The organism is Martinezella rhizogenes, assembly GCF_007002745.1.
Lineage (GTDB): Bacteria > Pseudomonadota > Alphaproteobacteria > Rhizobiales > Rhizobiaceae > Agrobacterium > Agrobacterium cucumeris.
The window spans coordinates 173,015-229,296 of sequence record NZ_SGNY01000010.1; the positions used below are offsets into that span (position 1 = coordinate 173,015).

57 protein-coding genes (2 of these 57 running past the window's edge) are annotated in these 56,282 nt (G+C 59.8%); 29 read left to right on the top strand and 28 right to left on the bottom strand.

What is annotated here, in order from left to right; genetic code table 11:
• The 4 genes in view from EXN68_RS23570 to EXN68_RS23585 are tightly spaced (each overlapping or abutting the next) and all read left to right on the top strand, a layout consistent with a single transcriptional unit that may run on beyond the window.
• Positions 1–742, top strand: the 3' portion of a protein-coding gene (locus EXN68_RS23570) for a LacI family DNA-binding transcriptional regulator (protein ID WP_065116507.1). Its footprint begins 323 nt before the window's first position; the window shows 742 of its 1,065 coding nt (coding positions 324–1,065); the start codon falls outside the window, past its left edge; the stop codon is at positions 740–742.
• Entirely contained in the window at positions 735–2,612 is a 1,878-nt protein-coding gene (locus EXN68_RS23575; protein WP_142843206.1) for a DUF2264 domain-containing protein, read from the top strand. Before EXN68_RS23570 ends, EXN68_RS23575 begins: the two co-directional genes overlap by 8 nt.
• Entirely contained in the window at positions 2,609–3,625 is a 1,017-nt protein-coding gene (locus EXN68_RS23580; RefSeq protein WP_142843207.1) for a hydroxyacid dehydrogenase, read from the top strand. The genes EXN68_RS23575 and EXN68_RS23580 overlap by 4 nt, the downstream gene beginning before the upstream one ends.
• Positions 3,622–4,404 (top strand): sugar phosphate isomerase/epimerase family protein, encoded by a 783-nt coding sequence (locus tag EXN68_RS23585; RefSeq protein WP_142843208.1) that lies wholly within the window; start codon positions 3,622–3,624, stop codon positions 4,402–4,404. The genes EXN68_RS23580 and EXN68_RS23585 overlap by 4 nt, the downstream gene beginning before the upstream one ends.
• Before the next feature lie 173 nt (positions 4,405–4,577).
• Here EXN68_RS23585 and EXN68_RS23590 read toward each other — a convergent pair whose 3' ends face one another.
• The 4 genes from EXN68_RS23590 to EXN68_RS23605 all read right to left on the bottom strand — a co-directional run bounded on the left by EXN68_RS23590 (position 4,578) and on the right by EXN68_RS23605 (position 8,846).
• Positions 4,578–5,651 (bottom strand): ABC transporter ATP-binding protein, encoded by a 1,074-nt coding sequence (locus EXN68_RS23590; RefSeq protein WP_065116511.1) that lies wholly within the window; start codon positions 5,649–5,651, stop codon positions 4,578–4,580.
• Positions 5,652–5,728: 77 nt separating this feature from the next.
• The gene (locus tag EXN68_RS23595) at positions 5,729–6,604 is read right to left on the bottom strand and encodes a carbohydrate ABC transporter permease (RefSeq protein WP_142843209.1); all 876 of its coding nucleotides are present in this window, start codon (positions 6,602–6,604) and stop codon (positions 5,729–5,731) included.
• Entirely contained in the window at positions 6,597–7,475 is an 879-nt protein-coding gene (locus EXN68_RS23600) for a carbohydrate ABC transporter permease (RefSeq protein WP_225245840.1), read from the bottom strand. The genes EXN68_RS23595 and EXN68_RS23600 overlap by 8 nt, the downstream gene beginning before the upstream one ends.
• An 81-nt stretch (positions 7,476–7,556) precedes the next feature.
• Positions 7,557–8,846, bottom strand: a complete 1,290-nt coding sequence (locus tag EXN68_RS23605) for an ABC transporter substrate-binding protein (RefSeq protein ID WP_142843210.1) — start codon at positions 8,844–8,846, stop codon at positions 7,557–7,559.
• A gap of 117 nt (positions 8,847–8,963) precedes the next feature.
• Here EXN68_RS23605 and EXN68_RS23610 point away from each other — a divergent pair, with 117 nt between their 5' ends.
• The 13 genes from EXN68_RS23610 to EXN68_RS23660 all read left to right on the top strand — a co-directional run bounded on the left by EXN68_RS23610 (position 8,964) and on the right by EXN68_RS23660 (position 17,746).
• Positions 8,964–9,662 carry a TetR/AcrR family transcriptional regulator gene (locus EXN68_RS23610; RefSeq protein WP_065116515.1) on the top strand — a complete coding sequence of 233 codons (699 nt, stop codon included), beginning with the start codon at positions 8,964–8,966 and terminating at the stop codon, positions 9,660–9,662.
• Between the two features lie 244 nt (positions 9,663–9,906).
• Positions 9,907–11,049 carry a Gfo/Idh/MocA family protein gene (locus EXN68_RS23615; RefSeq protein WP_065116516.1) on the top strand — a complete coding sequence of 381 codons (1,143 nt, stop codon included), beginning with the start codon at positions 9,907–9,909 and terminating at the stop codon, positions 11,047–11,049.
• Between the two features lie 10 nt (positions 11,050–11,059).
• Positions 11,060–12,223: a dihydrodipicolinate synthase family protein gene (locus EXN68_RS23620; RefSeq protein ID WP_142843211.1), complete on the top strand. Its 1,164-nt coding sequence runs from the start codon at positions 11,060–11,062 to the stop codon at positions 12,221–12,223.
• A gap of 27 nt (positions 12,224–12,250) precedes the next feature.
• Complete coding sequence (locus EXN68_RS23625) at positions 12,251–13,072, top strand: sugar phosphate isomerase/epimerase family protein (protein WP_142843212.1); 822 nt, start codon at positions 12,251–12,253, stop codon at positions 13,070–13,072.
• 19 nt (positions 13,073–13,091) lie between these two features.
• Complete coding sequence (locus tag EXN68_RS23630) at positions 13,092–14,327, top strand: Gfo/Idh/MocA family protein (protein ID WP_142843213.1); 1,236 nt, start codon at positions 13,092–13,094, stop codon at positions 14,325–14,327.
• A 333-nt stretch (positions 14,328–14,660) separates the two neighbouring features.
• Positions 14,661–14,834, top strand: coding sequence for a hypothetical protein (locus EXN68_RS27715; protein WP_193559548.1), 174 nt, complete (start codon positions 14,661–14,663; stop codon positions 14,832–14,834).
• Between the two features lie 266 nt (positions 14,835–15,100).
• Entirely contained in the window at positions 15,101–15,310 is a 210-nt protein-coding gene (locus EXN68_RS23635) for a cold-shock protein (RefSeq protein ID WP_046800412.1), read from the top strand.
• Positions 15,311–15,413: 103 nt separating this feature from the next.
• A complete protein-coding gene (locus EXN68_RS23640; RefSeq protein WP_142843214.1) occupies positions 15,414–15,701 on the top strand; it encodes a cold-shock protein in 288 nt (95 codons plus the stop codon).
• Positions 15,702–15,729: 28 nt separating this feature from the next.
• Complete coding sequence (rpsU, locus tag EXN68_RS23645) at positions 15,730–15,966, top strand: 30S ribosomal protein S21 (RefSeq protein WP_046800410.1); 237 nt, start codon at positions 15,730–15,732, stop codon at positions 15,964–15,966.
• Between the two features lie 34 nt (positions 15,967–16,000).
• Positions 16,001–16,216, top strand: a complete 216-nt coding sequence (locus tag EXN68_RS23650) for a hypothetical protein (RefSeq protein WP_142843215.1) — start codon at positions 16,001–16,003, stop codon at positions 16,214–16,216.
• Positions 16,217–16,362: 146 nt separating this feature from the next.
• The gene (locus EXN68_RS23655) at positions 16,363–16,635 is read left to right on the top strand and encodes a hypothetical protein (protein ID WP_142843216.1); all 273 of its coding nucleotides are present in this window, start codon (positions 16,363–16,365) and stop codon (positions 16,633–16,635) included.
• Between the two features lie 87 nt (positions 16,636–16,722).
• Positions 16,723–16,860, top strand: coding sequence for a hypothetical protein (locus tag EXN68_RS27720; RefSeq protein WP_167379179.1), 138 nt, complete (start codon positions 16,723–16,725; stop codon positions 16,858–16,860).
• A gap of 598 nt (positions 16,861–17,458) precedes the next feature.
• Positions 17,459–17,746, top strand: coding sequence for a hypothetical protein (locus EXN68_RS23660; RefSeq protein WP_142843217.1), 288 nt, complete (start codon positions 17,459–17,461; stop codon positions 17,744–17,746).
• A gap of 371 nt (positions 17,747–18,117) precedes the next feature.
• Here EXN68_RS23660 and EXN68_RS23665 read toward each other — a convergent pair whose 3' ends face one another.
• Positions 18,118–19,227: an acyltransferase family protein gene (locus EXN68_RS23665; protein ID WP_142843218.1), complete on the bottom strand. Its 1,110-nt coding sequence runs from the start codon at positions 19,225–19,227 to the stop codon at positions 18,118–18,120.
• Positions 19,228–19,539: 312 nt separating this feature from the next.
• Between EXN68_RS23665 and EXN68_RS23670 the strand changes: the two genes are divergently transcribed.
• From EXN68_RS23670 to EXN68_RS23685, 4 genes are all read left to right on the top strand, one after another.
• Positions 19,540–19,776 (top strand): acyl carrier protein, encoded by a 237-nt coding sequence (locus EXN68_RS23670; protein ID WP_046800405.1) that lies wholly within the window; start codon positions 19,540–19,542, stop codon positions 19,774–19,776.
• 278 nt (positions 19,777–20,054) lie between these two features.
• Positions 20,055–20,579 carry an RNA polymerase sigma factor gene (locus EXN68_RS23675; protein WP_046800404.1) on the top strand — a complete coding sequence of 175 codons (525 nt, stop codon included), beginning with the start codon at positions 20,055–20,057 and terminating at the stop codon, positions 20,577–20,579.
• Complete coding sequence (locus tag EXN68_RS23680) at positions 20,576–21,526, top strand: FecR family protein (protein ID WP_161991468.1); 951 nt, start codon at positions 20,576–20,578, stop codon at positions 21,524–21,526. The genes EXN68_RS23675 and EXN68_RS23680 overlap by 4 nt, the downstream gene beginning before the upstream one ends.
• A gap of 91 nt (positions 21,527–21,617) precedes the next feature.
• Positions 21,618–24,122 carry a TonB-dependent receptor gene (locus tag EXN68_RS23685; protein WP_237681468.1) on the top strand — a complete coding sequence of 835 codons (2,505 nt, stop codon included), beginning with the start codon at positions 21,618–21,620 and terminating at the stop codon, positions 24,120–24,122.
• Between the two features lie 49 nt (positions 24,123–24,171).
• Here EXN68_RS23685 and EXN68_RS23690 read toward each other — a convergent pair whose 3' ends face one another.
• The 6 genes from EXN68_RS23690 to kduI form a co-directional block, all read right to left on the bottom strand.
• Positions 24,172–25,266: a glycoside hydrolase family 88/105 protein gene (locus EXN68_RS23690; protein WP_142843220.1), complete on the bottom strand. Its 1,095-nt coding sequence runs from the start codon at positions 25,264–25,266 to the stop codon at positions 24,172–24,174.
• Between the two features lie 99 nt (positions 25,267–25,365).
• The gene (locus tag EXN68_RS23695; protein WP_142843221.1) at positions 25,366–26,244 is read right to left on the bottom strand and encodes an amidohydrolase family protein; all 879 of its coding nucleotides are present in this window, start codon (positions 26,242–26,244) and stop codon (positions 25,366–25,368) included.
• A complete protein-coding gene (locus tag EXN68_RS23700) occupies positions 26,241–27,377 on the bottom strand; it encodes a D-galactarolactone cycloisomerase (RefSeq protein WP_142843222.1) in 1,137 nt (378 codons plus the stop codon). Before EXN68_RS23700 ends, EXN68_RS23695 begins: the two co-directional genes overlap by 4 nt.
• Before the next feature lie 24 nt (positions 27,378–27,401).
• Positions 27,402–28,313 carry a 5-dehydro-4-deoxyglucarate dehydratase gene (gene kdgD, locus EXN68_RS23705; RefSeq protein ID WP_046800501.1) on the bottom strand — a complete coding sequence of 304 codons (912 nt, stop codon included), beginning with the start codon at positions 28,311–28,313 and terminating at the stop codon, positions 27,402–27,404.
• 114 nt (positions 28,314–28,427) lie between these two features.
• On the bottom strand, positions 28,428–29,171 hold the full coding sequence (gene kduD / locus EXN68_RS23710) for a 2-dehydro-3-deoxy-D-gluconate 5-dehydrogenase KduD (RefSeq protein WP_142843223.1): 744 nt from the start codon (positions 29,169–29,171) through the stop codon (positions 28,428–28,430).
• Positions 29,168–29,992, bottom strand: a complete 825-nt coding sequence (gene kduI, locus EXN68_RS23715; protein ID WP_065116534.1) for a 5-dehydro-4-deoxy-D-glucuronate isomerase — start codon at positions 29,990–29,992, stop codon at positions 29,168–29,170. Before kduI ends, kduD begins: the two co-directional genes overlap by 4 nt.
• A 137-nt stretch (positions 29,993–30,129) precedes the next feature.
• Between kduI and EXN68_RS23720 the strand changes: the two genes are divergently transcribed.
• The 3 genes from EXN68_RS23720 to EXN68_RS23730 all read left to right on the top strand — a co-directional run bounded on the left by EXN68_RS23720 (position 30,130) and on the right by EXN68_RS23730 (position 32,103).
• Positions 30,130–30,927, top strand: a complete 798-nt coding sequence (locus EXN68_RS23720) for an NAD-dependent epimerase/dehydratase family protein (RefSeq protein WP_142843224.1) — start codon at positions 30,130–30,132, stop codon at positions 30,925–30,927.
• A gap of 89 nt (positions 30,928–31,016) precedes the next feature.
• Positions 31,017–31,754, top strand: a complete 738-nt coding sequence (locus EXN68_RS23725) for a FadR/GntR family transcriptional regulator (RefSeq protein ID WP_142843225.1) — start codon at positions 31,017–31,019, stop codon at positions 31,752–31,754.
• Positions 31,755–31,785: 31 nt separating this feature from the next.
• The gene (locus EXN68_RS23730; protein WP_110760129.1) at positions 31,786–32,103 is read left to right on the top strand and encodes a cupin domain-containing protein; all 318 of its coding nucleotides are present in this window, start codon (positions 31,786–31,788) and stop codon (positions 32,101–32,103) included.
• A gap of 22 nt (positions 32,104–32,125) precedes the next feature.
• On the opposite strand, the gene EXN68_RS23735 is transcribed toward EXN68_RS23730, so the two are convergent.
• The 6 genes from EXN68_RS23735 to EXN68_RS23760 all read right to left on the bottom strand — a co-directional run bounded on the left by EXN68_RS23735 (position 32,126) and on the right by EXN68_RS23760 (position 40,052).
• The gene (locus tag EXN68_RS23735; RefSeq protein ID WP_142843226.1) at positions 32,126–33,358 is read right to left on the bottom strand and encodes a M24 family metallopeptidase; all 1,233 of its coding nucleotides are present in this window, start codon (positions 33,356–33,358) and stop codon (positions 32,126–32,128) included.
• 330 nt (positions 33,359–33,688) lie between these two features.
• Positions 33,689–35,692: an aldo/keto reductase gene (locus EXN68_RS23740; protein ID WP_142843227.1), complete on the bottom strand. Its 2,004-nt coding sequence runs from the start codon at positions 35,690–35,692 to the stop codon at positions 33,689–33,691.
• A gap of 45 nt (positions 35,693–35,737) precedes the next feature.
• A complete protein-coding gene (locus tag EXN68_RS23745; protein WP_065656174.1) occupies positions 35,738–36,823 on the bottom strand; it encodes an ABC transporter ATP-binding protein in 1,086 nt (361 codons plus the stop codon).
• Between the two features lie 9 nt (positions 36,824–36,832).
• Positions 36,833–37,669, bottom strand: a complete 837-nt coding sequence (locus EXN68_RS23750; RefSeq protein ID WP_046800394.1) for a carbohydrate ABC transporter permease — start codon at positions 37,667–37,669, stop codon at positions 36,833–36,835.
• Positions 37,666–38,526, bottom strand: coding sequence for a carbohydrate ABC transporter permease (locus tag EXN68_RS23755; RefSeq protein WP_003523586.1), 861 nt, complete (start codon positions 38,524–38,526; stop codon positions 37,666–37,668). The genes EXN68_RS23750 and EXN68_RS23755 overlap by 4 nt, the downstream gene beginning before the upstream one ends.
• 254 nt (positions 38,527–38,780) lie before the next feature.
• Positions 38,781–40,052 carry an ABC transporter substrate-binding protein gene (locus EXN68_RS23760; protein WP_142843228.1) on the bottom strand — a complete coding sequence of 424 codons (1,272 nt, stop codon included), beginning with the start codon at positions 40,050–40,052 and terminating at the stop codon, positions 38,781–38,783.
• Between the two features lie 92 nt (positions 40,053–40,144).
• Here EXN68_RS23760 and EXN68_RS23765 point away from each other — a divergent pair, with 92 nt between their 5' ends.
• Positions 40,145–41,035 (top strand): helix-turn-helix domain-containing protein, encoded by an 891-nt coding sequence (locus EXN68_RS23765; protein WP_080820769.1) that lies wholly within the window; start codon positions 40,145–40,147, stop codon positions 41,033–41,035.
• Here the strand turns inward: EXN68_RS23765 and EXN68_RS23770 are convergent.
• Entirely contained in the window at positions 41,032–41,886 is an 855-nt protein-coding gene (locus EXN68_RS23770) for an AraC family transcriptional regulator (protein ID WP_080837053.1), read from the bottom strand. The genes EXN68_RS23765 and EXN68_RS23770 overlap by 4 nt on opposite strands.
• A gap of 123 nt (positions 41,887–42,009) precedes the next feature.
• Between EXN68_RS23770 and EXN68_RS23775 the strand changes: the two genes are divergently transcribed.
• Both EXN68_RS23775 and EXN68_RS23780 read left to right on the top strand, forming a co-directional pair.
• Complete coding sequence (locus EXN68_RS23775) at positions 42,010–43,212, top strand: MFS transporter (protein WP_003522697.1); 1,203 nt, start codon at positions 42,010–42,012, stop codon at positions 43,210–43,212.
• 85 nt (positions 43,213–43,297) lie between these two features.
• Positions 43,298–44,194: a LysR substrate-binding domain-containing protein gene (locus EXN68_RS23780; RefSeq protein ID WP_065656179.1), complete on the top strand. Its 897-nt coding sequence runs from the start codon at positions 43,298–43,300 to the stop codon at positions 44,192–44,194.
• A 24-nt stretch (positions 44,195–44,218) separates the two neighbouring features.
• On the opposite strand, the gene EXN68_RS23785 is transcribed toward EXN68_RS23780, so the two are convergent.
• The 10 genes from EXN68_RS23785 to EXN68_RS23835 all read right to left on the bottom strand — a co-directional run bounded on the left by EXN68_RS23785 (position 44,219) and on the right by EXN68_RS23835 (position 54,675).
• A complete protein-coding gene (locus EXN68_RS23785) occupies positions 44,219–45,499 on the bottom strand; it encodes a TRAP transporter large permease (protein WP_142843229.1) in 1,281 nt (426 codons plus the stop codon).
• A 3-nt stretch (positions 45,500–45,502) separates the two neighbouring features.
• Complete coding sequence (locus EXN68_RS23790) at positions 45,503–46,054, bottom strand: TRAP transporter small permease (RefSeq protein ID WP_003522700.1); 552 nt, start codon at positions 46,052–46,054, stop codon at positions 45,503–45,505.
• A gap of 142 nt (positions 46,055–46,196) precedes the next feature.
• Positions 46,197–47,192 (bottom strand): DctP family TRAP transporter solute-binding subunit, encoded by a 996-nt coding sequence (locus EXN68_RS23795; RefSeq protein ID WP_142843230.1) that lies wholly within the window; start codon positions 47,190–47,192, stop codon positions 46,197–46,199.
• A 100-nt stretch (positions 47,193–47,292) separates the two neighbouring features.
• Positions 47,293–48,219, bottom strand: a complete 927-nt coding sequence (locus tag EXN68_RS23800) for an NAD(P)-dependent oxidoreductase (RefSeq protein WP_142843231.1) — start codon at positions 48,217–48,219, stop codon at positions 47,293–47,295.
• 12 nt (positions 48,220–48,231) lie between these two features.
• A complete protein-coding gene (locus tag EXN68_RS23805; protein ID WP_080820760.1) occupies positions 48,232–48,534 on the bottom strand; it encodes a putative quinol monooxygenase in 303 nt (100 codons plus the stop codon).
• Between the two features lie 17 nt (positions 48,535–48,551).
• Positions 48,552–49,910: an NAD(P)H-dependent oxidoreductase gene (locus EXN68_RS23810; protein WP_161991469.1), complete on the bottom strand. Its 1,359-nt coding sequence runs from the start codon at positions 49,908–49,910 to the stop codon at positions 48,552–48,554.
• Between the two features lie 262 nt (positions 49,911–50,172).
• Entirely contained in the window at positions 50,173–51,186 is a 1,014-nt protein-coding gene (locus EXN68_RS23815) for a LacI family DNA-binding transcriptional regulator (protein WP_048902871.1), read from the bottom strand.
• A 114-nt stretch (positions 51,187–51,300) separates the two neighbouring features.
• Entirely contained in the window at positions 51,301–52,311 is a 1,011-nt protein-coding gene (locus EXN68_RS23820; protein WP_142843233.1) for a D-altritol 5-dehydrogenase, read from the bottom strand.
• Positions 52,312–52,327: 16 nt separating this feature from the next.
• Positions 52,328–53,098, bottom strand: a complete 771-nt coding sequence (locus EXN68_RS23825) for a galactitol 2-dehydrogenase (protein WP_142843234.1) — start codon at positions 53,096–53,098, stop codon at positions 52,328–52,330.
• Positions 53,099–53,361: 263 nt separating this feature from the next.
• Positions 53,362–54,675, bottom strand: coding sequence for an ABC transporter substrate-binding protein (locus tag EXN68_RS23835; protein ID WP_161991470.1), 1,314 nt, complete (start codon positions 54,673–54,675; stop codon positions 53,362–53,364).
• A gap of 302 nt (positions 54,676–54,977) precedes the next feature.
• Here EXN68_RS23835 and EXN68_RS23845 point away from each other — a divergent pair, with 302 nt between their 5' ends.
• Positions 54,978–55,985, top strand: a complete 1,008-nt coding sequence (locus EXN68_RS23845) for a tagatose kinase (RefSeq protein ID WP_161991471.1) — start codon at positions 54,978–54,980, stop codon at positions 55,983–55,985.
• Positions 55,982–56,282: the 5' end (the start) of a D-tagatose-bisphosphate aldolase, class II, non-catalytic subunit gene (locus EXN68_RS23850; RefSeq protein WP_142843236.1), read on the top strand. 977 nt of this gene lie beyond the right edge of the window; 301 of the gene's 1,278 nt are visible here — the first part of the coding sequence; it begins with the start codon at positions 55,982–55,984; its stop codon lies off the right edge, out of view. The genes EXN68_RS23845 and EXN68_RS23850 overlap by 4 nt, the downstream gene beginning before the upstream one ends.

Here is a 56,282-nt window from a genome sequence, read left to right on the forward strand (position 1 = left end):
TATCCGGCTGCTGCACCAGAAACAGGTGGATGACGCGCTGACACAGCGGGTCTGCGAGGCGGACGGCCTTCTTGCCATCGGCCTCGACCCTGAAGAGGAGATCATCCACCGCATCACGCAGGGAGTGCTTCAGCCGGTTCTGGTCAACAGCGCCGACCCCTCGATGACGCTGGATTGTGTTTCGCCCTCCAATTTTTACGGCGGTGCGATGGCGGCGCGGCGGCTTCTGGAACTCGGCCACCGCAAGGTCGCCTATATCGGCCCGCACCACCGCCACACCATACGCGAGCGCATGCGCGGCTTCCGCCACACCATCCTCGAACAGGAGGGAGCCATTTATGAGGAGTTCCTGCTGACAACGGTGGATAGCGGCTTTGGACAGGCGGGCGATGCGGTTCGCCAGCTATTGGCCAAAAACCCCGATCTGACAGGCATTTTCTGCATGAATGATGCGATTGCGCTCGGCGCGCTGGGGGCAGCGCAGGAGCTTGGCCTTGGCGTACCCGATGATCTTTCCATCATCGGCTTCGATGATCTGCCCTTTGCCGAACTCTCCACCCCTCGCCTCAGCACCATCCGCGTCGACCGCCGCGAAATTGCCCGCGAGGCCGTGGAACTGATGCGCCGCCGGCTGACGGAACCTTCCGCCAATGCCCGGCAGGTGCAGCTGGGTGTGCAGCTGGTGGAAGGACAGACCGCCGGACAGGCGAAAAAGACGGGAAAGGCGATACGTAATGCATGATGCGGCAAACAATGATCCGATGACCCGTTTCAATCCGCTCTATGGTAATCCGCTCAGAACCCGCGCCGATGTCAGGAAGGCGCTGGATGACAGTTTCACACCGCTTCTGCCCTATTTTTCGCAAAGCGGCGCAAGGGTGACACTCAGCGGCACTGCCGCGCATTTTGACCGGGCAGCGGCCGATCTGGAAGGATTTGCCCGGCCGCTCTGGGGCATCGCCCCGCTGGCGCTCAGCGGCGACAGCTTTGAGCATTGGCCGATTCTGGCAAAAGGCATCGCCAACGGCACCGATCCCGCCCATCCCGATTATTGGGGCGACGTGCGCCAGAAGGATCAGCGGCTGGTGGAACTTGCAGCTCTGGGCTTCGCGCTTCGGCTTGCACCGCAACATCTTTGGGAACCCCTCTCCGACACGCAGAAAGACAATGTCCGCCGCTATCTGCTGACGGCGCGCGAGCGCAATTATGCCGATAATAACTGGAAGTTCTTCCGGGTGATGGTCGACATGGCGCTCGATCATCTCGGCATAGATTTCGACCGCAGCCTGACGGAAACCTTCAAGAAGGAGCTGGACAGTTTCTACATTGCCGACGGCTGGTATCGGGACGGCGATTATCGCCGCATCGACCACTATATCGCCTTCGCCATGCATTTTTACGGCCTGATCTACGCGAAACTCAGCAAGCCTGACGATGCTTACGCCGAACGTTACCGTGAACGCGCCCGCCTGTTTGCCGGCGATTTTGCCAGCTGGTTCGATGAGGATGGCGGGGCGCTCGCCTTTGGCCGGTCCATGACCTATCGTTTCGCCTGCGGCGGCTTCTGGGCCGGCCTTGCCTTTGCCGATGAAGAGGCCCTGCCCTGGGGCGAGATCAAGGGGCTTTATCTGCAGCATCTGCGCTGGTGGGCGCAAAAACCGATCGCTGACCGCGACGGCGTTCTCTCCATCGGTTACGCCTATCCGCAACTGACCATGTCGGAAAGTTATAATTCGGCCGGTTCGCCCTATTGGGCCTTCAAGGCCTTCCTGCCGCTCGCCTTGCCGGAAAGCCACCCCTTTTGGCAGGCGGAAGAAAAGCTGCCCGAAACCTCCACCAAACCACGGCCGCTCATTCACCCCGGCATGGTGATGATGCGGACCAAAGGCAACGTCACGGCACTTTGCAGCGGGCAGGAAACCCTCTCCATGCGCGGCGGGTCGGAGAAATATGCCAAATTCGCCTATTCCTCCCGTTATGGTTTTGGTGTGGAAGTGGATGAGCGCGGCTTCAAGACCAATGGTTTTGACAATATGCTGGCCTTCTCTGACGACGGCCTGCATTACCGCGTGCGCGAAACCAACGAAACGGTTCTGCTGGCCGGGGACAATCTGCGGGCGACATGGAAACCTTTCCCCGATGTCGAGGTTGAAACGACGCTGGTTGCCGCCGGCGACTGGCACATCCGGCTGCACCGGATCACCACCGCCCGCGCGCTTTCCGTCACCGAAGGCGGCTTCGCCATCAATCGCAATGACGGCGACAGGGATGCCGTAACCGAGACAGCCGGCCAAGCATCGGCGGATTGCGGCACCGACATTTCCGCGATAATCGATCTCGGCTCCGTCATATCCCGCCAGGGCATCGCACTGAAGGCGCTGCCCAATACCAACCTCGTCAATGCCAAAACCACGGTGCCGCAATTGCGCGGGGACATTCCAGCCGGCGAAACTCTGCTTGCCTGCGCCGTTTTTGCGGGATTGACCGGGTCTGAAAGCAAAAAAGCCCTGGCAGCTGTTCCAGCGCTCCCGGATATCAAGGCGCTCGACCGCCTGTTTGCAGAGCACGGCGTCCCGGTCAGCAGCATGGCGGCGACGGGAGAGCCACGATGACGAGCCCGCTTCCGCGTCTCAGCCTTGCCATGGACCCGGAGCGGACGCAGCATGTGCTGACACCACAGGCGCTCGACAGGCTGTCACAGAGCGTCGATATCGTCGATATCAGCCGGATTCGCGACTTTCACGATCCATCGGTAAAAGACCAGCTGGAACGGACGGATATTCTCCTGACCGGCTGGGGCTGTCCCGATATCGGCGCACGGGAACTCGCGTTGATGCCAAGGCTCAAGCTGATTTCCCATGCCGCCGGCACGGTGAAATATTTCCTCTCGCAGGCGGTCTTCGAGCGCGGCATCACCGTGTGCAGCGCGGCGGAAGCCAATGCGCAGCCGGTCGCCGAATTTACGCAGGCGATGATCCTGCTTGCCGGCAAGCGCGTATTCAGCTTCCGACGGCTTTATGGAAACGATCGCGGACGCGAAAACGTCGATCGCCTGCAATCGCAGGCCATCGGCAATCTCGGCCTGACGGTCGGGGTGGTCGGCGCATCGCGCATCGGGCGTCGGGTCATCAATCTGCTGAAACCCTTCGATCTCGACATCATCCTTTTCGACCCGTTTTTAAGCGCGGCAGAGGCGGAGCGCCTTGGTGTGCGACTGGTAACGCTTGATGCGCTGATGGCAATCAGCGACGTCATTTCGCTGCATGCGCCGTCGCTGCCGCAGACCCGACATATGATCGGCGCGGAAGCGCTTGCCCGGATGAAGGACGGCGCAACCCTGATCAACACGGCGCGTGGTGCGCTCGTTGATGAAGAGGCGCTGCTGGCGGAACTGAAAACCGGGCGTATCGAAGCCGTCATCGATGTGACCGATCCGGAAGTGCCGCCGCCGGACTCTGCCTTCTACAGCCTGCCCAACGTATTCCTGACACCGCACATCGCCGGCGCCGTGGGCCTCGAACGCGCCAGGCTGGGCGACATGGCAATCGCGGAAATCGAACGCTTTTGCCAGGGTGTGGCACTTGAACAGCAGGTGCGGCCGGAACATCTGGAACTGATCGCATGAGAATCTTCGAGCCGGGCCTCTGCTCCGTCACCTTCCGCTCCCTGTCGCCGCAGGCCGTCATCGACCTTGCCGTCGCAAACGGCATCAAGGCAATCGAGTGGGGCGCGGATATACATGTGCCGTCAGGCGATCTCGAAAACGCCAGGGATGTGGCCGAGCGGACCGCCAAAGCGGGCCTGACCGTCTCTTCCTACGGCTCCTACATCTTCGCGCCGGATTTTAAGCGGGAAGATTTGACCGCCGTTCTCGAAACCGCCAAAGCGCTCGGCACCGGCCATATCCGCATCTGGCCGGGCCAACGCAAACGGCCCTCCACCGACTACTCTCCCGCCGAGCGCCGCAGGGCCACCGAGGCGCTGGCAGAGATCACCCGCCATGCGCAAGATTACGGCATGACGATCGGGCTGGAATATCACCCCAATTCACTGACGGACACCCTGCCCTCGGCCCTGCAACTGGCGCAGGATTTGGCCGTGCCCAACCTCTTTTTCTACTGGCAGCCGGCACCCGGCCTGCCGCTCGAAAAGGCTCTCGCTGAAATATCGGAAATTGGCTCACGCATCTGCCATCTGCACGTCTTCGCATGGCTTGCCGACACCAGCCGCCTGCCGCTTGCCGACCGCGCCGATTATTGGCGGTCGTGTGTCGAGGCGTTGCCGCAGAGCGAATGGACGAAACCGGCTTATGCGATGCTGGAATTCGTCAAAGGTGACGATGTCGGCCAGTTTGCGGAAGATGCGGTGGCGCTACGCGAGATCCTCGCCGGTCATACCGATTAGTGCACGATTGCAACCTCACACGCGACGTCATTCTCGGCCCTGTGCCGGGAATCTAATCACGTTGAACAAAATCAACATGTTGCAGATCCTCGGGACAGGCCCGAGGATGATAACGCAAGCTTTGCGGACTTCGTTAGCCGCCCTGTGGTGAGACAGCTCTCACCCACCCACTCTCATATCCGCCGCCCATCCGCCCCGAACAGATGGGTCTTGGCCAGATCGAATGCAAAGGGAATGGTCTCGCCGATGCGGATTGGGCGCTGGCCGTCCAGCAGCACGGTGGCCGGTTGGCCGTCCGGGGTGTTGGTGTAAACCACCGTCGAGCCGCCCAGATGTTCCACGAGCTGGATGGAAGCTTCGCCGAGCGAGGATTGCGCCTGCGGGTTGACGTGTTCGGGGCGCACGCCGAAGGTCAGCGGTTCGCCTTCGCCGGCCGCAACCGGCTTTTCCAGCACGATGCGCTGGCCGGCCACCTCGATGGTGCGGTTGGAGCTGTCGCCTGAAACCACCTTGGCGGAGAGGAAGTTCATCTTCGGCGAGCCGATGAAGCCGGCCACGAACTGGTTGGCGGGATTATTGTAAAGATCGAGCGGGCGGCCGACCTGCATGATGCGGCCGTCACGCAGCACGACGATCTTGTCGGCCATTGTCATGGCTTCCACCTGGTCATGCGTCACATAGATCATGGTGCTGCCGAGCGTCTGGTGCAGCTTGGCGATTTCGACGCGCATCTGCACGCGCAGTTCGGCATCGAGGTTGGACAGAGGCTCATCGAAGAGGAAGATTTTCGGCTCGCGCACGATGGCCCGGCCGATGGCGACACGCTGGCGCTGGCCGCCCGAAAGCGCCTTCGGCTTGCGCTGCAACAGCGGGCCGATCTGCAGGATATCGGCGGCCTTCTGCACCCGCGCCTCGACCTCCGGTTTTTTGTAACCCGCGGTTTCCAGACCGAAGGCGAGGTTCTTGTAGACGCTCATATGCGGATAAAGCGCATAGGACTGGAAAACCATGGCGATGCCGCGTTTGGAGGCGGCTGTTTCGTTGACCCTTTCGCCATCGATGCGAAGATCACCCTCGGAGATTTCCTCCAGCCCGGCAATCATGCGCAAAAGCGTGGATTTACCACAGCCCGAGGGGCCGACAAAAACGGTGAATTCACCCGGCTCGATCTTCAGATCGATACCGTGAACGACCGGAAAAGCGCCGAACCGCTTGACGATTTTTTCCAGAGTAATGCTGCTTGCCATGCTGTTTCTCCCGACTGTCGCGCCGCGCCAAGGGCGGCCGCGACAGTGTTGATGGTCTTATAAAATGTTTTCTCGGTTCAGCGTTTCATTCCCGTCGTGGCGATGCCTTCGATCAGCAGCCGCTGGAAAAACAGGAAGAACAGGAAGACCGGCACCAGCGACAGGTTGGACATGGCGAAAAGCGAGGTCCAGTCCGAGCTGCCGGTGGAATCCACGAAGGATCTGAGGCCGAGCTGCACGGTGTAGGTGTTGATGTCGTTCAGATAGATCAGCGGACCGAAGAAATCGTCCCAGGTCCAGATGAAGGAAAAGATGGCAGCCGTCGCCAGCACCGGCATCGACAGGGGCAACATGATCTTCCAGTAGATGCGGAAGGGCGAGCAGCCATCCATGACAGCAGCCTCGTCCAGTTCACGCGGGATACCGCGGAAGAACTGCACCATCAGGAAGATGAAGAAGGCATCCGTCGCCAGATATTTCGGCACGATCAGCGGCAGCGAGGTGTTCACCCAGCCCATTTCCAGAAACAGGATATATTGCGGGATGAGCACGACATGATAGGGCAACATCAAGGTGCCGAGCATCAGCGCGAACCAGAAATTGCGCCCACCGAACCGCAGCCTTGCAAAAGCGAAGGCGGTGAGCGAGCAGCCGACCACATTGCCGATGGTGGCGAGCACCGAGATGAAGAAGGAGTTCCAGAAAAACTGCCCGAAACTCACCTGCAGCCCGGTCCAGCCGCGGATATAACCGCCGATATCGACCGACGAGGGAATGAGCGAGGAAGAACCGAACAGCTCATCCTGCGGCCGGAACGAACCTGAAATCATCCACAGAATTGGATAGAGCATCGCAAAGGAAGCAATGATCAGCGCGGTGTGGAGCATCACCGATTTCAGCGGTGTGCGTTGCGGGCCTTGTCCGGGCCGGGGAGCGGTAACAGCGTCAGTCATCGTAATGCACCCAGTATTTCGCGCTGAGGAACGAGAAGGCCGTGAACAGCGAGATGATGATCACCAAAATCCAGGCAAGCGCCGAGGCATAGCCCATGCGGAAGAAACCAAAGGCTTCCTGATAGAGGTAGAGCGTGTAGAACAGCGTCGAGTTGATCGGCCCGCCGGTGCCTTCGGAAATGATGAAGGCGGGCGTGAAGGCCTTGAAGGCATCGATCGTCTGGATCACGGCGTTGAAGAATATCACCGGTGTCAGGAGCGGCAGGGTAATGCGGAAGAACTGCCGCACCTTGCTTGCTCCGTCGATTTCGGCGGCTTCATACATATCCTGCGGGATTTGTCTCAGACCCGCGAGGAAGATGATCATCGGCGAACCGAACTGCCAAACGGACAGGATGACCAGCGTGTAGATCGAATAATCCGGATTGGAAATCCAGCTTGGTCCTTCATAACCGAAAGCCTGCCACAGGATCATGTTGACGAGGCCGTCAGAGGCGAAAAGCTGGCGCCAGAGCACGGCAATGGCCACGCTGGAACCCAGCAGCGACGGCAGATAGAAGATCGCCCGGTAGAGCGTCAAACCCTTGATGCCGCGATTGAAGGCGAGCGCCACCAGCAGAGCGAAGATGAGCTTCAGCGGCACCGACAGCAGCACATAGGTAAACGTCACCTGCATGGCCGCTGCAAATTTCGGATCATCGGTGGCGATGCGCACATAGTTTGCCGCCCCCACCCAGTCCGGCGACTGCAACAGGTCATAATTGGTGAAAGACAGGTAAAGCGACGCGAGCGCCGGGCCCAGCGTGAGGCCGAAGAAGCCTATCAGCCAGGGCAGGAGAAACAGGTAGGCGTGAATATTGCGGTCGAACATCCGCTTCACGCTGCCCCGCTTCGGGAGAGCCGCGCCACGGCTCTCCCCCACAAGAGTTTCAGATCGAAATGCCATACGCAATCACTTCCGTTTGATAACGGTTTCAGATTCCTTGACGAGGCGGTCACCGCCCTCTTCAGGCGAAATCTTGCCGAAGCCAACTTCCTCCGCCGTGCGTTTCAGGACAAAGGCGAATTCGCCTGCACCCGGGGGTGGCGCCGGCGGCAGATCGCCGACGCCGGGGGTAATCTCGGCGATATATTCCACCATGCTCTTGCTGACCTCATCGAGCTTGGGGGTAAGCGCGTTACGCATGGATTCCGAAGCGGGAACACCGCGTTCAACGCCCAGAATATCGATGCCCTGCGGGTCGGCGACCAGGAAGTTGATGAACCCAACCGCCTGCTGGATGCCGGCGCTGCCATTGGCGACGCTGATGAGCATGGAAGGTTTGAGATAGTGGCCGGAAGGGCCATCCTTCGTGCTCTTCGGATAGGAGCTTATGGCAAGCTTGGCCTTGTTGAGCTTCTGATAACCGACGAACTGGTTGGAATGGGCGAATGCGGTTGCCGCCTTGCCCGTCGTCAGCGGGTTGGTTTCGATATTGAGCTGGTCGAGCGCCTGCACATCGGCCGGCACACAGGCGCCGCTCTTGCGCAGATCCGCCCACAAAGTGAACCACTTGGTCGCATCAGCAGGGTCAAAGCCGATGCCGCCATCCTGCGTGTAGAGCGATTTGCCGTTCTGGCGCAGCCAGTTCTCAAAGCTCGGCTCCACGCCGCTAGCATCGGCCGTGGCATAATAACCGGGTTTCGGCTTGTTCTTGCTGAGCTTGGCGGCGTTTTCGGCAAACTCTTCCCAGGTCTGGCCGATGGATGGCGGCGTCGCGCCGGATTTTTCCCAGGCCGCCTGGTCGAAGAAAACGGCGCTGGAATTGACGCCGAGATTAATGCCGTAAAGCTTGCCATCGACCCGGCCGGAATCGATGTTCATCTTGCCGAAATCTTCGATCTTCAGGCCCTTGCCGATATATTCATCGAGCGGCGCAAGCGCGCCGCGACGGCCATATTCGAAGATGTAACGATAATCCATCTGGATCAGGTCAGGCGCGTTGCGGCCCGCCACCTGCGTGGCAAGGCGCGGCCAGTAATCACTCCAGCCGGCAAACTCACCGGCAATATCGAGATCCGGCTTGACCTGCTTGTAGGCCGATATCGCCTTGTTGGTGCGATCGGCGCGTTCCTGCGACCCCCACCACAACATGCGAAGGCGCGCGGCCTGCGCCTGCGCCGACCCTCCTCCCAATGTTGCAAGCGACAGGGCCGCAAGCCCTGCTGAAAGCACACCTCTCCTGTGAAGCATCATGGGCATTGGCAACTCCTCCCTATTGACTGCCAATTGATGATGAACGTAAACGACACTTGCCGTTTTATAACTAATTGGTTACATGGGAACACTGATCGCAAACATTGTCAAGCGGGTGCTGAAATGGAAGAAACGACAAAAAACCAGCCACTCGATCCGGCTTCGGAAAAAGCACCTGCCCCCAAGCGCAAACGCGCCACCGCACAGGTGCGAAACCCTGAAAGAACCCGGGCCGCCATCCTTGAAGCCGCCCGCCGCGAGGTGGCCGCCAAGGGGCTGGCGGGGGCTCGAATCGATGTCGTCGCCCGCCGCGCCGGCACTAACAAGCGGATGATCTACCATTATTTCGGCGACAAGGATGCGCTTTATCTCGCCGTTCTGGAAGATGCCTATCGCCATATTCGCCACACCGAAAGGCGGCTCGACCTCACCCGCAAGCCCCCTTCGGAGGGCTTGCGGGAGCTTGCGCTTTTCACCTGGCACTATTTCCTCGATCACCCCGAATTCCTGAGCATCCTCGCCACCGAAAACCTCAATAAAGCCCGCTATCTCAGGCAATCCCCGACGATTGCCGCCATGCATTCGAATTTCATTTCGGAGCTGGAAGAGGTGCTGCGGCGCGGCCGTGACACCGGCGAGTTCCGTGACGGCCTCGATCCGATCGACGTCTATCTGACCATCGCTTCACTCGGCGCTTTCTATCTTTCGAACCGGTTCACGCTCTCGACGATCTTCCAGCGCGACCTGACCGACCCTGCCGAACTGGAAAGATGGGGCCAGCACATCGTCGACACGCTGCTTGCTGCAGTGCGGCCAGTCTGAGCCGGCAGAACCGAATTCTCGTTTAACAACAGCGACGACGCGCTTTCGCATCCGCGAAGCGCGTCGTTTTCTTTTGCGGCGCGGTGAGGAAGGCGAACGACGGCCTCTCTCAAAATTCGAATTTTGTCCGCCAAAAACACCTTGACAGATCGCATCCTTCACGACCACAAATAACCAAATGGTTACAAATTGCCATGTTTGACGGAAGCGGCTTTCGGGAAAAGGCCGCCTTGGGAGGAAATTCATGAAACGTATCGGCGTCATCATGCACGGCATCACCGGCCGCATGGGTTACAACCAGCATCTCGTTCGCTCCGTTCTCGCTATTCGCGATCAGGGCGGCGTGCTTTTGAAGAACGGCGAAAGGGTCATGCTTGACCCCATTCTGGTCGGCCGCAACGGCGCAAAGATCGAGGAAATCGCGAAAAAGCATAATGTCGCCCGCTGGACGACTGATATCGATGCGGCGCTTGCAAACCCTGACGATACGCTGTTCTTCGATGCCGGCACGACGCAGATGCGCGGCAGCCTGCTGGAGAAAGCCATCAAGGCCGGCAAGAACGTTTATTGCGAAAAGCCGATTTCCGACACGATGGAAGAGGCGCTGGCGATTGCCCGGCTCGCCGAAAGCGCCGGCATCAAGCACGGCGTCGTTCAGGACAAGCTGTTCCTGCCCGGCCTGCGCAAGCTCGCCATGCTGCGCGACAGCGGATTTTTCGGCAAAATCCTCTCGGTGCGCGGCGAGTTCGGGTACTGGGTGTTCGAGGGAGACTGGCAGCCGGCGCAGCGCCCGTCATGGAACTACCGCCTGAAGGATGGCGGCGGCATCATTCTCGATATGCTGTGCCACTGGCGGTATGTGCTCGACAATCTGTTCGGCCCGGTGAAATCGGTAAGCTGCCTCGGCGCCACCCATATTCCGGAACGTTTTGATGAGCAGGGCAAAGCCTATAAGGCGGATGCGGACGATGCGGCCTATGCCACTTTTGAGCTGGAAGGCGGCGCCATCGCCCACATCAATTCCTCATGGGCGGTGCGGGTGCGCCGCGACGATCTCGTCACCTTCCAGGTGGATGGCACCCATGGCTCGGCGGTGGCAGGCCTGACCAAATGCTTCACCCAGCACCGCACCAATACACCGAAACCGGTGTGGAACCCCGACCAGCCGCAGACCATCGATTTCTACAAGACCTGGCAGGAAGTGCCCGACAATGTCGTCTATGACAACGGCTTCAAGGCGCAGTGGGAAATGTTCGTGCGCCATCTGGTGGACAATGACCCATGGCCCTACGGGCTGATGGAAGGCGTGAAGGGCGTGCAGCTTGCCGAACTGGGGCTGAGATCGTGGAAGGAACGCCGCTGGCTCGACGTTCCGGCTATTTCCTGAGGAGGCGATGTTGAGCGAACTCAAGCTACCGAAGGACGACCGTAGTATCGAGGTCTACAAATTGTCCGGCACGCCCGTCGCGGTTGAAAAACGAAGTGCTGCGGATTTCAACCGCGTCGCTTTCGCCGCCGCCCATGTGGTGGCCGATCCGTTTGCCGATAATGACCCGTGGCTGACGCCCGCCATCGACTGGGACGCGACACTGCGCTTCCGTCACCGCCTGTGGGACCTTGGCCTCGGTGTCGCCGAGGCCATGGATACGGCGCAGCGCGGCATGGGGCTCGCTTGGCCGCAGGCGCAGGAACTGATCTCCCGTTCGCTGAAGGAAGCAGCCAGCCGCAAGGATGCGCTGATTGCCTGCGGCGTGGGCACAGACCATCTCGATAGTGGCGGTTATGATCTAAACCAGATTATCGACTCTTATCTGGAACAGCTTGATTTTGTTCAGGGAGAAGGCGGACGCGTTATCCTTATGGCAAGCCGCGCGCTGGCCGCTGCTGCCCGCTCGCCGGATGATTATCTCAAGGCTTATGCCAGGGTGCTTTCCCGCGCCGAGCAGAAAGTGGTGATCCACTGGCTGGGTGAGATGTTTGACCCGGCGCTTGAGGGTTACTGGGGCTCCGGTGACCACATGCAGGCCATGGAAACCTGCCTTGCCATGATCGAGGAAAATGCCGACAAGATCGACGGCATCAAGATTTCGCTTCTTTCCAAGGAAAAGGAAATCGTCATGCGCCGCCGCCTGCCGGCTGGTGTGCGCATGTATACCGGCGACGACTTCAACTATGCCGAATTGATCGCCGGTGACGAACAGGGGCATTCGGACGCCCTGCTCGGCATTTTCGACGCCATTGCGCCGGCCGCCTCCAAGGCTCTCGCCAGCCTGAAGCGTGGCGCGGACAACGAGTTCTTCGATATTCTGGAGCCGACGGTGGCGTTGTCGCGCCATATCTTCAAGGCGCCGACGCGCTTCTACAAGACCGGCGTGGTGTTCCTCGCCTATCTCAACGGGTTGCAGGAGCATTTCACCATGGTTGGCGGGCAGGAAAGCACCCGCTCCACGCAGCATTTCGCCGAGCTTTTCCGGCTGGCGGACAAGGCCAATGTGCTGGCCGAACCGGATCTCGCAACGCACCGCATGAAGGCGTTTCTTTCGGTCCGTGGCATTGGCTGAGGCAGCAGAACTAGGGGAGATATCGATATGAGCCTTGAAGGCCTTTCCATCAATTTCGCCACCGTGCGCCAGGGCGGTGCTTTTGGCGCCATCGTTGATGCCTGCCTTGCCCATGGCATCACCGCCATTTCGCCCTGGCGCGAACAGGTGCACGGCGTCGGGCTCGCGGAAGCCGCCCGCATTGTCGAACGGAACGGGCTGCGCCTCAGCGGCCATTGCCGGGGCGGCTTCTTCCCCGCGCCCAATGCGGAAGGCCGCCGCCTCGCCATCGAGGACAATAAACGCGCCGTCGATGAAGCGGCCGCCATGAAGGCCGATTGCCTCGTGCTTGTTGTCGGTGGCCTGCCCGCCGGTTCCCGCGATCTGAAAGGCGCGCGGCAGATGGTGGAAGACGGCATGGCCGAACTTCTGCCCTATGCCCGAGCCGCCGGCGTGCCGCTTGCCATCGAACCGCTACATCCCTTTTACGCCGCCGAGCGCGCCTGCTTCAACACACTGAAACAGTCGCTTGATCTCTGCGACCGGCTGGGGGCCGGCACCGGCGTTGCCATCGACGTCTATCACGTCTGGTGGGACCCGGAACTGGAGGAACAGGTGGCGCGGGCCGGCAGGAACGGGCAAATCCTTGCCCACCACATCTGCGACTGGCTGGTGCCGACCACCGACCCGCTCAATGATCGCGGCATGATGGGTGACGGCGTGATTGACCTGAAGGCATTTCGCGCCATGATCGAGGCTGCCGGCTTCCACGGCCCGCAGGAAGTGGAAATCTTTTCGCATCGCTGGCAGGCGCGGCCAATGGACGAGGTTCTGTCCACGGTGGTCGAGCGTTTCAAGACTGTTTGTTGAGATATCCGGGAGAGAGACAATGCCTGAAAGGGTGAAACGCAAACGCTATGCGCTGGTCGGCACCGGCAATCGCGGCACCACCATGTGGGGCCGCGAACTTCTGGCCGGTTGGAGCGATTATGTCGAGCTGGTCGGCATTTGCGACCTGAACCTGATGCGCGCCGAACGCGCCCGCGCCATGATGGGCTCGAACGCACCGCTTTATGACGATTTCGACCGGATGATGCTGGAGCAGCGCCCGGAACTGGTGATCGTCTGCACGCCTGACGATACACATGACGACATCATCATCCGCGCGCTGGAAGGCGGAGCCGATGTCATCAGCGAAAAACCGATGACCACCACCCCGGAAAAGATCGACCGTATTCGCGCAGCGGAGGCCAAAAGCGGCCGCCGGGTCGATGTGTCCTTCAATTACCGTTTCTCTCCCACCGCCGCGCGGATCAAGGAACTGATCGACGACGGGGCCATCGGCACGGTCACGTCAGTCGATTTTCACTGGTATCTCGATAACCAGCACGGTGCGGACTATTTCCGCCGCTGGCACGCCTTCACCGAACATTCCGGCAGCCTGTTCGTGCACAAGGCCACCCACCATTTCGATCTCTTGAACTGGTATCTCGATTCCGATCCCGTCGAAGTGAAGGGTTTCGGACAGCTGCTGCATTACGGCAAGAACGGCCCGTTCCGCGGAACGCGCTGTCGCACCTGTCCGCACAAGGATGAGTGCGATTATTTCATGGATCTCGGCGCCGATCCTTTCCTCGATGCGCTCTATGAAGATCCGTCGAGCATTGACGGTTATATGCGCGATGCCTGCGTCTTCCGCGAAGAGATCGACATCCCCGATACGATGAGCGCCTCGATCCGTTATGCGAGCGGCGTGCAGGTATCCTATTCGCTCAACACCTATATGCCGATCGAAGGTCATCACATCGCCTTCAACGGCCATAAGGGCCGCATCGAGATGCGCCAATATGAAAAGCAGCCCTGGACGGAACCGCCGGCCGATGAAATCCTGCTGGTCAAAAGCTTCGGCGGCGGTGTCGAGCATATCTGGGTGCCGCATGAGCCGGGCGGTCATTATGGCGGCGACAACCGCATGCGCGACATGATCTTCAAACCGGGCTCGAATGACCGGCTGCGCCAGCGGGCAGGTTCACGTGCCGGCGCCATGTCGGTTCTCTGTGGCGTGGCGGCGCTGAAGAGCGCCCGCGAGGGCGGCTCCGAAGCGGTGAAATCACTGCCGCTCTAGAATCTTCGGCGCGCGGCCGCTTCGACAGCGGGCCGCGCGCTGCAACTGGCAAAAAGAACGGACGATATTCCGCAGATTACGCGCCTCTTCCATCCCGATAATATGATTATCGGGGGAAGAGAGAGTGAATTATGTCCAGTTTTGAAGCCTTCGTTCCGCTTATCATCATCGGTGCCAGCCTGTTTGTTTTCTTCAAATGGGTGGGACGCGATATGAACAGGGACGAGAAAAAACCGCGATCCCGCCGCTGACGTATGAACAGTTGCCATAACCCGGCACAGCTGCGGAACCTCGCGCTTCTGCCGGCGTTTTCCTTCCAAAGGAGAACAGGCCATGATGCAGCAGAAAAAGCCGAAGACAGTCGAAAAGAGCCCTTCCAAGGCCAGCGAAATTCCACCAGCTGGCCCGCACGCCAAACCTTCGCTTACCGATTATGACAAGACGCCGGGCGCAGGCAGCCTGCCAGATGGCGACAACGCGAAGGATGTTTCGCCGGGCGCCGGTTAACACGTATCCCGTGCGGCTGGCAGCTACAGAGCATCGCGGAAAACGTTTTAAAATAATTACTTACAAGAAATACTAAGATAACTTAACGTATTTTCCACCGCGCCCTCGTTGCAAAATTGAAAATTCCGGCTATATTTGCCCAATCGACCATTGCTTGTGACCGACGCTCCAGCCTCCGTGCTCTCGTTGGATTTCCTCTCAAATAATCGATCCAATCCCGCAAGGTATCGCGGGAACCACAACGATTGCTACGAAAGGAAATCGTTATGAACACTGGTACTGTAAAGTGGTTCAACGCCACCAAGGGCTTCGGCTTCATTCAGCCTGACAACGGCGGCACGGACGTTTTCGTTCACATCTCCGCAGTTGAGCGCGCAGGTCTGCGTTCGCTGAATGACGGCCAGAAGGTCACCTACGACATCGTTCAGGACCGTCGCTCGGGCAAAAGCTCCGCCGACAATCTGCGCGCTGCCTGATTTGTCATTCGCGCCGCTGGCGTTAATACGGCAGCGGGCGTAATGATTCTGAGAGGTCGGGTTAAGCCCGGCCTTTTACTTTTTTTGGCCATGGGAGGCTCTCATGCGCAAAAATCTTTACCGCTCCGGCGATGCGATTGTCCTCAAGGCGGGCGTCCTTGGCAGCAATCAGCCCAGCGGTCCTGGCCGGATCACAATGGTTCTGCCGGAAACACAGGGTTTGGTTCGTTTCAGGGTTCGTTTTCAGAACGAGAACTTCGAACGGAACATTGCGTCCGATGAAATCGATACCGCTTCATCCTCATCGAGAGGAATGGATGCGGAAAGTTTAGCACCCCGTGCTTCGGGATCCAGCTGGATCAACTCGAGCACGATCAAAGTCAGAAAATAGCAGCGACGGCTGCTTTTAAGGAGATATTTTGCAGGTCATCGTCAGAGACAACAATGTCGAGCAAGCGCTTCGCGTCTTGAAGAAGAGAATGCAGCGCGAGGGTATTTTCCGCGAAATGCGTGCTCGTGAAGCTTACGAAAAGCCGTCGGCAAAGCGCGTTCGTGAAGAAGCCGAAGCCGTTCGCCGCCACCGCAAGCTGGCGAGAAAAAAGATGCAGCGCGAGGGACTGCTGCCGGCTCCTAAAAAGGCTGCCCGCACCCGCTAATTGCTAATCCTGCCTTCCCGCAAAGGAGAACGTCATGACCGAACCAAAAGAGGCTGTTTTCAAACCCGAAAAACTGTCCTCTCAGGATAAGGCCTCGATGACGGACAAGGCGGCAAGACAGATTATCACTGCCGAATCCGACCAGCGTACGCGCAAGACGGAACGGCTTCGCCAGCTTCGCGAAGCGCAGGAGGCGGCAACCGCCGCCACTCCGCACCCACCTGTCAAAAGGCCATCCGGTAAAAAATAGCGCCGTTGCGCATTTTGCCGTCGTCTTCTCGAAAAACCTCTTGAACCTTATACGCAACAGGCGCACCTTTCGCCTGTCAGCAACCTGTTGAAGGGCGCTGGTGATTGAGGACAGACAGTCCTCGCCCCAAGCGAAAGGAGGACGTAATGTCTTCCGAGTTTTATTCACCAAGTCTTTCACGCAACCTCGTCCGCACCGGCGGCGCGGGGTATCGGGAAAATGCGTCGCTGCGCCTGCTTTTGAACGCAGCCGAAGAAACGGCCATCCGCCAGGATCGCGACGCTTATTTTGCAGCCTTTCCGGATTTCGGCGTCCAGACCGACGTGTCGAAGAGAAGCGTTCCAGCGGGCCGCATCCGCCTGTCCAAACCGACCCTGTCCTTCGGGAAACAGTCACTGCCGGGACCATCCTTGTCCTGACGGTGAAACCGCTTCCCACCCCTGCCCGCCTTGAGCGACGATGCTCAAGCGTCACATCAGATACTGCTTCAACATGAGGAGAACACCATGGCCAAGGGTCAATTGCGCAGCAATAAGGAAGTCCGCAAACCGAAGAAGGACAAGACCAAGGCTGCAGCCGCAGCGCCGACCGGTTCGCAGGTCAAGTTCGCAAACGCCACGACGGCGGACGGCAAGAAGAAATAACGGGGCGCCTCACGTGGCTGCCGGCAAATTATAGAGGGTAAGACATCCTTTTAATTACCGGACTTGTTTTGGCCACATTGCCCATCTATATAGCTCATATGGCAACTGCTGGTGAGCGCGAATGAAATTGTCGTTCGCAGTTGTTTTAGTCGCTTTAGACTTTTGACCACGGATGTACTGGCACTGGTGTTGAAAGCGATATGAGGAAGGTCGGTGCAATATTGCCCCGGCCTTTTTTGTTGCCTGCAATGCTGCGGATGACAGATGCCGCAGATTACAAATATCTCCGAACGTGCGATCGGCGGCCGAATTAACTTGCCTATCAGCCCCAAAGGGCGCACGATTCCCCATCGGTAATTTATGGGCGTTACCGCCGTCAGGCTGATATGCCGTCCCAAAGCCCCCGTCCTGCGCATGTCGTTGACCGACAGGACTTTTCGTAATTTTTTAAACGACATGCACGGCGGCATCGGCCGGGACACCGGAAATGGTTTTGCTTGGTATCGCCCGTCGTTCAAAACGTTGAAGCGTCCTTGCATGGCGTCCGGAAGGACGCGTGACGCTCCGGCTTTGTGTACTCCACAGAAAGGAGGACGTCATGTCTTCCACTTGCGACAATTGCATCATTTCATCACAAGACCTGAAAATGCTTCAATCGGTGCTCGAAGGCCTGGGTTATGACCACCACCTCGTCGATGATGAGGCTCTTCTTTACAACAATGCGGCCCGCAAGGTGATCCAGCTGTTTCAGGACGGGTTGACCGACCCGGACGATCTTTCGGGCGAAATGCTTTTTCTGTTCGGCGCTCACAAACATGAACGCGTGAAGGCCTGGAAGCCGCTGCCGCGTTACGCGATCCAGGGCCTGCCGCCGCTTTATCGATGATGGAAATGCCCCTCGTGCGTTGCATGAAGGGCAACCTTCAAAATCACCGATGAAAATAACGGCTTGGCAAATACCTTATATCAGGCAAGACTGAAATGGAGCGTCCTGCATGCGTTCACGCGCAACACGGGACGCTTCCCGTATGGAATTTGCAGCATCGGACATTGCAGAACCGCGACTGGCTTGCGGAATGTCCTGGCCAGGTTTCATATCGGCAAGTTTTGCGTCTGCGTGGAGGGTGGAGTATGACGTATGACTGGAGCGGCCGCAGGATGCGGCGTATGCGAGCGGCGAAACTGACGATCATCAGCCTCGTCGCGGCTTTCGTGCTGACGGCTCCGATCTTTGCGCATTACTGAAACCACGCAAATTTAACGTCCGATCAAACCGTCTGGCTGATTTTGTCCGGCTTTCTTCAGGCGGTTCTTCAGCCATTTCTGAACCGGCTGATCATAATGCACCGTCAGCCACCATGACAGGCAGGTCGTCCCGACCAGGAAAACGATGCCGACCGGCAAAGCCATGTTCGTCCCGTCAACCGTGGGTATCAGAAGCTCCGTCCAGGCCAGAAGCGGAATATGCAGGACATACACCGCATAGGACGCCGTGCCCAGAAACGCCGACACCACTGCCGTCCTGCGGCCCGGAACCGTCTGGCTTGCGACGAACAATAACAGCGGCCAGATGAGCAGCACGACCATAAGATCGAAAAACGGTCGAAGCTCCCGCGTCATCGGCACGGCGAGGATGAAGCAGACCAGCAGAAGACAAAGAACAGCCTGTACCGGCCGCAGCTGCGGCACGCGGTTGCGGTAACGATAAATCAGCACGCCGATGAAAAACGAGAAAAATACCCGTCCCATGCCGGCATACATCTCATGCCAGCGAAAACCCGCATGCAAGCGGCCAAACTCAGCGGCGGCCACCATCAGCACAATGGCGCTGACGGCCAGCACCGCAGCCGTCTGTTTCGCCGTCGCCCGCACGCCCCAGCGGGCATAAAACACATTCACCACCAGCTCGTTGAACAGCGACCATGCCGGGCTGACGAGAAACAACGCGCCGTTGAGGGTGAGCGTGAAGGGAGCCGGCAGAAAGAGAAGCCCCGTGACCAGAGCGAAAGCCAGCTCGCCCGGCTCGATATGCCGATGAAGATCATCGATCGGCGTTGGCAGGCCCAGCACATAAAGACAGATGAAGTACGCAGCCATCAGGGCCAGCGCCAGGCCGTAAAGCGGATAAAGACGGGCAAAGCGCGCCTTCATGAAAAAGCCGGGGGAAATCGCCCCCTCGAGCAACTTCCTGCTATAGGCATGCGCCAGCACGAAACCGCTCAAGGCAAAGAACAGATCCACCGCGAGATAGCTCGACGCCGTGCTTTTTCCGAAAAGCTGCTCGGCATGACGGTGAACGATGAAGAGGGCAGCCACACCCCTTATGCCGTCGAGCAATATGAAGCGTTCCGGGGATGATTGGACCATGATATTGGGGCTCGGTGGGGCTGAACGATATTATTCCGCAAAAACGAGGTTTACCGCGCAGCGGCTCATCGCTTCCAGTCACAAACTGTTTAACGCAGCATACACCGCTCAATATTATGAAACACTTCCCCTTGGCCGACACTCTTCCGCAGACGTGAAAGGCATGCTACGTCCGGATGTCATCGATGCTTTGCCCCTTTGACTTTGCGCATCACGCCCCGCGAAAACCGGCTTCGATTTTTGTGAGGGATACCCCGGGCGCAAATTGGGATCGGGCGGATCGGAGACAGGCAACTTTCGCGGAGTCCCATTATGTCCAGCATTGCAGACCGTATCAGAAAAATCATCGTGGACCAGCTGGGCGTAGACCCCGCCACGGTCGTCGATGACGCCAATTTTGCTGACGATCTCGGTGCTGATTCCCTCGAAGTCGTTCAGGTCGTCATGGAAATCGAAGAGGAATTCGGCGTGGAAATTCCCGATTCCGCCGCAAACACGATCCTGACCGTGGGTGATGCCATCCGCTTCATCGAAAAAAACAAGGCTTGATTTAAGGCTTGATTTTGGGCCTGCCCGGCAGCGGCGGGTTTACCCGCCGCTAACAGCGCCGCAACGGATCGGGTTTCGACGCAGGCGGCGCGACCTGTGCCAGACCGTAATATTCACCAGAGCGACGGCTAGAAAGACGGCCGGGCGTCATCCTCCCGGCGTATCTTTCGTTGGGCGCAAAAGATATATGATAAAATTAGTCATGTTTATTGCCACGGGGTGATTTTTCACCTATGCAGCCCGGGATCGCTCAATCCTTCCGACCGGGAACCCGCCTCATGTGGAGCAAGCCCACGTCCCGCGCACTTATCGATGATGCCGTACAGCTCTATTATGAGGAGCTGTGCAAGGCCATGAACCGGCGCGGACACACGACTGCCATTTCGCAGGAGATCGTCCACGATCTTTACGTGCGGCTGACCGGCAAACCCCGTCTTCCCGAAAATACCTCGCTCATCCGCGCCTTTCTGGTGCGCGCCTGCGCCAATCTCGGCATCGACCGCCGCCGCCGCGAACAATTCGAGCGCAGGCTGTTTTCCGGCAGCATGGAGGAAGCGCTTGCCGCGCCACAGCCGGTTAATGATGCCGATAGCCTCGCCGACCGGGAACATCGCCTGAAAGTGCTGCGCCGCGCCGTCATGTCCATGTCGCTACAGCGCCGGCAGGTCTTCCTTGCCAGCAGCATCGGCAACCTGAATTCGGTCGATATCGCCGCGCGAAGCGGCATCAGCAAAAACATGGTCGATCGTCATCTGCGCAAGGCTTATCTGCATTGCCTGGAGTGCCTGGAGGAAACGCTGTGACAGGATCGGCAAAAAGCGCCTCGACGTTGCGCGAGGAGGCCGTCGACTGGTTCCTGCAACGGCGGGAAAGCCCGGACGATCTTATGCTCGCCGCGCATTTCGATGCCTGGATCGCCGGGGATGAACGACATGCAAAGGCTTATGAGCGTGTCCGATGTCTTATGGGCGACGCCGGCGCCCTTCTGGCGGGTGATCAGGCGTTTCTGGCAAAGGCAACGCGCCGGCGCGGCGGCGGCAAAGCCAAAGCGGCGGCGGCAGCCATTGCCGGCGTCTCGCTGCTTTCCGCCTTTTACCTTACCGACATGCCCATGCGTCTGCGTTCCGACCATATGTCCGGCACGGCGGAGCGACAGGTCGTTACCGCGCCGGATGGCTCGACCATCACCCTGAATGCCCATTCCGCGATTGCACTGCGTTTCTCGAAAGAGGCGCGGCGCGTTGTGCTGCTGCGCGGGGAAATTTTCGTTGAAGTCGCCCCCGATGCGGCACGGCCTTTTTCAGTCGAGGCGGCAGGCGGCACGACAACAGCGCTCGGGACAGCCTTCGATGTCGATATGCGCAACGAAGCGACGAGCGTGACGGTGCTGGAACACAGCGTGCAGGTGGAAACCGGCAAGCAGGGCCAGAATGGCCGGGTTCATGAAAACCAGCGCGTCGATTATTCGCCCAACGGCCAGCTTGGCAGCATTGAAACGGTCGATCCCTCCTCCGTCGCCGCCTGGCGCAACGGCCGCTTCATCTTCGAAGACAGGCCGCTTGCCGAAGTGGCGGAAACCTTCGAGCGTTATCTTCCCGGCCGCATCGTCGTGACGCGGGAGGGCCTGCGGCAAAAGCGGCTGTCGGGCAATTTCGACCTTTCCAACCCGAATGCCGCTCTTGCGGATCTGGCCGCCGCGCTGGAAATCCGCCTCATCAAAGCCGGCCCTTATCTGACGGTTCTTTATTGAGTGAAATTTTTTCGCCGGGGGTGTCCTTAAAAAACGGGTCCATTCGTTCGTGGAGCAGAACAATATCTGCCGCCCCGGAGAGGTGCCCGAAATGACCAGACCAGAACCCGCTTTCCGCCACAGGACACGCGCCCGCGCATCATTATTTTCCCTTTTACTTGCCAGTGCGGCCATGGCGGCTATTCCCGCACAGGTCTTAGCGCAGCAAACCCAGAAGGTGGCAATCAACCTGCCCGCCGGCAACATGGCGACCGCGCTCAATCGTCTCGCCAGCCAGTCCGGCCTGCAAATGGTCTATGACGCCTCCGTTGCCAGGGGTCTGAAAAGCGCTTCCGTATCGGGAACCATGACGCCGGCCGAGGCGCTGGAGCGGCTGCTTTCGGGAACCGGCATTCGTTACCAGTTCATCGGCGAAAAAACCGTCCGCATGGAAATGGCCAACCGTTCCGCCACCGCCTCCGAAGGCGGTGAAAGCACCGTGCTTCAGCCGATTACACTCAAGGGCGGACGTGTCTTCAACGGCGATGCCCCAAGCGTGGTCGAGATCGATCAGGCCGCCATCGAGGCCGCACAATCCAACTCCCTGCCGCAACTTCTTCAGAAAACCCCGGGTGTCAGCGCCAGCGGCGGCGTGCGCTCGCAAGGGCAGTCCACCTCCATTCGCGGCTTTGCCCGGCAGTCCGACGTGCGGCTGCTGCTGGATGGCGCACCGAAGAATTTCGAGCGTTACGACCAGGGTACCGTCTTCATCGATCCGGAACTGCTCAAGCGCGTGGAAATCCAGAAAGGCGCGACATCCGTCCGTTATGGCAATGGCGGCTTCGGCGGCACCGTCATAATGGAAAGCAAGACGGCTTCCGACATGCTGAAACCGGGCCAGAGCTTCGGCGCATGGGGCAAGACCAGCTTCCAGTCGGCCAACAAGCAGAAGCTCGGATCGGCGGCGATCTACGGCAAATCCGATTTCGGCGGCCCCGTGACCTATGACGGGCTTGCCTCGATCATCTGGCGCAAGAGCGACAATATGCGCGTCGGCGGCGGTCAGGTCTATGACGCGTCCAACGACAAGATCACCTCTTTCTCCGCCAATGCCGGTGCCGCCTATGACGGCCACGAGCTGCGCGCTTCGGTCATCTACGGCAAATCTGGCGATTACGGCCCGCTTGCCGCCAATCGCGGTGATCTCGGTCTGACGGCCTATTCCATCAAGACCTATGGTTATGATCTCGCGCGGCTGAGAGCACTGGCCTGGCGCGACATGGAGGATTTTTCCTCGACGCTGAAATATTCCTATGACGGTGACAGCGACCTTGTGAATTTCAAGGCGATGGCGAGCTTTTCCGCCACCAGCCTCGACATGACCCGTCCGGCCATTCCGGGTTTCGTTCCGACAGGCTCGCTCGGCGGCATGCAGGACGACACGAAATATACCGACTTCAAGCTGGAGGCGGAAAACACCTCCAATTTCGAGCTCGGCGGCGTGTCCCATGTCGCCAATTATGGCGTGCAATATATGCGCCATGAGCGGGACTCATGGATGTACGACATCGCCAACCGCACCAGCGCCCAATATAATTACGGCCGTTATGCCTCATGGATCAAGCCGGAAGGCAAGCAGGAAACCATCGCTGCCTTCTTCCGCGACGAGATCAGCCTGACCGACACGTTCAAGGTGACACCGGGCATCAGGTTCGACCATATCCGCTCGCAAGGCGTGCCCAATGCCGCGCCGCGTTATAACACACCGGCCGCCGGTCACGATTATTCTGCCGTGTCTCACAGCGGCGCGACGCCGGCTCTCAGCATGCGCTGGGAAGCGGTGCCCGGCACCACCTTCTTTGCCGACTGGGCCTATGCCATGCGCGCGCCGGTCATTGACGAACTCTATTCAAGCCAGAGCCTGGCAACCACGGCGTCGGGAACTTCGCGTAACCTGAAGGTCGAGCGCAACAACAACTTCAATCTGGGTGTTTCCCAGCGTTTCGATGACGTGTTCCAGAACGGCGACAGCCTGACGGCTTCGATCGGCGGCTTTTACAACAACGTCACCAATCCCATCACCCGGCGGTTCGGCAGCGCCAACCTTGCCCGCGTCAAGAATGTGCCCTTCTACTGGAACACACCGTCCTACAAGATTTACGGCCTCGATGTCTCGGCGAGCTATGATTCCGATTACATCTTCGGAAATCTCGGGGTTTCCTGGATGAACGGTTCCCGCAACGGCGCGATCAACGATGTCTATGGTCCAGATACCTATATGAACGACCTGTCGCCGCTGACCGCCAACCTTCAACTGGGTTACAAGCTGCCGGACTGGGATCTGGCGCTCAGCTGGAACGGCCAGTTCGTCGCCCATCAGGAGCGCACGCCCGTCAACCAGGGTACTGGATATTTCTACGCACGGCCCGAAAGCCTGGGTTACGCCGTGCACGGCATCGCTATCGACTGGACACCGAAGGAAGGCATGTTGGCCGGGCTGGAAGTGCATGCCGCAGTCGAAAACCTGTTCGACAAATATTACTTCCCCTATCTCAGCGATGGCATCGCCGCCCAGCCGGGCCGAAATTTCAAGCTGTCGATCAGCCGCAAATTCTGAACCCGGAAAACCAAAGGGGCGGAAACCATTTCCGCCCTTCCCCCATTCATCACTTTAGTTGAAGACTTTCGGCATAGGCCATCATCAACGGCCCGATGCCTTTGGCGTCATCGGAGACAACCGGCTCGGTCAGGTAATAATCCGGGGAGCCATCGCGATAATTGCCCTCGAAGCCGCCAAGCCCGGCAACATGGACGATGCCGGTTAGGCGGACGACACCCTCTTCATCAGCCTTGAGCCGCGTTTCCAGCAATGCATCAAGCGCCCGACGGCCAGCCGCGCGGGCAACATCCGCCTCTTTACCTGATAAGAGCCGCAACCGGCTCGCCCGCAGCAAGGCGTAAGCGAACATGGCCGAGGCGGAGGTTTCCTCGTAATTGCCGGCAAGGGCCGGATTATCGAGCACCTGCATCCACAAACCTTTTGGCGTCTGCCGTGCAACAAGTCCCGCCAGAAGCAGACGCGTCTTTTCCCGAAGCTGCGCCGTGCTGTCATCATCCGGCAGGATGACCAGCGCATCCACCAGCGCCATGGCAAGCCAGCCCACCGCACGCGCCCAGATGGCTGGCGATTTGCCGCTTGCGGGATCGGCCCAGCGCTGGTCGCGGCTTTCATCATAGCCATGGACATAAAGCCCGCCGGCATCCGCTGTCAGCGCAAGCGCGGTTGTGAATTGCCGAAGTGCATCGTCGATCAGTTCAGCGCGACCAGTCGCCTGCGCATATTCGATCTGGAAAGGCAGCCCCATATAGAGCCCATCCAGCCAGACCTGATGCGGATAACGCTTCTTGTGCCAATAATTACCCGCCTTGATGCGCGGATGGCTGTGGAGCTGGCCCGCCAGATGTTCTGCGGCGGCCAGATAACGCGCCTCACCCGTTTCCGCCGCCAGCGGAAAGAGGACGCGCCCGGCGAGAACATGATCGATATTATATTCCTCCGGCGCGTAACCGGTAAGCACTCCATCGGCCGATATCTGCGCATCAGCCAGACGATGAAGATGTTCGCTCCAGCGCCGGTCTCCGTTCGCCTGAAACAGAAGCTGCAGCCCCCGATAGATACATCCATCCTCATAACACCAGCTGCCACCCTTGTAGTGCCGGTACCGTTTTGAGAATTGATCAAAATAATCAGTGGCTTTCATGAGTTTCCTCAACAAGATTGCAACGCCTGCCAGCCCGACATGCCAAGACCCTTCAGTCAGCGATGATGGGTTTGCCCTGCCCCATCGTCTCGACTGAAATTATGCCGCAGCTGATGGTGGCAGCTTGAACAGCGCCTCAGGATTATCCACCAAAGCGCGTTGACGCGCAGCGTCATCCGGCAACCAGCCAAGAACCAGTTCCGCAAGCCTTGCATCATCGGGGTAGGCTGCGGTCTCCCTGATGGAATTATGCGGCCAATTGGTGCCCCAGACGATGCGTTCCGGCGCATGGGCCGCAATCACCCGCGAAAAGGCGGCGACGTCTTCATAGGGCCAGCTGTCGCGCGAACTTTCATAGACACCGGCGAACTTGAACCAGAGATTGCCACGGTCGATGAGCTTCAGGAGCGCCGCCATCTCCGGGCCGTCGGTCTTGATGCCCTTGAAGAACTTGCCGTGATGATCGAACACCCAGCGCGAGCGGATTTTCTCAAGACGCGGCAGGTGATCGAGCAGCGTATTGCCATCAAACTGCACCGCCACCATCCAGTCGGCGGCGTGCGCCCGCTCATCGACCGCTTCCAGCTCGGACAGGTTCACCGCACCGCCCGGCAGGTCCATGATACGCGCCCCGACGGTACCGGCAGCGGTGAGGCTTTCCATGTCCTTTTCGGTGGTTTTCGCATCAATGATGACAACCGCGCGGGCCGCTTCGCCGATTTCAGCAACGCAGGCAAGCGTATTGGCATTGTCGCGCTGGTGGGCATTGCCCTGGGTGATGATGACCCGGTCGATACCGAGCCATTGCATCAGCTTTCGGTAGTCGGCGGGACCGGGAAGCGAGCCCGGCGGCAGGCCCGGCCCGCCCGGTAAGGCGGGATAACCCGGCAGATAAAGATGCATCTGCGTATCGACGGCACCCCTCGGAAAAGCAGGGCTCGGCGCTTCACCCGTCAGCTGGCGTTCAAGCTCACTCATGCGTCCGGCATCCTGAATTCGACAAGGGCATCCCGGTTTATTTCGATGCCGAGACCCGGACCATCGGGAATGGCGACAACGCCATTGACCGCCTCGATCGGCTTGCTCAGAACCGCCTGCCGGAACGGATTATAGGTGCGGTCAAATTCCATGACCGGCTCTATCGGATTGACGCGAACGGGATCTGGCGTCATCGCCGCCATGAATTGCAGCGCGGCGGCGATCTGCACGCCCGTGCCCCAGACATGCGGCACGATGCGCACGCCATGTAACGTGGCAAGCGTGGCGATCTTCTGCGTTTCGGAAAAACCACCGCAACCGCAGAGATCGGGCTGGAGAATATCCACGGCTCCGGCGGAAAGCGCCTGCCACATGCCGTAACGCCCATGCCAGGTCTCACCGCCCGCAACCGGGATCGGCTGGCCGGCCCGCACGCGGGCATAGGCATCAAGCTGTTCGGGAACAACAGGCTCTTCGAACCAGTCGATGCCATAGTCGGCAGCGCGGTTGCCGAGCATAATGGCTTCAGTGATGGTATAACCGTGATTGGCGTCGATCATCAGCCGCATATCCGGCCCGATGGCATCGCGCACGGCGGCGATGACCCTGAGGTCTTCTTCAATGCCGAAGCCGATCTTGATCTTGCAGGCGTGAAAGCCCTCCGCCCGCCGCTGCGCCATCTCGGATGCATTATCGGACACGCGGTCGACACCATCGCGCTTGAAGCTGCCGGTGGCATAGGCGCGCACGCTTTCGCGCCAGCGCCCGCCAAGCAGCAAGGAGATTGAAGCGCCGTAATGCTTGCCCTTGATATCCCAGAGCGCGATATCGATACCAGACAAGGCAGTAAGACTGAGGCCGCGCTGGCCCTGATCGCGCAGGGCATTATAAAGCACGGCCCAGAGCTTTTCGGTCTGGCGCGGGTCCTGGCCGATAAGCCAGCCGGCGTAAGCCTGAACCACGGCGGCGTTCGGTCTGGCCGGGCCGAGGCATTCGCCCCAGCCGACCGTTCCGTCATCGCATTCGATCTCCACCAGAATATGGGCGCGACGATCAAAGCGCATGGAAGCGCTTTCAAACGGCGTGTCCAGCCGGTGTTCGAGCAGATGCGTGCGCACCGCAGTGATTTTCATGGCTCCCCTCCCGTTATGCCGTGATCAGGCTTTACGCTTGTGCGTGCCGATCAGGGCTTCGAGCATGCCGATTTCCTCATTGGTCAGGTCTTTCAGCGGCGCACGCACCGGCCCGGCGTTGAAGCCCTGCAGGCGCACACCGGCCTTGACGGCGGAGACGGCATAACCCTTGGCGCGGTTGCGGATCGCCATGAACGGATAGAAGAAATCCGTTAGGATGCGTTCGCAGGTGGCGCGTTCGCCGGCACGCAGCGCCGCATAGAACTCGTTGGCAAGGCCAGGTACGAAGTTGAAGACGGCCGAGGAATAAGTGGTGAAACCGGCGCCGAGATAGGCTTCGGCAAACAGTTCCGCCGTCGGCATGCCGCCGAGATACATCAGGCGGTCGCCCATCTTGGCGGTGATCTGGCGCACGAGGCCGATATCGCCGGTGCCATCCTTGAAACCGACAAGGTTCGGGCACTCGTCACAAAGGCGCGCCAGCGTATCGGCCTGCAGCACGGAATTGTCGCGATTATAAACCATGACGCCGATGCCGACCGACTGACACACCTTCTTGATATGGGCGTAAAGGCCTTCCTGCGGCGCATCAATGAGATAATGCGGCAGAAGCAGGATACCATCAGCACCGACCTTTTCGACCGAGCGGGCAATGTCGACGGCGATCTCGGTGCCGTAACCACAGCCGGAAACGATGGCGGTTTCGCCGGCCACTTCCTTGGCGGCGGAAACGATGGTGGGGATTTCATCCGGCTTCAGCGAGAAGAACTCGCCAGTACCGCCGGCGGCAAACAGCACCGGGGCTTTATAGCCGGCGAGCCATTCGACATGCGCCCTGTAGCTATCGGCCGCAAAACGACCCTCGGCATCGAAATGGGTGACCGGGAAGGACAACAGACCGGAGCCGAGCGCCGTCTTGATTTGTTCAGGGTTCATCATCGAAATTCCTCTGCAAGTTCACTGACTGAAAGCCACCTAAGCCGCTTGCCGCACCTTTGTCAACAACTCATCATACATCTTGTATGATGAATTTCGAAAATCTGCCACAGATTAACGCGCCAGCCAGCCGCCATCGACATTGAGAATGGCGCCATGCACGTAATCCGCCGCCGGCGACGCCAGAAATACCGCCGCGCCGGCAATATCCTGCGAGTGCCCCCAGCGACCTGCCGGAATGCGCTCGAGAATGGCCTTGTTGCGGGCGGCATCCGCACGCAGCGCCTCGGTATTGTTGGTTTCGATATAACCGGGGGCAATGGCATTCACATTGATGCCCCTGGCGGCCCACTCATTGGCCAGAAGCTTGGTGAGACCGGCAACGCCATGTTTCGCCGCTGTGTAGGACGGCACGCGGATGCCACCCTGAAACGACAGAAGCGAGGCGATATTGACCACCTTGCCGGAGCGGCCTTTCGCCAGCAGCTCTTTGGCGAAAGCCTGCGTGGTGAAAAACAGCGCTTTCAGATTGACGTCCATCACCTCATCCCAGTCGAGTTCGGAAAACTCGACGGAATCGGCGCGGCGGATGATGCCGGCATTGTTGACGAGAATATCGAAACCGGCGTCAGCAAAACTGTCCTTCGCCGCCAGCGGATCGGCGAAATCGATGAGCAGTGCGCTCGCCTTGCCGCCTTCTTTTGCGATGATATCAAGCGTTTCATCCGGTGCGCGGCGGGCGGCGCAGACCACCTCTGCGCCAGCGGCGGCAAGACCAACAGCAATCGCCTGGCCAAGGCCGGTATTTGCGCCCGTCACAAGCGCCTTGCGCCCTTCAAGCGAAAAGGGGTTTCTCATTTCAGATCCCCCGGCTGGATGAAGTCCATGTCGGTGTAATCGACATTGTCGCCAGCCATCGCCCAGATGAAGGTGTAAGAGCCGATGCCGGCGCCGGAATGGATGGACCAGGGCGGCGAAATGGCGCCTTCTTCGTTGGAAATGAACAGATGGCGGGTCTCCTGCGGCTCACCCATCAGATGTAGCACACGCGACTTCTCATCCATGCCGAAATAGAGATAGGCCTCCATGCGGCGGTCGTGAATATGCGAGGGAATCGTGTTCCAGACCGAGCCGTCCTCCAGCATCGTATAACCCAGCACCAGCTGGCAGCTTTCCATGACCAGCGGGTGGATGAACTGGTTGATGGTGCGCTTGTTGGAGGTTTCCGTCGCGCCGAGCTTGACTTCCTTGCTGTTGGCAAGCGTGACGAGCTTGGCCGGCAGGCTGCGATGCGCCGGGCAGGAAGTGATGTAGAACCGGCCAGCGCCGTCAAAGGTGACAGCACCGCTGCCCGCACCGAGATAAAGCACATCGCCGCGATTGAGCGTGTAGGTCTGCCCGCCGGCGCTGACGGTGCCGCTCTCGCCGATATTGACGATGCCCATTTCGCGACGATCGAGGAAGGACGGCGTCTTGGTTTCTTCCACCTTATCCAGCGTCAGCGGCGCACCATCAGGCACCGCGCCACCCATGACGAACCGATCGTAATGGGTGTATATCAGCCTGATTTCACCGGAACGGAACATGTCGTTGGCGAGGAAATGCCGGCGGAGCCCTTCGGTATCCAGCGTTTTTGCATATTCCGGGTTCACGGCCTGCCTTGTTTCGACGGTCAACATCAAACTCATCCTTCATGATTGTTGCGTATGGCACATAATATATGTTATCCGCTTTTTGTACGATCTGTATGACAAGGTCAAGAGGCGCCGCCATATCTCGACTGCGTCGGAGACGGCAAAGCTGAGGGAGAATGGCAATGAAACGGCTTCTTGTTACCGGTGCGGCGGGCCAGCTTGGCCGCGTCATGCGTGAACGTCTCGCACCGATGGCCGAGATATTGCGTCTTGCCGATCTCTCCCCGCTCGATGCGGCCGGTCCGAACGAGGAATGCGTGCAATGCGACCTTGCCGATGCGGATGCCGTGAATGCGATGGTTGCGGGTTGCGACGGCATCGTTCATCTGGGTGGCATATCGGTGGAGAAGCCCTTCGAGCAGATCCTTCAGGGCAACATCATCGGGCTTTATAATCTCTACGAGGCCGCCCGCGCCCATGGCCAGCCGCGGATCGTCTTTGCCAGCTCCAACCATACGATCGGTTATTATCCCCAGACCGAGCGGCTCGGCCCCGACGTTCCGGTGCGTCCGGACGGGCTTTACGGCGTCTCCAAATGTTTCGGCGAGAACCTCGCCCGCATGTATTTCGATAAATTCGGACAGGAGACGGCGCTGGTGCGCATCGGCTCCTGCACGCCGGTGCCCAATAATTACCGCATGTTGTCCACCTGGTTTTCATATGATGATTTCGTGTCGCTGATCGAGGCGGTGTTTCGGGCACCAGTGCTCGGCTGCCCGGTTGTCTGGGGGGCGTCGGCCAATGAAGCCGGCTGGTGGGACAACTCGCATCTCGGCTTCCTGGGCTGGAAACCGAAGGACAATGCCGAGGCCTTCCGACAGCATATTACCGAGACCACACCGAAGCCGGACCCGAAGGATGCGTTGGTGCGGTTCCAGGGCGGCACGTTTGTCGACAACCCGATCTTCAAACAAAGCTGAGTGATCAGCGGGATTGCAAGCCGGGCCGCGAATAACGTATCGAGGACATCCGGACGCAACCCCGCACCCTTTTTAGAACGGCGACACAGATGACAAAAGCGACAACCTCCGAACCGGCAGCTCCACAGGGCAGAACGCTTGTGGTGAAGGTTTCGGAGGAACTCCGCAGCCAGATCGCCAAGGGCCGTTACAAGACGGGTGACCGCCTGCCATCGGAAGCGCAGCTGACGCAGGAATTCGGCGTGAGCCGCACCGTGGTGCGCGAGGCGATTGCCTCGCTGCGCTCCGACGGTCTAGTGGAGCCGCGTCAGGGCGCTGGCGTCTTCGTGCTGGAGCCCGCGCCCACCGAGCGGCGGCCTTTCCACAATATCGATCTCGCCCGCGTCTCGTCGCTGATCGAGATGCTGGAATTGCGCACCGCCGTGGAAGGCGATGCCGCCGGCCTTGCCGCCATTCGCCGCTCACCGGCGCAGGAAGAAAAGATCATCGAGGCCTTCGACGCTTTCCGCGCCAGCGCCGCCAGGGGCATTCCGACGGCCGAGGCCGATTTTGCCTTTCATCTCGCCGTGGCCGAAGCGACCAACAATCCGCGCTTCAGCGAGTTTCTGCAGGTGCTTGGCCCAACCGTCATCCCGCGCCGCGCCGTGGCTGATAATGGCGCAGAAACCGTGCTTTCACCCGCCGATCTCAGCCGTCTCGTCGGCGAGCATGAAGCGATCCTGATCGCCATACAGGATGGCAACGAGGATGCGGCGCGCAGCGCCATGCGCAACCACCTGAAAAGCAGCCAGACGCGTTATCGCGCCATGCTGCGTGCGCCGCGCTGAAAATCAATATTGCAAGACAGAGGAGAACGACATGCAGCAGCTTCCCAAATTCCCCACCGTTTCACCCGATGACGGCGTGGAACGCACCGTGCTTTCCGAAGCACCGGAGCTGATGGTCGTGTCCTTCCGGTTCAAGACCGGCGCAGAAGGCAAGCTGCACAGCCATCCGCATGTGCAGTCCACCTATGTCGCCAGCGGCAGCTTCCGCTTTTACCGCGATGGTGAGGCCTATGACCTGCAGAAAGGCGACAGCCTCGTCGTTCCCGGCCATATCGAACATGGCTGCCTGTGTCTGGAAGAGGGTGAACTGATCGACTGCTTCACCCCACGTCGCGACGACTTTCTCTAAAGGCAGGAACGGCGGCAGGCCGTCACTGCCGTGACAGATCCCTGAGAGTGCGTGACAGGCTGTTCATGCACTCCGCACCTGACGATGTGACGAGGAACTGATCCTCGATCATCAGCGCCCCCAGCCCTTCGCCATAAAAAGGCGCTTCGAGTGCGACCACCATGCCGGGAAGGATGATTTCCGGATTGTCATGGGAAAAGAACGGCCATTCCTCGATACCCACGCCGCCGCCGACGGAATGGCCGAAATGACCGCGATAATATTCGCCGAAACCTTGCCTGCGCATCGAGGCCAGCATGGCCGCGTGCACCGCGCCAAAGCTGTTGCCGGGGCGGATCGCTTCCAGCCCGCAGGCGAAGGCTGCCTCCAGCGCCTTGAAAATATCGGCAGCAAGAGCCGAGACTGGTCCCCACGAAAAAGTTCTTGCGCCATCGGACGAGTAACCGTCGACCAGCGTGCCGACATCGGCCTTGATAAGCGCGCCCGGTGTGACCGCTGCCGTCATATCCGACAGGGCCGGACCGACGGAAATATAGTCCCACTGCCCACTCAGCGAAAAACCGGATTTCGCGGCATGTGCCTGCGCGCCGGATTTCCAGGCTGCTGAGAGTTGACCAAGGGCTGCTCCCGGTCGGACGGCGGCCGCCATCTCGACCAACCCTGCCTCAGCGGCGGCTGCCGCCTGCCTGAGAAGTTTGATCTCGCGTTCGGATTTCACCGCGCGCAGGCGTTTCAGCACCGTCGAACCGTCCACCCAGTTCACATCGGGAAGGGCCTGACGCAACGCGAAAAAATCAGCTGTGGGCATGAATTCAAGGTCGGCACCCAGACGCGCCGAAGACAGCCCGCGCTCCCGCAGCAGATCAGAGAGCAGGGTAAAGCAGCCGGCGCGATCAAACGTCTCCGGCCTCGGCCCGCCGGAAGCGTTGCGGCGATATGCCTCGTCCACCTGCGCGATATTTTCGGCACCCGACAGATCGACCATGTCGATCCAGATGCGATGGCAGCGCAGATCGACATCCGGGGCAGCCCTTCTGATGATCGGCGCGGCATGATCGCTGACAACAGCGGCAAGCCCCGCCCCGGCATCGGCAGGCACCAGCGCAATCGCAGAACCCGCCCTGCCCCACATCGTCGCCACGCCGGCGTGCGCGCCGACCGCATAACGGAAGGCTTCGGGCTGGAACAGCACCAGCGCATCAATCTCCGCATCCCGCATCAGCTGCTGCGCACGGCTTCGATCGATATCGCTCATGGGAACCCCGGTGATTGTTTGGCTGCGGTGTTTCGCGGCAGGTTTATGAACCTAAGCTTTAGCAGTCACCGGAAGAGGAAAGAAGATGGAAGATGACATCTACATCCTGAGAATCGTCAGTGGGACCGAGCGGATGCCCCTTGTTCTTCTCCCCGCCGGGGAGAAGTCCGCGGCAGCGGGATGAGGGGGCGAGCTCGCCGTAATCCGGCAACGTTGCCCCCTCATCCGACCCTTCGGGCCACCTTCTCCCCGGCGGGGAGAAGAAACGTGTGGCACCGTTTTTTACCTATCTCATGGAGGCGGCGAATAAACCCGCCGCCTCTCTTCCTTTCAAGCCTCCAGCCACTTCACCTGCTCATCCGTCAGCGCAATATCCAGCGCCGAAAGACTGTCTTCCAGCTCCGCAATCGTGCGCGGCCCGATCAGCGGAATGACCGGGAAAGGCTGGGCGATGACATAAGCGAGCGCGATATGGATCGGGTGGCGGCCGAGTTTTTGCGCAAGCTCGATTGCCCGGTCGCGGCGGACGAAATTGCGGTCGGAATACCAGACGCGGACGATTTCCTCATCGTCATGCTTGTCGCGCCCTGCCCGGTCGGTGAAGAAACCGCGCCCCTGGCTGGACCAGGCGAAATTGGGAATCTGGCGTGATTGCAGCCATGCCTTCCACTCGTCGTCCGATGCCGCAACGCAGCCTGCCCAGATGGGATCGAGCATTTCGGCAAGCGAGAAATTATTGGAAAGCGCGCCGGGCGCCTGTTTGCCGTTGTTCTGCGCGTAGGCCGAGGCCTCATCCATTCGCTCACGCGTCCAGTTCGAGCCGCCGAAAATGCCGCGAATGCGGCCGCGCCGGACTTCGGCATCCATGGCATCGACAAATTCGCCGACCGGCACGTCGGGATTATCGCGATGCATGAAATAGGCATCGACATAATCCGTTTTGAGCCGTTCAAGCGACTGGTCCAGCTGTCTGGCGATGACGTCAGGATAGCAGAGCGGCGAATGTGCGCCCTTGCCGATCAGCACGATCTCCTCACGCGGCACATTGCGGCTGGTGTGCCAGTCGCCGAAAATCGCTTCGGTCCTGCCTGCGCCGTAGACATAGGCCGTATCGAAGAGATTGCCGCCCGCCTCGTAAAAGGCATCAAGCGTCAGGGATGCGGAGGCGAAATTGGGGAAGAATTCGAAACCGAGCGCGACCACGGAAGCGGGCTTGGCAAGGCCCGGTATCTGCCGCTTCGGAACGGAATTTCCGGCAACGACCTTGCCACCGGCGATATTTCCGATGCGAGATGTCGCCTTTTCGATGCTGTATTCCAGCCCGACGGAAGCCCGCCACTGGTCCATGACACGCAGATTGCCGAGGCTGTCGGCCCAGGCCATGCCGGGTGCCGCGAATTCATGTCTGCCCTGGCGGATTGCCTCACCCGCCGCATCCACCTCGAAGGAATAAAGCCAGCGATCCTCGGGCAATTCGATGGTTTCGACCTTGTCGCCCCTGATGATATCGATCCGGCCGGTGCCGCCCTTGTGGCCGGCGGCGAACCAGAAATCCTTGACCTCGATGCGCCCTTCCGAGCCGATGATGCGCAGCACATTGTCCTGCGCCGCCATGATCGAGCAAGAGACTTCGGCGACGATGCCGTTTGCGAATTTCAGCACGGCCGAGGCCCATTCATCAACGCCCGACTGGCCGAGATGCGCCGCACCCGCAACCTTTTCCGGTTCGGCAAAAGGTTTTCCATCCACGGCACCTGCGATCATCCGCACCATGGAAACCGGATAACCGCCGACATCCAGAATACCGCCGCCCGCCGTTTCATTGGCAAAAAGCCGGTGATCGGCCCGGAACGAACCCATGTTGAAACCGAAGCTGGAGCGGATGATGCGGATATCGCCCACCGCCCGGGCCTTCACCAGTTCCAGCAATTTCGCCGTCTGCGGATGCAGGCGGTACATATAGGCCTCGCCGGCGAAGACGCCTGCCTTTTTCGCCTCGTGGAAAATGGCGTCGGTATCATAGGCCGAGAGCGCGATGGGTTTTTCCACCAGCACGTGTCTGCCGGCCCGGATCGCCTTGATCGCCCATTCGGCATGGCCGGTATGGGGCGTGGCGATATAGACGGCATCGATAGCGGGATCGGCAAGCAGGGCATCGTACCCATGGATGATGCGCGCGCCGGCAAAAGCTTCTGCAAGGCCGGGCTTGTCCGGATTGCGGGTGGCGATGGCCTCTAACCTGCCGGTGCGGGAATGGGCGATACCGTCAGCAAAGGTTCTGGCGATGGTGCCCGGGCCGATGATGCCCCAGCGGATCGGTTGTTCGGTCGTCATGAAATCCTCGTCTTTCATATCAGTCTTGGGTGCTTGGGAAAGGGTTCAGCGCAGGCGTTCGCCCTTGCTATCGAAAAGGAAAGCCCGGCGGGCAGAAAGGCCGACAGTCAGCCGGTCGCGATTGCCGACATCGCGCGATTCCGGCCGTTCGATGATCAGCTGCTCGCCGCCTTCGGTTCGGGCATAGACATAGCTGGTATTGCCGAGATGTTCGGCGACATCGACATGCACGGTGAGATCGGCATCACCCCCGCCCGCATCGGCAAAATGCTCCGGCCGGATGCCAAGCGAGACCTTGGCCCCCTCGTTGACGCCTTCCTTTATCGGCAAAGTCAGCCGCACCGCAGGATCGCTGTCGAGAGCGAGCGTGACGCTGTCGGCGCCGCTGCCGATGATGGTGGCGTCGAGAAAATTCATCTTCGGCGAGCCGACGAAACCGGCAACGAAGCGGTTGGCGGGATCGTCATAGAGATCGAGCGGCGCGCCGACCTGTTCGATATTGCCCGCCCGCAGCACAACGATCTTGTCGGCGAGCGTCATCGCCTCGGTCTGGTCATGCGTCACATAGATCATCGTGGTGCCGAGCTGCTTGTGCAGGCGCGAGATTTCCACACGCATCTGCACCCGCAATTCCGCATCGAGATTGGACAGCGGCTCGTCGAACAGGAAGACCTGCGGTTCGCGCACGATGGCGCGGCCGATGGCGACGCGCTGGCGCTGGCCGCCGGAAAGCTGTTTCGGCCGGCGCTGCATCAACTCGTTGATCTGCAGAATTTCGGCGGCGCGGTTGACCCGCTTTTGCGTATCGGCCTTGGGGTTACCGTTCATTCTAAGGCCAAAGGAGAGGTTTTCGGCCACCGTCATATGCGGATAAAGCGCATAGGACTGGAACACCATGGCAATGCCGCGATCTGCCGGGTCGGCATCACTGACCGTTCTGCCGCCAATCACGATATCGCCACCGGAAATATCCTCCAGCCCGGCGATCATTCTGAGAAGCGTGGATTTGCCGCAGCCGGAGGGACCGACGAAAACGACGAACTCCCCGTCCTTTACCTCCAGATTTGCGCCATGGATCACTTCCAGCGCGCCGTAACGCTTGACCACGTTGTTGAGCGAAAGTTCCGCCATGCGGCCCCCTTACTTGACTGCCCCGGCGGAAATGCCGGCGATGAAGTGACGCTGCAAAGCCACGAAAACCACGAGAATGGGTGCAGTGAGCAGCACCGCGCCGGCCATGATACCGCCCCATGACACTTTGGTGAGCCCGATGAGGGTGCCAAGCGCCACGGGGGCGGTCATCATTCCTGGGCGGGAATTGATGAGAAGCGGCCAGAGGTAATTGTTCCACGAGGCCAGGAAGAGAATGATCGACAGCGCCGCCATGGTGGGTCGCGCCAATGGCAGGGCGATACGCAGGAAGATCTGCCACTCTTTGACGCCTTCCACCCGTGCCGCGTCGAAAAGCTCGGTCGGCATCATCGAGAAGGATTGCCGCATGAACAGCACGCCGAGCGAGTTGAACAGCGGCGGCACGATCAGCGCCACCCAGGTGTTGGCGAGCTTGAATTCCCGCGCCACCATGATGAATTGCGGAATGACAACGACGGCAAAAGGCAAAGTGATGGTGCCGAGAATGATGGCGATCACCACCCCGCGTCCGGCAAAGCGGTAACGCGCCAGCGCCCAGCCGGCCATCGACGTCAGGAACACCGAAAGCACGGTGTAGATGACGGCGACGGTGATCGAGATGAACATGGCCCTGAGGAAATTGGTATCCGCCTGCAGATTGTTGAAATTCTCGACGAAATTGGTGGATGGCACCAGAACAATGTCCGGGCTGAAAATGCCGTAATCCGGCATGGTCGAGAACACGAACATCATCCAGAGCGGAAACAGCCAGATGATGGCAAGCGGTGTCAGCGCCGCATGCAGCGCGATCTTCTGCCAGAAAAGCGATCTCGATTTCGATCTCATTTCGGCTCCCTCCCGACCCAGAGATTAAGCAGCGAAATGGCGATGGCGAGCGCCGCCATGGTGTACGCAATGGCCGAGGCATAACCGAAATTGAGCGAGGTGAAGCCCTGGCGATAAAGGAACAGCCCCAGCGTCTCCGTGCCGCCGCCCGGCCCGCCCCTGTTGGTGATGAGGAAGGGTTCGGCAAACAGCTGCATTGTGCCGATGACCGACAGGACAACGCAGAACAGGATGATGGGTTTGAGGAGCGGCAGGGTGATATAAAAGAACTGCTGGCGCTTGCTCACCTTGTCCAGCGTCGCCGCTTCATAGACATCGCCGGGGATCGATTGCAACCCGGCGAGGATGATGATGGCGTTATACCCCGCCCAGCGCCATGTCACGGCAATGATGACCAGCGCCATGGCCGCATTGGCATTGTCGAACCACGAGATGGGCGAAAGGCCGACGGAGGTGATGAGCTTGTTGATGATGCCGAAGTCGGCGCTGAACATCAGCCGGAAGACAGCCGCATAGGCCACCTCGCCAACGACGACAGGCGCAAAAAAGGCAAAACGATAAAGCGGCCGCGCCTTCAGGAGCGGCGAATTCAACAGCACCGCCATGACGGTGGCGAGCGCGATCATCACGGGCACCTGAATGACCAGAATGATCAGCGTATTATAAAGCGCATTATAAAAGGCCGGATCGGAAACCAGCCGCCCCCAGTTCATGGAAGGCGCAAACCGCCACGGATTGATCCGCGTGTTCTGGAACGACAGCATGAACGAGCTGATGATCGGCCAGACCCAGAAGGTGGCGAAAATCAGGAGATAGGGCGCAAGGAACGCATAAGCGATCCTGTTCCTGGACGGCATGACGACCTCCATGTGCCGGACGATGGGCCGGATAAATGGAAAAGCTTGGAGGCCTGCCCCCGTTTGAGGGCGAGACCATTGCAAGGCGGTGCGGCGCGTTTCTTCTCCCCGAGGGGGAGAAGGTGGCCCGAAGGGTCGGATGAGGGGGCTGGCTCACCGGATATCGCTACCCTCGCCCCCTCATCCCGCTGCCGCGGACTTCTCCCCCTCGGGGAGAAGAAACTTGTGGCGCCCGCCCGGTCCTGGCCACCGGCTTACTGCGCGACGGGCAGCCCCGTCGCCGTTTCGATCTGCTTGGCCGCATCATCAAGCGCTGCTTTCGCATCGGGATACCCGCCGGCGAAATATTTCGTCTGCGTCGCCTTGTAGATCGCATCCGCATCCGACTGGAACGCCGTGCCGCGGCTCGGCACGATCTTCGGCAGGGTGGCCAGAATATCGGTCCACACCGCCTGCCCGCCCCAATAGGCCTGCTTTTCCTTGACGAAAGGATCGTCGATGGCGGACAGCAGTGAGGGAACGAGGCCGAAGGATTTCAGCATCGTCACCTGACCTTCATTGGTGGTGAGCGCGTAGTCGATATATTTCCAGGCGGCTTGCCTGTTCTTGGATGTCGAACTGATCGCCAGAGACGAGCCGCCGAGATTGGCCGCGTGCGGGCCATCCGCCGTCAGGCTCGGCATCAGATAGACGCCCCATTTGCCGGAGAGGTCAGGAGAACCGGAACGCACCGTGCCTTCATACCAGGCGCCATACATCTGGCTTGCGGCCTTGCCGGCCGTATTGGCCTGGATTTTCTCATCCCAGATCGCGGCCGTGATGATGCCCGCATCCTTCATTTCCTTGACCTTTTCAAGGGTCGCGACACAGGCGGGCTTGTTGATGGTGATATTCTGGCCATCGGTCGAAAAGTAACCGCATCCCTGCTCATTGGCGATCATGCGGAACCATTCGCTGTCGCCGTTGAAATCGGCCTGCGCCATGACGGTGCCGGGATTGGCGGCCATGACCTTCTTACCGGCGGCGATGAAATCATCCCAGCTTTTGATGGTGGCTGGGTCGACACCCGCCTTCTCATAGAAGTCGCGGCGGTAGAACACCGCCACTGGACCCGAGTCCCACGGAACGGCGTAGGCGGTGCCGTCAACCTCAAGCTCGGTACGTTTGAAATCCGGGAAAAGCGCCTGTTTCTCAGGCGTATAGCCAAGCTCGGTCAGATTGGCGAAACAATCGGGAAAACGGCTCCAGAACAGCTCCGCCTCGAAATTTTCAATGGTGACGATATCAGGAAGACCATCGCCCCCGGCTGCGCAGGCAGCCAGCGTCTTGTCAAAAACCTGATTGTTTCCAAGGTCTTCAACGACGATCTTGATATCCGGATTCTGCTTGTTGAAGCCCTCTACCGTGGATTTCAGCGCGGAAGCCGCGACGTTCCAGCTCCAGATAGTGACGGTTTCGGTTTGCGCGAAAGCCGGAGCTGCGAGAAGCAGCATGGCCGTAGACGCGCCAAGAAATTTCAAGCACATTGAAAACCTCCCTTTTTCAATTGCCGTTCTTCAGCGAACATGGGCACATTAGCGGCGGCAGGAAATCTGTCTCGTAAAAAGGGAACATCGATTTGGCGGAAAGTAAGATTGCTGAAAGAGCCTTCTACCAGCCGGGTGCAAGCAGCATCGAAGGCATGCCGACGACGCTGCAGCTTTTTCACAATCATCCGCCCATCATGCTTAGGCCTCACTGGCACGCGCAGGTGGAAGTGAATTACGTGATGTCGGGATCGGTGCATTATCGCATGGGCGATCACGACCTGACGCTCGATGCCGGCCAGATGTGCATCTTCTGGGGTGGCCAGCCGCACCAGATGGACCACTCCTCCGACGATTCCTTTTACGCCGGCGCGCATCTGCCGCTGGTGCACTTCTTCCGCATGCGGCTGCCCGCCACCGTCTCCAGCCTGCTGATGGGTGGTGCTACGATGGTGAGTGCTGAGACCGACCGGGCAGATGCGGAAAACTTCGGCCGCTGGTTTCGTTACGTCACTTCGGGCGAACAGGCGAAAGCCCAGCACGCGGTGGAGGAATTGCTGCTCAGGGTCGAGCGGATGTTCCTTGAACCCTACTCCGTCATATCATCCGCCGCAAATGGCAAACGCAGGGAGGATGACGAGGGCATGGCGCCCTCCATTGGCGTGGTGCGCATGTGCGACTTCATCGCCGCCAATTTTCTCGACGATATCGACGCGACGGAGATTGCCCGCGCCGCCTCGCTGCATCCGAAATATGCGATGAACCTGTTCCGCAAATCCACCGGCATGACGCTGATCAAATATCTGACCCTGCTGCGGCTTTCGCGCGCGCAGGCGATGCTGATGACCGGCAAGGACAATATCCTGCAGATCGCCATGGAAAGCGGCTTCGGCTCCGTCAGCGCCTTCAACAAGGCGTTCCGCCAAATCGCCGGCATGTCGCCTTCCGATTTCCGCCGCGACATGCGGGCGACTGCGGCTTAACCTTCGATCTCTTCGAAATCGGAAAAAGCAGCGCTGCGCTGCCGCGCCGCCTGCCGATAGGCCCTTGGTGAACTGCCCAGCATTCGCCGGAACATGGTGGTGAAAGCCGGGATGTTTTCATAACCGGCATCCAGCGCCACATTCGTCACCGCTTCGCCGGCTGCCAGCCTTGGCAGGGAGGCGAAGATACAGGCCTGCTGGCGCCAGGTGACGAAACTCAACCCCAGTTCCTTGCGGAACAGCCGCGTAAAAGAACGCCGGCTGATGCCCATGGCCGCCGCCCAGTCATCGATCTCCACCCGCGCCACCGGCTTTTTCAGGAAATCGCGGCACAGCGCCGCCAGACGCTGATTATCTGGAAAAGGCAGTCCGAGCGGCCTTTCCGGCAGGCGGTTGACCTCGTCCAATAACAGCGCCCGCACAAGGCCCTGCCGGTGAAAAGCCGTCGGCTGGTGTTCTTCACCCAGCAATTCCGAAATCAGGCTGGAGGCGAGATCGGTTATTTCCACCACGCGCGGTGCGCCCGCATGAAACAGGTCCGGATGGACGTAGATCGAATGCATCTCCACCGTCGAGATGGTTTCCGCCTCATGTTGCAGCCCGGCGGGAATGAGCAATCCATGACCGGGCGGTATCATCCAGCGACCATCCGCAGTGCTGACAAGCACGACGCCCTGACGGGCGCACCAGATCTGCACGCGGCTATGGCTGTGGGGCGGCGTCCGGTGCCCGGTGGGGTAAACGCGGCAAAGCGCCAGCACCGGCTCATTGGTACCGTCGATCAATTTCAGACTGCGTTCATGCTCGTCATGCGTCAGTCCTGAAGGCTGCCGCGATTTGATTTTTGCCATTTGGCCCACTCACAAAGAAAATCGTCCAGAACACAAATGCAGGCCAGAAACAATATGAATAAAAGCGGGAAGAAATAAAGACATGTTTCCCGTCTTCCGCCGGGAACCCGAGAGGACTTCATCATGGCCACTGTTACCAGCGCCGGCAACAGCTTCAATCCGCAACGCACGGCGTTTTCGATCATCGCAGCCGCCAGCTTCTGCCACATGCTGAACGACATCATGCAATCCCTGCTGACGTCGCTTTATCCGCTGCTGAAGGCGAATTACGCGCTCGATTTCATGCAGATCGGCCTGCTTACCTTCGCCTTTCAGGTCACCGCCTCGCTGCTGCAGCCGGTTGTCGGCATGGTGACAGACCGCTGGCCCATGCCGTTCTCCCTGCCCGTCGCCATGCTATCCACCTGCGCCGGCCTCATCACGCTTGCTTTTGCCCATAGTTTCGAGGTTCTGGTGATCGGCGCCTGCCTCATCGGCATCGGTTCGGCGATCTTCCATCCGGAAGCCTCCCGCGTTGCACGTCTCGCATCCGGCGGCCGTCATGGTCTGGCGCAATCCTTCTTCCAGGTGGGCGGCAATACCGGCACGGCCATCGGCCCGCTGCTCGCCGCCTTCATCGTCATCCCGCTCGGCCAGACGAGCCTCAGCTGGTTCTCGCTGATCGCGCTCGTCGGTTTTGGCGTGCTTTCCTGGGTTGGCGTCTGGTACACCCGCCATCGCCGTGCAACGGTCGGCAAGGCGCCGGCCAGCCGCACGCTTCCTCTTGCCCGTGGCACTGTCATGATGACGCTTCTGGTGCTGGTGGTTCTGACCGCCACCAAGAATGCCTATCTCGCCAGCCTGTCCAGCTACTTCACCTTCTACACCATCGACAAGTTCGGTCTTGGTGTTCAGGACGCGCAGGTTCTGCTGTTCCTCTTCCTCGGCGCTTCGGCACTGGGCGTGTTCTTCGGCGGCCCGATCGGCGACCGTTTCGGCTCACGCGTCGTCATCTGGTTCTCGATCCTCGGCGTCATTCCCTTCGCGCTGCTGCTGCCTTATGCGAACCTGTTCTGGACGGCCATTCTCGTCGTCGTCATCGGCTTCGTGTTCTCCTCCGCCTTCTCGGCCATCGTCGTGTTCGCGCAGGAACTGGTGCCGGGCCGCGTCGGCCTCATCGCCGGCATGTTCTTCGGTTTCGCCTTCGGTTTCGGCGGCATCGGCGCTGCGGTTCTGGGTGTTTATGCGGATAAGGAAGGCATCGAATTCGTCTACCGCATCTGCTCCTACATGCCGCTGCTCGGCCTGCTCACGGTGTTCCTGCCGAAACTGCCGAGCCACCGCTAAAAGCCTCGCGTTCAACGCTTTTCAACACGGCGGTCACCTGTGATACTCAGGTGACCGCCGTATTCCGTTGAGCAAAGCCCTACCCATGCAAATCCCGATAAAATCGATCCTCGTTTTCCACGCCGCGGCAAGGGCGGGCAGCATTTCCCGGGCGGCGGAGGAACTGAGCGTCACACCATCTGCTGTTTCCCAGCAGATCCAGTTGCTGGAAGGCCAGCTCGGCACGACCCTGATGGCGCGAACCGGCCGTAAGGTGACATTGACGGAAGCGGGCGAGCGCTATTTCTCGATGATCACCGCCCAGATCGAACAGATATCAGACGCCACCGACAGTATTCGCGGCTTCCGCTCTGTCACCACGCTGACGATCCGGGCGACGCCGACAATCTCCAACAAATGGCTGCTGCCGCGTCTCGGCTCGTTTCTGGAGGAACACCCGGAACTGGAAGTGCGCCTCGACGGCACCAACGAGCCGACCGATTTTTCGCAGGAACTCGTCGATATAGAGCTGCGCCATGGCGATGGCCGCTGGCCGGGCCTCTTCGTGGAAGGGCTGGTGGAGGAGGAATTCCTGCCGGTCTGTTCGCCAAATTATAAGGGCGCCGGTAAATTTCTGCCCGAGGAATTGCAGAACCAGCGGCTGATCCATTCGGTGAAGGCGCAGGCGCAATGGAACCACTGGTTCCCTCTGGCCGGCGTGACAGCCGAAAAGCGCTGGCGGCGGGTCCTGTTCGACCGCAGCCACATGGCCATCGATGCCGCCGTTCTCGGCATCGGCGTGGCGCTGGAAAGCACCTTGATGATGGAGCGGGAGCTGCAGGACAAGATGCTGGTGCCGGCCGTGACGGACGCGCCGCGCATCAAGCTCGTCACCCAATGGATCGTCTGCCCGCATTCCCATCTGCGGCAGAGAAAAGTCATGCTGTTTCTGGAGTGGATGCGAAAACAACGCGACGAGTGGCAAGCCCGCCGCGTTGTCTGATGGTTCAGGCAATCCGTTTGCGCGTCAATAAAGCCCCATCAGCCGGATTGGCCCGAGCGTCAGCACCGGGAACAGCACCAGCGCGAAGATGGCAAGCGTCAGCACCGTCATCGGCGCCAGCGAACCGCGAATGACATCCTCGATCTTCATATTCGCCACCTGTGCCGCCGCAAACAGGCAGACCCCCACCGGCGGCGTCACCAGCCCGAGTGTCAGCGTCATGACAGTCACGATCAGGAAATGGATCGGATCGATGCCCAGTGCCTCCACCGGCGGCATCAGAACGGGGATGAGGATGAACATCGCCGGGATCGCTTCCATGAAAATGCCGATGATCAGCAGGAAGACGAAGATGACGAGCATGCCGGTCATGGGGCCGAGGTTCATGGCCTGCAAAAGCTCGGCCACCTGTTCGGGCAAGCCATCGAAGGTGAAGACCCAGGCGGCAAGCTGCGAGGTGGCGGCGATGAACAGGATGGTGCCGGAAATGCGCGCCGTCGAGATCAATATTTCCGGCAACTCCCGCAGCGGCAGCGTGCGATAGACGATGACGCCAAGCACCGCGACATAAACCACCGCGATGGCAGCTGCTTCCGTTGGCGTGAACAGGCCGCTGGCAATGCCGATGATCAGGATCAGCGGTGTCAGCATCGGCAGGATTGCGCGCAGACCGGTGACGACCACCAGACGGAAATTGAACGGTGTCGGCGGATTGTAACCATAATGCACCGAATAGAAGTGGTTGAAGACCAGAAAGGCGAAGGCGATGAAGAGGCCGGGCACCAGACCGGCGATCAGCAGCGTGCCGATCGACACGTTGGCGATGGAGCCGGCAATCACGATCAGGATCGACGGCGGAATGATCGAGGAGAGCGTGGAGGTGCAGAGCGTCATGCCGACGGCATAACCCTTTGGAAATCCATGCCGCTCCATGGCCTTGATCTCGATGGCGCCGACCGAGGCGATATCGGCGACGGACGAGCCGGAGACACCGGAAAAAATCACCGAGGAGATGACGTTGACGTGGCCAAGCCCGCCGGGAAGCCAGCCGACCATGGCCTCGGCGAAATCAAAGATGCGCTCCGCCACCCGCCCCCGCTCCATGACCGTGCCGACCAGAATGAACAGCGGCACGGCGACAAGAAGAAAGGAGTTCATCGACGAGAACATCGTCTGCGACAGCAGGTCCATGGGCATGGAGGTGAAGAGCCACAGCGTGCCGACACTGGCGAGCGCCAGCGCAATGGCAAGCGGCACGCCAAGCATGCTGAGACCGAAAAAGGCGATGAGAAGAAAGACCGACATAGCTCAATGTCCTGCTGAAATGGAGATATCGGCATGGGCGATCTCGTCCGCCGGCAGGCCAAGCTCGGGAAGCGCGATGAGCTCCCGGCGGCTGCGCAGCGATTCGATGATGGCGAGCACGGCGATGATGGCTGAAACGGGCAAAACCATGCCGATGGCCCACATCGGGATCGGCAGGGTGGCGGCGGTCTCGTTCATCATGATCTGCTGGCGCACCAGGGTGAAACCCGTCCAGCCCATCATGCCGAAGAAGAACACCGATGAACCGACATAGATCGGCACCGCCAGCCGCCGGAAGAAGCGGTGGAACAGCACCAGAAACACCACGACACGGGCGCTTTCCACGGTGCGGAAACCGGCGGCAAGGCCAAGGAAGACCATCCAGATGAAAAGAAAGCGGGTCGCCTCCTCGGTCCAGGGAAGCGGACTGCCGATGAGGCGGCCGATGACCTGAAGAAGCACGACGATGAGAATGCCGGCGCAGGCTGCCCCCGCGGCTATATCGGCGATGAGTTTTACGATGGTGCCGAGCACCGAAGGTTTCGTATCGCGCATGACAATACCCTTCCACTGCTGAAACCGGATATCCGGTGAACCGAATGCCACCCTGCCTTTCCGGCAAAGCAACGCCTGCTGACGTTTGGGGATGGCCGGGCCTGCCAAAAGATGCAGGCCCGGCGTCCAAGTGCGGGAAACGTCAGTTCGTCTTCAGGAAAGCCTGCGTCTTGTCGAAGAACGCCTGATCTTTCACCAGCGCCGAGAACTTCGCCGAAAGCCCGGCCGCGACCTCTACGAAGGCCTTGCGCTCGTCGTCGGTCAGCGTGTTGACCTCCATGCCGTTCTTCTTCAGCGTCTCAAGCGACTTGTCGATATCGGCAGCGTCGTTCTGCGCTTTCCAAAGCTCGGTTTCAGTCGCCGCTTCCTTCAGTGCCGTCTTGAAGCCCTCGTCGAGACCTTCGAAGCGGGCCGGGTTCATGCCCAGCACCCAGGCGTCAGCAATGTGGTTGCTGATCGTCAGATATTTCTGCACTTCGTAAAGCTTGGCGCTGACAGGCACGTTAACCGGATTTTCCTGCCCATCGACAACTTTCAGCTGGAGCGCATTGTAAACTTCAGCGAAGGCCATCGGTGTCGGGGCAGCCCCCATGGCGCCGAAGAACTCGACCCAGAGCGGATTGTTCGGCACACGCAGCTTCATACCCTTGAGATCGCCCGGTGATTTGATCGGCGCCTTGGAATTGGTGATCTGGCGCAGCGGCCGCGACCAGAGATCGAGCCCGAGAATGCCTATCTTGCTCAGATCGGTGGAAAGCTCCTTGCCGAGATCGCTGTCGAGATAGACCCGGAGCTGGTCGATATCACGGAACTGGTAGGGAATGGCGATGGCCGTGAACTTGGGATTGAAGGTCGCGTAAAGCGAGGTCGAATTCAAAAGCATGTCCAGCGAACCGCCGGCCAGCTGCTTGACGCCCGCCGAAGGGTCGCCGCCATACAGCGTGCCGTTCGGGAATACCTTGATCTTGAGTTTGCCGTCGGTCTTTTTCGAGACGATCTCGGCAAACTTGTTGGCGGCGAGCGTGATTTCGGAATTGTCGGCATCCGGCGTCGAAAGTGTCAGCGTTTCGGCCTGCGCGATGGATGCGACCAGCATGGTGGCGGCGAGAGCCAGCCCGTAAAGTTTCGAAATTTTCATGTGTTCCTCCCTTGTTATCTATGAAGCACGTCCGGTTAAAACGGAATCTTTGGACGTGCTCTATCTCTTTGTTTTAGCGCATTATCCGGACGTAAAACCGCTACGCACTTTTACTGGAAATGCTCTGGACAGTTTCGAGCGTTCCTCCAAACGCATTCATGCGCTTAATCTCAAGGATCACACCGCTGTGATCAAGCTCACCCGCGCCATGCTCGACCATGGAGCGGAACAGCCGGTCAACCTCCTCGCCGACCGGTAATTTCAGGCCACGGCTTTCGGCGAAAGCCAGCGCCGTGGACGTATCCTTCACCTGGTATTTCGCCGGGCCGCCGGGGCGGAAATCGCCCTCCACCATGCGTTTTCCGTGCTGGCGGAAGACGGTGGACTCGGCAAAACCGCCCAGCAAAGCCTGGCGCACCTGCGCCGGATCGGCTCCCCCCGCTTCAACCAGCGTCAACGCTTCGGCAACAGCGCAGATTGTCGAGGCGACGATCAGCTGGTTGGCAAGCTTGGCCAGTGAGCCGCAACCCACCGGCCCGACATGGGTGACGCGGCCAAGGCAATTGAGGAGTGGCCGCAATGCATCCACATCCCGCTGTTCACCGCCGGCCATGATGGCGAGCGTTCCCTCGATCGCCCCTTTTTCACCACCGGAAACCGGTGCGTCGACATAAGCGACGCCATAAACCTTGGCCGCCTCAGCCTGTTCCCGTGCGCTGTCGACCGGAATGGAACTCATCACCAGCAGAATAGCACCGGGGTTCATGGTGGAAACGACACCCGAGGCACCGAACAGAACCTCGTTGCAGACCGGCCCGGAACTCAGCATGCAGATGACGACATCGGCTTCGGCCGCAGCTTCGGCAGCCGTGTCCGCCGGCTGCACGCCCTTTGCCGCCAGAACCGCAGCTTTTTCAGCGCTGCGGTTCCAGGCCTTGACGGAAAACCCGGCCTCCGCCAGACGCCCCGCCATCGGAGCGCCCATGATACCCGTTCCGATAACGGCGATCCGGCGAATGTCAGCCATCGTTTCCATCCTTCAGAGCCATTGCCGGTTCAGGAAACGCACCGGCAGTTCTTCTTCGATGAGGGCGGGAAATGCTTCCCGAAACCGGTCGAGATGGGGTGTCTTCAGATGGTCATCGAAAGCCTGCCTGTCGTCATAGACCTCGTAGAACACCACGTTGTTTCCGGTTTCCGGCCGCACCACATCGAATTGCTGGCAGCCCGGTTCATCCTGAACCGAGTGCCTGGCGTCATCGCGCGCCGCATCGAGAAAGGCGTCCATCGCGTCGGGCTTCACCCGGAATTCTGCGATCACCACGAAAGCTCCCTTCGACATGTCCTCTCTCCCGTCCATTACGCCGCGGCGTCCTTTTGCGGACGGAACTGGTTTTCCATGTCCTGGCGCAGCTTCACCACATCCAGATCATTGACCAGCTCCACATCGTCGAAGCTGACGATCTGGTCTTTCTTGATGGCGCGCTTCAGCTTGACATTATGGGCAAGGCCGATCGGCAGCGCCTTGATGTCAAGGCTGCGGGTGGCCGGAATGGCGTTTGCCCAGACCGCGTAACCGCCCTCGCCGTCGAGCATCTCGCCGGGTTGCATATCCTTCTTCGCGGTCGCCACCGCATCGCCGCGGAACTCCCTGGAGCAACCGGTAGCCTCATTGCGCAGCACGGCGGAGAGCACGCTGATCGAGGTTTCCAGCCCGATGATGTGGAAAGGACGCCACATGGAGGCGTACCAGCCGGAGGGATCGGTCAGCAGGCCATATTGCTTGAAGCAGGCACGGGCATATTCATTATGCGCCTTGAAGGTGACGAAAACGCCGTAGCGAATGTTGTTGAACACCTCGCGTCCGTCCGGCTCCTGGCTCGCAGCAATATCGACCAGACCGGAGCGCGACATACGTCCGCCATCGGCAGCGGGGCGGAAGACGCGGGCGAGATCGTGCAGGCCGGCGGGCGGGAAGGCCAGACCGTCATCCGGGCAATCCAGCCCCGTGCCGTTGGCGACGGCCGCCATTTCGATGGCCGCCTTGGTGCCGTCGGTGAAGGAATTGTACATTTTCGGATTGAAGTCGCCCTTGGCCACTTCCTCGTCCGTCCAGCCGAAATAACCCCAGACCGTGTCCGGCGTCGAATAACGGTAACGCGGCTCGAAATTCATGCCCTTGCCGGCGGAAACGACCTCAAAGCCGGTGGCGCGCGCCCAGTCGACCAGTTCGCAGATCAGCGCCGGCTGGTCGCCGTAAGCCATGGAGTAAATCAGGCCCTTCGCCCGCGCCTTCTCAGCAAGGATCGGCCCGACCATGACATCGGCTTCGACATTGACCATGACGACGTGCTTGTTGTGCTCGATGGCGCCCAGTGCATGGCGTGCACCGGCCAGCGGATGGCCGGTCGCTTCGATCACGCATTCGATCTCGCCGCAGGCGAAAAGCTCGTTCACATCGTCGGTCACATAGGTCTTGCCGCTCTTCAGCGCATCGGCGCAATTCGTCGCGTCGTAACGCTCCTTCGGCCAGCCGACGCGGTCAAACGATTCCCTTGCCTTGCCGACATTGAGGTCTGCGACGGCGACCATGTGGAAACCGGCGATGCGCTGCGCCTGCGCCAGCACCATGGAGCCGAACTTGCCGGCACCGATGAGACCAACCCGGACAGGTTTGCCGCCGGCTGCACGCGCTGACAGAAGAGAATAGAGATTCATGTTTTGACATCCTTCGCTGGGGAAATTGCTGGCGAGAATGTCCAGACTGCCCGGCGAAGGCCATGCGATACCGAGGCAGCGAAGGTTCACCCCTCGCGGCGCTGGCCACATGACGTTTCTGCGTTCCTCCCGGATCCCGGCACACACTTGCGCCGGCTCTCGCGGTCGCCTCCCAAAGCAACCTTGAGACCAGAGTAGGAGCGTTCGGATATTAGTTCTATTTAGAAAATCAGATTTTTCGTTTAGTTTATCTAACAAGCCATCAGGCCGATTTGCGCAGCATCAGATCGGCGCTGAGCAGGATACGTTCACGCATCCGCGTCGTGTCATCCGTCTCATCATCCAGCTTCTGCAGCAGAAGCTCGATCGACAGCCTGCCGATCTCGTTATAATTCTGCGCCACCGTGGTAATCGGCGGGCAGGCATAACGCGACAGCGGATGGTCGTCATGGCCGGCAACCCTGAGATCGTAGTCGGAGCCATGGCCAACCTTGATGCCCTTCTGGAAGGCGGCGGCGATGACGCCGAAGGCGATACGGTCATTGGCGCATAAAATGGTGCGGGATGGCAAATGCCCTGCCCCATCCAGCAGCCTGCTCGCCTCATCAAAGGCGAAACGTTCGAAATCCCAGGTGACGATGCCGGGAACATCGATGACATGCGGCTCGAAGCCCAGACGCTGCATCGCTTCCTCATAGGCCGTGCGGCGTGTCGCAGCGTTGGTATTGACCTGCGGCATATCGAAGAAACAGGGCGGTTCACCCGAACGGCAGAGATAATCCACCATCAGCCCGACACTCTGGCGGTTGTCCGTGCCGACAAAGGCCGAAGTCTCATCCAGCGGCGAATCGACATAAACGATCGGAATGCTGGCCGCGAGCTGCTCCAGCGTGGCGCGATGGGATTTGACGCCGAGCGGCGCGATGATCGCGCCCGCCACATTCATCGACTTGAAGGTGCGGATAGCCCGGTCCTCGATTTCCGCCTTGCCATCCGAAGACAGCACGAAGGCAAGGAACCCCGCCTCATTGGCGATGAGTTCGATGCGGCTCGTCAGCGCCATGTAGAACGGGTCGGTCGAGTTCGGAATGATGATGCCGATGATATTGGAACGGCGGCGGTTGAGGTTGACGGCGAATATATTCGGCCGGAAGCCCGATTTCTTCAGCGCATCCTCGATGGTGTCCCGCGTCTTCTTGCGGACCGAGGCCGGATCATTGAAGTATTTCGAAACAGTCGGGCGGGAAAGGCCGACGAATTCCGAAAATTCTTCCATCGTCCTGATAGATTTGGCCAAAGTGCTTGCCCCCATGAAATATTACATGTGGTACTCTATATCGACCGGCCTTCGCACGAAAAGCCGGTCGAATGGTTATCAACGGCCAAACGATTATTCGGCCGTAAACTGCACTTTCATCGTCGCCGGATCGGACGGTTTTTTTGTAAAGAATGGCAGCATTTCCGAAAGCGGCAACCGGTGCGACACCAGCCGCGCCATGACATCGCCATCCGTCTCCAGAATGGCAAGCGCCTGCGGTATGTTGCGGTTCAGCGAATGGGAGCCGACAAGCTTCAGCTGACGCCGGAAGATTTCGAAAGGCGCCACCGAAATGCGGGCATCCGGCGCACAGACGCCGAAAAACAGCGCGGTGCCGCCATCCGCAACCAGCGGGATCATCGCTTCGGCAACGGCGGCAATACCCGTCGCATCGGCCACAAAATCGAAAGACTTCTGTTGCCGCACGAGCGCTTCCGAGCCCGACACCGCCACCTTGAGCCCAAGACTTTCGGCAAAGGCCAGCCGGCTTTCATTGATATCGGCCATCGTTACTGTCTGAATGCCGCGGGCTTTCAGCGACAGGGCAAGCAGCAGGCCGATGGGACCGGCGCCAAACACCAGCGCACTCTCCGGCACCACACCAGTCTCACCAATGCCAGCGCTTTGCATGCCATTGACGACGCAGGCGAGCGGTTCGGCAAGTGCCGCGACATGGTAGGGCATCGAACCGATGCCGTGCAGGTGATCCGCACGCACCACGCTGAATTCGGCAAAGCCGCCATTGTGGGAAACGCCATAGGCCTTCAGCGTGCTGCAAAGGTTGGTCAGCCCCTTCCTGCAGCTGGCGCAGGTGCCACATGGCAAATTGGGATCGACGGCCACACGGTCACCGGCCCTGAAGCCTGTCACATCGGAAGCCACGGCCGCAACTTCACCGGCATATTCATGGCCGGGGATGACGGGAAACGCACCGTCACCATAACGCGCATGCAGCACGTCTATATCGGTGTGGCAAAGCCCCGAAGCCTTGACCCGCACGAGCGCGTGACCCGGCGGCAGATCGGCGACAGGGAGTTCCGCCAGCACGGCGCGTCCCTTCTCGACGAATTGAATGGCATGCATGGTCATCTCCGGCTTTTCAGCTCATCCAGTTGCCGCCGTCGACATTGTATGTCTGGGCGAGAATATAATCGCTGTCGGCGGAGGCGAGGAACACCGCCAGCCCCTTGATATCGTCAGGCGTGGCGAAACGGCCGATCGGCACGGATTTGGCCACCGCCGCCTTCTTCTCGCCGGGCTTCAAGCCTTCCCATTTGGCGAAATGCGCATCGACCACTTCCCAATGCTCGCCATCCACGACACCCGGCGCAATGGCGTTGACATTGATGCCATGTTTGACCAGCGCCAGCGCCGCCGACTGCGTGGCGGAAATGATCGCCGCCTTGGAGGCGCAATAAAGCGTGACCAGCGCCTCGCCGCGCCGTCCGGCCTGGCTGGCCATATTGATGATCTTGCCGCCGCGCGCGCGCTCGATCATGACATTGGAGACAGCCTTCATCATGAACAGCGGTCCCTTGAGATTGATGTCGAACACCCGCTCATAGCTCTCTTCGGTAATGCCGTTGATCGGCGCCATATCGAAGATCGCGGCATTGTTGACGAGAATATCGATGCCGCCGAACTCCTCATCCACCGCCTTCACCACCGCATCGATCTCTGAAAGATCGGTCACATCCAGCTTCACGGCCTTGGCGGCGGGGCCGATGGCGGCGGCAGAGGCGGTCGCGCGGGCGATATCGATATCGGCAATAATCACCTTCGCGCCTTCATCGGCAAAAGCCTGCGCAAAACCAAGGCCGATACCGCGGGCAGCGCCGGTGATCAGCGCAACCTTGTTGTTCAATCTCATGTCGATCTCCGTGATGCATGGCGGGTCAATTGGCCATGCTCGTTTGTTGTTCGATGCTTTTCCTCACTCCCCTCATTCCTGTGCTTGTCACAGGAATCCAGCCGACGCGGCTCTCACGCGGCGAGAAAGTCCTTCCAGCCCAAAGACTTGGGCTGACTGGATTCCTGTGACAGGCACAGGAATGAGGGAAGAATTGGCCCTCGATCCCCACCCATGCCGCCCGCCACCAGAAGGCGAACGGGCGGCACGCCGGGAGGACGCGGCTACTTGATGTAGCCCGCGCGGGTCATGTCACGTTCGACCTGTTTCTGCGCGCCTTCGAGCGCCGCATCAACGGTCTGCTGGCCGGAAAGGGCTGCCGCGATCTGCTGGCCGACAACCGTACCGATGGACTGGAATTCCGGTATGGCGACGAACTGCACACCGGTATAGGGCACCGGATCCTTGGTCGGCTTGGACGGATCGGCAGACATGATCGCCTTCAGCACCGTATCCGCGAAAGGCGCAGCCTTCTTGTATTCCGGCAGCTCATAGGTGGATTTGCGCGTACCCGGCGGCACGGCCACCCAGCCCTCGCTTTCACCAACCGTCTTCACATAGGACTTCGAAGTCGCCCATTTGACGAAGGACTTGGCGGTTTCAAGCTTCTTCGTGCTGTTTGGAATTGCAAGGTTCCAGGACCACGACCAGCTCGAACCGTTCGGCGTTACCTCGACCGGAGCACGCGTAAACGCGGTCTTGTCGGCAACCTGGCTCTGCTTGGGGTCATAAACGCGGCCCGCCGCCGAGGTGGCGTCGATCCACATGGCGCAGCGGCCGGAGGAAAACAGCGTCTGGTTTTCATTGAAGCCGTTGGCGGCCGCACCGGGCGGGCCGTAGGAGGTCATCAGCGCCACATAATCCGCAATCGCCTTTTTCCACGGCTCGCTCGTCAGCTGCGGTTTCCAGTCCATGTCGAACCAGCGGCCGCCATAGGTATTGATCATGGTGCCGAGGAAGGCCATGTTTTCGCCCCAGCCCGGCTTGCCGCGCAGGCATATGCCATATTGCTGTTTCGACTTGTCGGTCAGCTTGGCGGCAAAATCCTTGATCTGGTCGTAGGTCGGATTGTCAGGCATTTTCAGGCCTGCGGCGTCGAACAGATCCTTGCGGTAAAGCGTGAACGAGCTTTCGGTGTAGAACGGCACGGCGTAAAGTTTGCCGTCCACCGTCAGGCCCTTTTTGATCGGGTCGAGCAGATCGGCGTAATCGTAATCGTCGCCGAGATCGTCGACCGGCGCCAGCCAGCCCTGCTTGCCCCAGATCGGCGCTTCGTAACCACCAATGGTCATGATGTCGAACTGCCCGCCATTGGTGGCGATGTCGGTGGTGACGCGTTCGCGCAGAACATTCTCTTCCAGCACGATCCAGTTGATCTTGTTGCCTGTTTCCTTCTCCCAGGCGCTGGAAAGCTTCTGCATGATGATCATGTCGCCATTGTTGACGGTGGCGATGTTGATCTCTTCCGCCTGCGCCAGCCCGGCCAGAAGCCCGGCTCCAACTACAGACGACGACAGAATTCCAATGAATTTGTTCATGATACCCGCTCCTCCTTTACGGATGTCCACGCATAACAATACATGCGTAAATTTTTTATCTCGCGAAATTGCGTCCATTGTCAACATCCAAAAATAAATCATCGCGCAACCGAACCGCCCGAAACCCGCATAAATCCTTGTTTATACCAGTATATTCGCTTCATAATTTATTATTTCGAGCATTTCCCTTGCTGCATTGCAGCAGATATTTCATCCATTAATATCTTGACGCGCGTAAACTTTAACTGATATCCGAGAAAATAACAGACCGGAAATGCACCTGCCCGGCAGGACGGCAGCACATGCTTATGGAGGAGACGATGAGGCAGGCATCTACACTGGCGCCGCAGACCCAGGGCCCGACCATCACGGCCGGCGAAATCCTCGTGGAGATCATGGCGACGACGGTGGGAAACGGCTTTCTCGAGCCGCAAACGCTGATCGGCCCTTTCCCGAGCGGCGCACCGGCCATCTTCATCGATCAGGTGGCGCGGTGCGGCGGAACCGCCGGCATCATTGCCGCAGTCGGTGACGACGATTTCGGCCGCCTCAATGTCGAAAGGCTGCGCCGCGACGGCGTCGATGTCTCGGCCATCGCCACTATTCCAGATCGCCCGACCGGCAGCGCCTTCGTGCGCTACCGTGAGAACGGCGCGCGCGACTTCGTTTTCAACATCGCCCATTCCGCGGCCAGCGAAACGCAGATGACCGATGAGGCGCAGGCGCTCATCGAAAAAGCCGGCCATGTGCACGTCATGGGATCGGCCTTCGCGATTGCCGGCATTGGCGACATCATTCTGGCAGCGATCAGACATGTCAGGGCACGTGGCGGTTCGGTGTCTTTCGATCCGAACATCCGCAAGGAACTGGCGCAGGGTGACGAAGGCCGCAGGCTGATCGACGATCTGCTTGCCGTCACCGATCTCCTGCTGCCGTCAGGCGAAGAACTTCAGGCCGCCTCCGGTCTGGACGATGAGGATGCGGCAATCGAAAAGCTGCTCGCCTCCGGTGTCGGCGAAATCGTGCTGAAACGCGGCGCGAAGGGCGCAAGCCATTTCAGCCGCGCCCATGGGCGCATCGACGCCCCCGGCCTGAAGGTGGCGGAAATCGACCCGACCGGTGCCGGCGACTGTTTCGGCGCAACCTACCTCACCTGCCGCCGCCTCGGCATGCACCCGGCAAAAGCGCTCGCTTACGCCAATGCATCGGGTGCCCACAACGTCATCAGGCGCGGCCCGATGGAGGGCGCTGCCAGCCTTGCCGAACTCGATGCCTTCATGGCCGCGCAATTGTCGGAGGAAGTCCTATGACCGCCATTCTGGAAAATCTCGCCGCCGCCCGCCGCGCCGGCAAACCCGCGGGCATCACGTCCGTCTGTTCGGCCCACCCCGTCGTCCTGCGCGCCGCGATCCGCCGCGCCGCCGCCAGCAAGACAGCCGTGCTGATCGAGGCGACCTGCAATCAGGTCAACCATCTCGGCGGTTATACCGGCATGACGCCGCGTGATTTCGTTGCCTTCGTCAACAGCATCGCGGCGGAAGAAGGACTGCCCGGCGAACTCCTGATTTTCGGCGGCGATCATCTCGGACCCAACCCCTGGCGCAGGG

Excerpts from the sequence above, each read along its gene's own strand:
- EXN68_RS23575 (WP_142843206.1), top strand. The coding sequence starts at position 735 with ATGCATGATGCGGCAAACAATGATCCGATGACCCGTTTCAATCCGCTC.
- EXN68_RS23580 (WP_142843207.1), top strand. The coding sequence starts at position 2,609 with ATGACGAGCCCGCTTCCGCGTCTCAGCCTTGCCATGGACCCGGAGCGG.
- EXN68_RS23585 (WP_142843208.1), top strand. The coding sequence starts at position 3,622 with ATGAGAATCTTCGAGCCGGGCCTCTGCTCCGTCACCTTCCGCTCCCTG.
- EXN68_RS23590 (WP_065116511.1), bottom strand. The coding sequence starts at position 5,651 with ATGGCAAGCAGCATTACTCTGGAAAAAATCGTCAAGCGGTTCGGCGCT.
- EXN68_RS23595 (WP_142843209.1), bottom strand. The coding sequence starts at position 6,604 with ATGACTGACGCTGTTACCGCTCCCCGGCCCGGACAAGGCCCGCAACGC.
- EXN68_RS23600 (WP_225245840.1), bottom strand. The coding sequence starts at position 7,475 with ATGTTCGACCGCAATATTCACGCCTACCTGTTTCTCCTGCCCTGGCTG.
- EXN68_RS23605 (WP_142843210.1), bottom strand. The coding sequence starts at position 8,846 with ATGCCCATGATGCTTCACAGGAGAGGTGTGCTTTCAGCAGGGCTTGCG.
- EXN68_RS23610 (WP_065116515.1), top strand. The coding sequence starts at position 8,964 with ATGGAAGAAACGACAAAAAACCAGCCACTCGATCCGGCTTCGGAAAAA.
- EXN68_RS23615 (WP_065116516.1), top strand. The coding sequence starts at position 9,907 with ATGAAACGTATCGGCGTCATCATGCACGGCATCACCGGCCGCATGGGT.
- EXN68_RS23625 (WP_142843212.1), top strand. The coding sequence starts at position 12,251 with ATGAGCCTTGAAGGCCTTTCCATCAATTTCGCCACCGTGCGCCAGGGC.
- EXN68_RS23630 (WP_142843213.1), top strand. The coding sequence starts at position 13,092 with ATGCCTGAAAGGGTGAAACGCAAACGCTATGCGCTGGTCGGCACCGGC.
- EXN68_RS27715 (WP_193559548.1), top strand. The coding sequence starts at position 14,661 with ATGATGCAGCAGAAAAAGCCGAAGACAGTCGAAAAGAGCCCTTCCAAG.
- EXN68_RS23635 (WP_046800412.1), top strand. The coding sequence starts at position 15,101 with ATGAACACTGGTACTGTAAAGTGGTTCAACGCCACCAAGGGCTTCGGC.
- EXN68_RS23640 (WP_142843214.1), top strand. The coding sequence starts at position 15,414 with ATGCGCAAAAATCTTTACCGCTCCGGCGATGCGATTGTCCTCAAGGCG.
- EXN68_RS23650 (WP_142843215.1), top strand. The coding sequence starts at position 16,001 with ATGACCGAACCAAAAGAGGCTGTTTTCAAACCCGAAAAACTGTCCTCT.
- EXN68_RS23655 (WP_142843216.1), top strand. The coding sequence starts at position 16,363 with ATGTCTTCCGAGTTTTATTCACCAAGTCTTTCACGCAACCTCGTCCGC.
- EXN68_RS27720 (WP_167379179.1), top strand. The coding sequence starts at position 16,723 with ATGGCCAAGGGTCAATTGCGCAGCAATAAGGAAGTCCGCAAACCGAAG.
- EXN68_RS23660 (WP_142843217.1), top strand. The coding sequence starts at position 17,459 with ATGTCTTCCACTTGCGACAATTGCATCATTTCATCACAAGACCTGAAA.
- EXN68_RS23665 (WP_142843218.1), bottom strand. The coding sequence starts at position 19,227 with ATGGTCCAATCATCCCCGGAACGCTTCATATTGCTCGACGGCATAAGG.
- EXN68_RS23670 (WP_046800405.1), top strand. The coding sequence starts at position 19,540 with ATGTCCAGCATTGCAGACCGTATCAGAAAAATCATCGTGGACCAGCTG.
- EXN68_RS23675 (WP_046800404.1), top strand. The coding sequence starts at position 20,055 with ATGTGGAGCAAGCCCACGTCCCGCGCACTTATCGATGATGCCGTACAG.
- EXN68_RS23685 (WP_237681468.1), top strand. The coding sequence starts at position 21,618 with ATGACCAGACCAGAACCCGCTTTCCGCCACAGGACACGCGCCCGCGCA.
- EXN68_RS23690 (WP_142843220.1), bottom strand. The coding sequence starts at position 25,266 with ATGAAAGCCACTGATTATTTTGATCAATTCTCAAAACGGTACCGGCAC.
- EXN68_RS23695 (WP_142843221.1), bottom strand. The coding sequence starts at position 26,244 with ATGAGTGAGCTTGAACGCCAGCTGACGGGTGAAGCGCCGAGCCCTGCT.
- EXN68_RS23700 (WP_142843222.1), bottom strand. The coding sequence starts at position 27,377 with ATGAAAATCACTGCGGTGCGCACGCATCTGCTCGAACACCGGCTGGAC.
- kdgD (WP_046800501.1), bottom strand. The coding sequence starts at position 28,313 with ATGAACCCTGAACAAATCAAGACGGCGCTCGGCTCCGGTCTGTTGTCC.
- kduD (WP_142843223.1), bottom strand. The coding sequence starts at position 29,171 with ATGAGAAACCCCTTTTCGCTTGAAGGGCGCAAGGCGCTTGTGACGGGC.
- kduI (WP_065116534.1), bottom strand. The coding sequence starts at position 29,992 with ATGTTGACCGTCGAAACAAGGCAGGCCGTGAACCCGGAATATGCAAAA.
- EXN68_RS23720 (WP_142843224.1), top strand. The coding sequence starts at position 30,130 with ATGAAACGGCTTCTTGTTACCGGTGCGGCGGGCCAGCTTGGCCGCGTC.
- EXN68_RS23725 (WP_142843225.1), top strand. The coding sequence starts at position 31,017 with ATGACAAAAGCGACAACCTCCGAACCGGCAGCTCCACAGGGCAGAACG.
- EXN68_RS23730 (WP_110760129.1), top strand. The coding sequence starts at position 31,786 with ATGCAGCAGCTTCCCAAATTCCCCACCGTTTCACCCGATGACGGCGTG.
- EXN68_RS23735 (WP_142843226.1), bottom strand. The coding sequence starts at position 33,358 with ATGAGCGATATCGATCGAAGCCGTGCGCAGCAGCTGATGCGGGATGCG.
- EXN68_RS23740 (WP_142843227.1), bottom strand. The coding sequence starts at position 35,692 with ATGACGACCGAACAACCGATCCGCTGGGGCATCATCGGCCCGGGCACC.
- EXN68_RS23745 (WP_065656174.1), bottom strand. The coding sequence starts at position 36,823 with ATGGCGGAACTTTCGCTCAACAACGTGGTCAAGCGTTACGGCGCGCTG.
- EXN68_RS23750 (WP_046800394.1), bottom strand. The coding sequence starts at position 37,669 with ATGAGATCGAAATCGAGATCGCTTTTCTGGCAGAAGATCGCGCTGCAT.
- EXN68_RS23755 (WP_003523586.1), bottom strand. The coding sequence starts at position 38,526 with ATGCCGTCCAGGAACAGGATCGCTTATGCGTTCCTTGCGCCCTATCTC.
- EXN68_RS23760 (WP_142843228.1), bottom strand. The coding sequence starts at position 40,052 with ATGTGCTTGAAATTTCTTGGCGCGTCTACGGCCATGCTGCTTCTCGCA.
- EXN68_RS23770 (WP_080837053.1), bottom strand. The coding sequence starts at position 41,886 with ATGGCAAAAATCAAATCGCGGCAGCCTTCAGGACTGACGCATGACGAG.
- EXN68_RS23775 (WP_003522697.1), top strand. The coding sequence starts at position 42,010 with ATGGCCACTGTTACCAGCGCCGGCAACAGCTTCAATCCGCAACGCACG.
- EXN68_RS23780 (WP_065656179.1), top strand. The coding sequence starts at position 43,298 with ATGCAAATCCCGATAAAATCGATCCTCGTTTTCCACGCCGCGGCAAGG.
- EXN68_RS23785 (WP_142843229.1), bottom strand. The coding sequence starts at position 45,499 with ATGTCGGTCTTTCTTCTCATCGCCTTTTTCGGTCTCAGCATGCTTGGC.
- EXN68_RS23790 (WP_003522700.1), bottom strand. The coding sequence starts at position 46,054 with ATGCGCGATACGAAACCTTCGGTGCTCGGCACCATCGTAAAACTCATC.
- EXN68_RS23795 (WP_142843230.1), bottom strand. The coding sequence starts at position 47,192 with ATGAAAATTTCGAAACTTTACGGGCTGGCTCTCGCCGCCACCATGCTG.
- EXN68_RS23800 (WP_142843231.1), bottom strand. The coding sequence starts at position 48,219 with ATGGCTGACATTCGCCGGATCGCCGTTATCGGAACGGGTATCATGGGC.
- EXN68_RS23805 (WP_080820760.1), bottom strand. The coding sequence starts at position 48,534 with ATGTCGAAGGGAGCTTTCGTGGTGATCGCAGAATTCCGGGTGAAGCCC.
- EXN68_RS23810 (WP_161991469.1), bottom strand. The coding sequence starts at position 49,910 with ATGAATCTCTATTCTCTTCTGTCAGCGCGTGCAGCCGGCGGCAAACCT.
- EXN68_RS23815 (WP_048902871.1), bottom strand. The coding sequence starts at position 51,186 with ATGGAAGAATTTTCGGAATTCGTCGGCCTTTCCCGCCCGACTGTTTCG.
- EXN68_RS23820 (WP_142843233.1), bottom strand. The coding sequence starts at position 52,311 with ATGCATGCCATTCAATTCGTCGAGAAGGGACGCGCCGTGCTGGCGGAA.
- EXN68_RS23825 (WP_142843234.1), bottom strand. The coding sequence starts at position 53,098 with ATGAGATTGAACAACAAGGTTGCGCTGATCACCGGCGCTGCCCGCGGT.
- EXN68_RS23835 (WP_161991470.1), bottom strand. The coding sequence starts at position 54,675 with ATGAACAAATTCATTGGAATTCTGTCGTCGTCTGTAGTTGGAGCCGGG.
- EXN68_RS23845 (WP_161991471.1), top strand. The coding sequence starts at position 54,978 with ATGCTTATGGAGGAGACGATGAGGCAGGCATCTACACTGGCGCCGCAG.